This is a genomic window from Streptomyces sp. NPDC003016, from assembly GCF_053591455.1.
The window spans coordinates 1-57,138 of the sequence record NZ_JBSFTV010000033.1 but is presented as its reverse complement, the minus strand read 5'-3'; the positions used below and the strand labels follow the sequence as shown (position 1 = coordinate 57,138).

Here is a 57,138-nt window from a genome sequence, read left to right as displayed (position 1 = left end):
CGCCTCCGCCGGCCGGACCGCCGACGGCAAGATCGTCATTCCCGACCACCTGAAGGACGAGCTCAAGAAGCACGGCGTCGACCTGGACAAGTGGAAGGGCGGTGCCTGGAAGGACTGGAGCAAGGACGACTGGCTCCGCGAGGCCGAGGACTACATCAACCCGATCATCGAGGACCTCTGGGACCCGGACCGGATGCGGGACGCGGAGCAGCCGGACAGGCCGGTGGGCAACGACATCTCCGGCGACGAGGGGGTCACCGACCCGACGCCCGCGCCCGTCGAGGCCCAGCCCCTGAAGACTCCGTACACCACGAGCGCCCCCGAGGCCGGGAAGCTCTTCTTCGACGGGCCCCAGGGCTCGATGGTCTGTTCCGCGACCGTCATCCAGGACTCGGCGCATCCCGGCAAGTCCAACATGGTGTGGACCGCCGGCCACTGCGTGCACGCGGGCAAGAAGGGCGGCTGGTACCGCAACATCGCCTTCGTCCCGTCGTACAACAGCACCGGGAAGTCGGCCGCCGAGATCGGTGGCGCGTCCCAGAACGAGATCACCCCGCACGGTGTGTGGTGGGGCGACTGGGCGCAGACGTCCGACCAGTGGATCGCCCAGGGCGGCCCCACCGGCGGCGAAGGCGCCCCGTACGACTTCGCCGTACTGCACGTCACCCCGGAGAAGGGCGGCGGCAAGTCCCTGGAGGAGACGGTCGGTTCGGCCCTTCCGGTGGAGTTCGACGCACCGGCCGCGCCGGAGATCGCGAACGTGACGGCGACCGGCTACCCGGCCGCCCCGCCCTTCGACGGCCAGAAGCAGCTCGAGTGCGCCGACAAGCCGGGCCGTCTGTCCATCAGGACCGGTGACCCGACGATGTACCGCATCGGCTGCACCATGACCGGTGGTTCCTCCGGTGGTGGCTGGACGGCTCTCGGCCGGGACGGCAGGCCCGCGCTGGTCTCCAACACCTCGATCGGTCCGGTGACCGCCGGCTGGCTGGCCGGTCCTCGCCTGGGCGAGGAGGCCGAGGGGATCTACGACTCGGTGAGCAGGAAGTTCGCCAACCAATAGGTCTTCCCCGGGCACGGCCCCACGCGTTGCCCGCGCAGCCCGAAGGCCCGCCCCCTCGTCGTGAAGGGGCGGGCCTTCGGCTTGCTCCGTGCTGTGTGCCCGTACGTGCCGGGTTGCCGTACGGCCGTGCTACGGGCCGCCCGCGGTCAGTGAGCCACCGGTACGTACGGTGCCAGGTCAGCCGCCAGCTCCTCGTGCACCCGCACCTTGATGAGCGTGCCCTCCCCGGTGTGCTCCTCGGAGATGACCTCGCCCTCGGCGTGGGCCCGCGAGACCAGCCCGCCCTGCGTGTACGGCACGAGTGCCTCGATCTCGACCTCGGGCCGGGGCAGCTCGGAGTCGATCAGCGCCAGCAGCTCCGCCATGCCCGCGCCCGTACGGGCCGACACCGCGATCGCGTGACGCTCAATGCGCAGCAGCCGCTGCAGGACGACCGGGTCCGCCGCGTCCGCCTTGTTGATCACCACGATCTCGGGCACGTCCAGCGCGCCGACGTCACGGATCACTTCGCGTACGGCCGCCAGCTGCTCCTCCGGCACCGGGTGGGAACCGTCCACCACGTGCAGGATGAGGTCGGCGTCGCCGACCTCCTCCATGGTGGAGCGGAACGCCTCGACGAGGTGGTGCGGCAGATGCCGTACGAATCCGACGGTGTCGGCGAGCGTGTAGACCCGCCCGGTAGGTGTCTCCGCGCGGCGCACGGTCGGGTCGAGGGTGGCGAACAGCGCGTTCTCCACCAGCACGCCCGCGCCCGTCAGACGGTTGAGCAGCGAGGACTTCCCGGCGTTGGTGTATCCGGCGATCGCGACCGAAGGCACCTTGTTGCGCTTGCGCTCCTGGCGCTTGATGTCGCGGCCGGTCTTCATCTCCGCGATCTCCCGGCGCATCTTCGCCATCTTCTCGCGGATCCGGCGCCGGTCGGTCTCGATCTTGGTCTCACCGGGACCGCGGGTGGCCATACCGCCGCCACCGCCGGCACCGGCGCCGCCCATCTGCCGGGACAGCGACTGACCCCAGCCGCGCAGTCGCGGCAGCATGTACTGCATCTGCGCGAGCGCGACCTGCGCCTTGCCCTCCCGGGACTTGGCGTGCTGGGCGAAGATGTCCAGGATCAGGGCGGTGCGGTCGACCACCTTCACCTTGACGACGTCTTCGAGGTGGATGAGCTGGCCGGGGCTGAGCTCACCGTCGCAGACGACGGTGTCGGCTCCGGTTTCGAGCACGATGTCACGCAGCTCGATCGCCTTGCCCGAGCCGATGTAGGTGGCCGGGTCCGGCTTGTCACGGCGCTGCACGACGCCGTCGAGCACCAGGGCGCCCGCGGTCTCCGCGAGAGCCGCCAGCTCGGCCAGGGAGTTCTCGGCGTCCTGCACGGTGCCGGAGGTCCAGACGCCCACCAGCACCACACGCTCCAGGCGCAGCTGCCGGTACTCGACCTCGGTGACGTCTTCGAGCTCGGTGGAGAGGCCGGCCACCCGTCGGAGCGCCGCACGGTCCGAGCGCTCGTACTGGTCGCCGTCCCGCTCCCCGTCGACTTCGTGGCTCCAGGCGACGTCCTCTTCCATCAGGGCATCGGCCCGAAGGCTCTCGGTCAGGTTCTCCGTGAAGCTCTGCGCGTCCTTGGAAGCGGAAGAAGAGGAGGTCATTGGATCCTTACGTCGCTAGAAAAGTTGGTTGCACCGATCACAACGCGTCATGCGCCCGGAAGATTCCCGAAGTGTCAGGAGGTCCCCGCCCCGGCCGCGCCGCCGGCCCGTTGCACCGGCCCGTCGATAGTGGCACGGGGCGGCCCGGGCCGTCACTCCGGTTTATTCCCGCTCCGCCAGTCGGAATGCCCGGGCATCGCCGGCGTCTTCTTCCCGTACAGCCACGCGTGGAAGAAAGCGGACAGGTCCCGCCCCGCGATCCGCGCGGCGAGGCCCGTGAAGTCGTCGGTCGTCGCGGTGGCGTCCCGGTGGTCCCGCACCCACCGCCGCTCCAGCTGCTCGAAGGCGCCCTCACCGATCTCCTGGCGCAGTGCGTACAGCACCAGTGCGCTGCCGTCGTAGACGACCGGCCTGAAGAGGCTGACCTTCTGTCCCGGTGTGGGGTTGCGGGGAGCGGCGGGCGGGCCGCCCTGTTCCCGCCACCCGTCCGACTGCGCGTACGCCTCGCGCATCCTCGCCTCCAGCGACTGCTCGGCGTGTTCCTCGGCGTACCGCGCCTCGTACCAGGAGGCGTGCCCTTCGTTCAGCCACAGGTCGGACCAGGAGCGCGGCGAGACGCTGTTGCCGAACCACTGGTGCGCCAGTTCGTGCACCATGATCGAGTCGACGTACCACTCGGGCAGTTCGGAGCGGGTGAACAGGGAGAGCTCGAAGAGCGACAGCGTCTGTGTCTCCAGCTGGAATCCCGTGTCCGCGTCGGTGACGAGCATCCCGTACGTCTCGAAGGGGTAGCGGCCGACCTGCCGCTCCATCCACTCCAGGTGCGCCGGCGTCTTCTTCAGCCACGGTTCGAGCCGCGCGCGTTCCGCGGTGGGCACGACATCGCGTACGGGCAGCCCGTGCGGCCCGGTCCTGTGCACGACGGTCGACCGGCCGACGGAGACCTGGGCGAGCTCGGTCGCCATGGGGTGGCTGGTCCGGTACGCCCAGGTGGCGCCGTCCGCCGTGTTCCCGGGGTTTCCGGGCTTCCCCACCGGCAGCCCGTTGGTGACCGCCGTCATGCCCCTGGGCACGGTGACACGGAAGGTGAAGAACGCCTTGTCGGCGGGGTGGTCGTTGCACGGGAAGACGCGGTGCGCCGCGTCGGCCTGGTTCGCCATCGCCAGGCCGTCCCGGGTGCGCACCCAGCCGCTGTCCTCGCGCCCCTTCGGGTCGGGATCGCTGGTGTGCCGGACGGTGATCCGCATCGGCCGCCCCTTGAGCACCGGCTCCGCGGGCGTGACGACCAGGTCCTCCTCCGCCGTCGCGAACGTGGCGCGCTCGCCGTTCACCTCGACCGATCCGACGGTCCCGTGTGCGAAGTCGAGATTGATCCGGCCGAGCCGCTGGGTGGCCGTCGCGTCGATCTTCGTGACGGCATCCAGTGGTTTCCTGTTGCTTCCGCGGTACGTGAAGGAGATGTCGTACGCGAGAACGTCGTATCCGGGGTTGCCCAGGTGGGGAAAGAGCGGATCGCCGATCCCGAGGGCCACGGGTGGCGCGGGGGCGGGGAGCGTCGCGGCGACGAGGGTGGCCGATGCGGCGGCCAGCAGGGCGGCACGCAGGCGCCGGGAGGTGAGCAGCATGACCTACCGCTACCAGCGCCCGCCGCGCGTGCTGTGTCCGCACACGCCGCTCCACTCGAAAGAGCGGCCCGTTCGGTCAAGCGGTGGCGGGGTGCTGGGCGCGGCTCACGTCGTACACGCCGGGCACCTCGCGCATCGCGCGCATGAGCGCGGAAAGCTTCGCGGCATCGGGGAGCCGGAGGGTGTACGTATGCCGTACGCGCTGCTCGCTCGGCGGTTCCACGGTGGCCGAGACGACCGCCGCGCCCGCGGTGGCGATGGCTTCGGTGAGATCGGCGAGGAGCCGCGGACGCCCGAAGGACTCGGCGACCAGGGTGACCCGGCAGTCGCCCGTGGCCAGCCAGCGCACGCCCACCGGTTCCCGTCCGCGCGCCCCCATCCGGGCCGCCGCGGGACACGCCTCGCGGTGCACGGTGACGACACCGCCGCGTACGGCGAAGCCGGTGACGGCGTCGGGCGGTACGGGCGTACAGCAGCCGGCGAGCCGCACGGTCGCGTCCGGGAGGTCCACGACGGCGTTCTCGGCGCTCCTGGGCAGCAGGCTGTCGGTGGCGGGTGCCTGAGGAGCGGCCTCCGGCCTGGGCTCCGGCGTCCGGCCTCCCGGGGCGGGTGGATCGTCCTGCGGATGGGCGGAGAACCAGCGGGTGATGGCGATCCGCGCGGCGGGCGTACGGGCGTGGCCGAGCCACTCGGGCGAGGGCCCCGAGCCGATGTCGTGGGCGAGGAGCAGCTGCACCGTGTCACCGTCGCGCAGCACCGTGCCGAGGGTCGCCAGCCGGCCGTTGACCCGGGCGCCGATGCAGCGGTGCGCCGCCTCGCCGTGCTGTGCGTACGCCGCGTCCACACAGCTCGCACCGGCCGGCAGCCCCAGCGTGGCGCCGTCCGGGCGGAACACGGTGATCTCCCGGTCCTGCGCGAGGTCCGCGCGCAGCGACCTCCAGAAGGTGTCGGGGTCGGGCGTGGACTCCTGCCACTCCAGCAGCCGGGAGAGCCAGCCGGGCCTGGTGGGGTCCGCGCGCTCGCCCTCGACGGCGGGCTCGGCGCCGTCGGTCGGCGCGTACGGGTTGCCCAGGGCGACGACGCCCGCCTCCGCCACCTTGTGCATCCGGTGCGTACGGATGAGGACTTCGGCCACCTCGCCGTCCGGGCGCGCGACGGCGGTGTGCAGCGACTGGTAGAGGTTGAACTTGGGCGCCGCGATGAAGTCCTTGAACTCGGAGATCACCGGTGTGAAGCAGGTGTGCAGTTCGCCCAGTACGCCGTAGCAGTCGGCGTCCTCCGTGACGAGCACCAGCAGCCGTCCGAAGTCCGTGCCGCGCAGTTCGCCGCGTTTGAGCCTGGTCCGGTGGACGGAGACGAAGTGACGGGGTCTGACGAGAACCTCGGCTGCCAGGCCGGCTTCCCGCAGCACCTTCCTGACCTCTTCCGCGATCGCCTCCAGCGGGTCCCCCGCGGCGGCGTCCGCCGCGATGAGGGCGCGCGTGTGCGCGTACTCCTCGGGGTGGAGGATCGCGAAGACCAGGTCCTCCAGTTCGGTCTTGAGGGCCTGGACGCCGAGCCGTTCGGCGAGAGGGATCAGGACGTCCCGGGTGACCTTGGCGATCCGGGCCTGCTTCTCGGGGCGCATCACGGTGAGGGTGCGCATGTTGTGCAGCCGGTCGGCGAGTTTGATCGACATGACCCGGACGTCGTTGCCGGTGGCGACGAGCATCTTGCGGAAGGTCTCGGGTTCGGCGGCGGCCCCGTAGTCGACCTTCTCCAGTTTCGTCACACCGTCGACGAGGAAACAGACCTCCTCGCCGAACTCCGCGCGGACCTGATCGAGCGTCACGTCGGTGTCTTCGACGGTGTCGTGCAGGAGCGCCGCGGTCAACGTGGTGGTCTCGGCCCCGAGTTCGGCGAGGATCAGCGTCACGGCGAGCGGATGGGTGATGTACGGCTCGCCGCTCTTGCGCATCTGTCCGCGGTGCGACGACTCGGCGAGCACATACGCCCTGTGCAGGATGGAGAGGTCGGCCTCCGGATGGTGGGCGCGGTGGGCGTCCGCGACATGGCCGATCGCGTCGGGCAGCCGGTCCCGCGACGCGGGACCGAGCAGGGCGACACGGCCGAGTCTGCGGAGGTCCAGTCTGGTGCGGCCACGCCTGCGGCCGGCGGCTCCTGGGTGGGCGGCCTCTGCACTCATGGGGGGACCTCCGGCAGCGTCGACCGGCGGTGGACGGGTGGGCCCGCGTCCCGGCCGGTGCTTGATGCTACCGAGCCCACCACGCCCCGCTGTCCCGCTCTCGCTCAGCGTGAACCGGATCACCCATTCGAGCGAAGCTCGGTGCGTCGGCCGTTTCCTGCCGGTCCTACGGGGCCGGAGCGGTCCAGTGCGGGTCGACGGTGCCCTCGGCGACGATCACGGCGGGCCCCGTCATCTCGACGGCTCCGTCGGGCCGCTCGGTGATCGTCAGACGCCCGCCGGGGAGATCGACGGTGTACGTCACGGGCTCGCCGGTGACAGCGGGATCGGCGCCGTCCCTGCGGGCCGCGGCGACGGCCACGGCGCACGCGCCCGTACCGCAGGAGCGCGTCTCGCCCGAGCCGCGCTCGTGCACGCGCATCGCGACGTGGCGCGGGCCGCGGTCGACGGCGAACTCGACGTTGACGCCCTCCGGGTAGGCGGAGGCCGGGCTGAAGGACGGGGCGGTGAACAGGTCACCGGCGTGGTCCAGGTCGTCGACGAAGGCGACGGCGTGCGGGTTGCCCATGTTCACGTTGCGGGCGGGCCATTCCCGGGCCCCCACGGAGACCGTGACGTCGCCCTCGGGGAGGAGGGCCCGGCCCATGGAGACGGTGATGTCGCCGCCGGCGTCCGCCTTGGCGATGCGCACCCGCTTGACGCCGCCGCGGGTGGCGACGGCCAGGTCGCCCTCGCCGACGAGGCCCGCGCGCCGGAGGTAGCGGGCGAAGACGCGGACTCCGTTGCCGCACATCTCGGCGATCGAGCCGTCGGCGTTGCGGTAGTCCATGAACCACTCGGCCGTCTCGGCCGTCGCCCGCGCTTCGGGGTGCTCGGCGGACCGCACGACGTGCAGCAGGCCGTCACCGCCGATACCGGCCCTGCGGTCGCACAGTTTCGCGACGAGGGACGGGGGCAGGTCGATGCTGTTGTCCGGGTCGGGGACGATCACGAAGTCGTTCTCGGTCCCGTGGCCCTTGAGGAAGGCGATCGGCGAGTTGCTCACGGCGACAATCGTACGGGGCGGGTACGACAGGCGGTCAGCGGAGGCGGGCCACGCGCCAGACGGCCAGCGCGACCAGGCCGGCGCCCACGACGACGTACAGCGCGATCACCCGCCAGTCGGGGCGCCTGCCCGAGTCCCTGGACGGCAGACCGGGCCAGGTGTGTCCCACGCGGCGGGCGGCCATCATGCCCCAGCCCGCGGCGCAGCAGCTGATCAGCAGTCCCAGCATGGCGACGACCGCTCCGCCGTCGCCGAACTCGAAGGCCAGAGGGAAGGCGAACATCAGGGAGCCCAGGGCGGCGAGTCCCACGATCGGCGCGAGCTGCCAGATCCGCAGGCGCCGCTGCGGGCGCAGCTCGACCTCGACCTCGGGCCCCGTCCCTGCCCCGGGCGCCACGTCCTGGTCGTCGGGCCCGTCGGGGCTCAAGTCGGGCCCGTCGGGGCTCAAACGGTCCGGATCTTCCTGTGCTGTGTCACGAGGGCCGGCTTCCATCGCCACGCGCCCTCCCAACTTGGACTCCACTGGCCGATCGAAGCTTGATGATGGCACGGGCCCGGGCACCGGAATGACGGGCGGAGCGTCCCGATGCCATCACGTGATCAGGCTGTAACCGCTCGTTCGACCAATGTCAGCGCCCGCCGCGGGAGTTCCGCGCGGTCCTCGGCCGCGCCGCTCAGCCAGTGCACCCGCGGATCCCGGCGGAACCACGAGTCCTGACGGCGCGCGAAGCGCTTGGTGGCGCGCACGGTCTCGGCGCGCGCCTCCTCCTCGGTGCACTCCCCCGCCAGCGCGGCCAGTACCTGCTGGTATCCCAGGGCGCGGGCGGCCGTACGCCCCTCCCGGAGTCCTCGCGCCTCCAGGGTGCGCACCTCGTCCACGAGCCCCGCCTCCCACATGCGGTCGACGCGCGCCGCGATGCGCTCGTCGAGCTCGGGGCGGCCGACGTCGACGCCGATCTGGACGGTGTCGTACACCGAGTCGGGACCCGGGAGATTGGCCGTGAACGGCTTGCCGGTGATTTCGATCACTTCGAGCGCGCGGACGATGCGTCGGCCGTTGCTCGGCAGGATCGCGCGCCCCGCGTCGGGGTCGGCGGCGGCGAGGCGCGCGTGCAGGGCGCCCGGCCCCCGCAGCTCCAGTTCCTCCTCCAGCCGGGCCCGTACCGCCGGGTCGGTGCCGGGGAATTCGAGTGCGTCGACGGCCCCTCGCACGTAGAGCCCCGAGCCGCCGACGAGGACGGGCGTACGGCCGTCGGCGAGGAGCCGGTCGATCTCCGCGCGGGCGAGCCTCTGGTACTCGGCGACGCTGGCCGCCTCGGTCACGTCCCAGATGTCGAGGAGGTGGTGCGGGATGCCGCCGCGCTCCCCGGGCGTCAGTTTGGCGGTGCCGATGTCCATCCCCCGGTAGAGCTGCATGGAGTCGGCGTTGACGACTTCCCCGCCGAAATGCTGGGCGAGGGCGACGCCCAGATCGGACTTCCCGGCTGCCGTGGGGCCGACAACGGCGATGACCCGCGGTGCGGGAGCTGCAGTTCTCACTGCCCCAGTCTCGCAAACCCCGCGGCACCTCCCCGAACGAGTTACGTGACGGCACGCGGCCGGGTTCGTTTCCTGTTGCGAGGTTCCGACCGCCGGTTTACGGACCGGTGCCCCTGGGCGACGCAATGAGACGCTCCGGACGGGCGCGGAATTTCGCCCACACGAGTAATGTATGGAGCAGATATGGGCCTTTTTTCATGGTTTAGCCGCAAGTCCAAGGATGTCGTGGAGGCGTCGCCCGAGGAGGCACGGGCCGGAGACCCGACGGCCGACACCCCGGGGGAAGCCGCGACGGAGGGGACGGAGGGCGCGGCCGGGACCGAGAAGGGCGCCGAGACTCCTGGAACCGCCGAGGGGGAGAGCGTCGAGATCCCCAAGCAGCAGTCCGCGGACGAGGCGGCGGACAATGAGGCCGGAGAGAGCGCCCATAAGTAGTCCCCCGAAGAGCGAAGGTGATCCATGGGTTTCCTGGATTCGTTGAAGGCCAAGATCGCTCCTGCGAAGGACAAGGTCTCGGATCTCGCGCAGCAGCACGAGGGCAGGATCGAGCAGGGTCTGAGCAAGGCCGCCAAGGCGGTCGACAGCAAGACCAAGGGCAAGTACAGCAGTCAGATCGAGTCGGGAACGGGCAAGGCCAAGCAGGCCCTGGACCGCATCGCGCACAAGGACGGCGGGACCGGCGGGACGAGCGGCACCGGCACCGCGCCGCCGCCTCCCCCCCCGGCTTCCTGACCATCAGTGCCCTGACAAGCGGCAACGGCGGACGGCCGCGGAGCGCACATCGCTCCGCGGCCGTCCGCCGTACTTGTGTTGCGTGGCGTTCTCGGCGGTTCCCCGGGACTCAGGACCAGGCGGCGACGAAGTAACCGACGCCGTAAGGGGCCTCCTCGTACAGCAGCCGGCCGCCGAGACCGGCGCCCTCGGCGGCGCCTGCGAGGACCTGCCAGGGCGCCCGCCCCGCCGCCTTGAGTTCGTACGCCACGTGCTCGTCCAGAGCCAGCAGGGCGGCCGTGTCGGCCGCGCCCAGCGCCCGTGCCGCTGCCGCGTCGAAGCCGTCGGCCCGTTCGTCCAGGTAGCCCGGCGCCTTGAGGGTCCGGCAGGCGCTGCCGTCACCGAGCACGAGAAGGGCGACCCGCTCCGCCCGTGCGGCCAGTTTCCGGCCCTCGTCCGCGCACCGGCCGCTCGCAAGCCGCTCCCCGACTCCGAGGCCCTCCACGGGGGCGTCCGCCCACGGCGTACGGGAGAGCAGCCAGGCGCCCACGGCGAGGGACTGCGGGAGCTCGCGTCCTGCGGCGCCCGCCCGGCCGCCCTCCGCCGTCGTACCGAGGCTCACACCGAGACCGACGCCGAGACCCCGGAAGCTGCCGGCGCTTCCCCGGGGGTACGTTCCGGTGCCGTCCTGTCCCGCGGGGTCTTCGGAGCCTGCGGGGCCTGCGGAGCCTGCGGAGCCTGCGGAGCCTGCGGGGCCGACCACGACCAGCAGGTCGGGGCGGGACACCGCGAGCACCCCGAGAGCGTCCGCGCAGGCGTCCCGTGCGGCGTCGAGTTCCCCGGCCGCCCCGGAGGCGACCTCGGGGACCAGGAGCGGCGGACAGGGGCATACGGCGGCGGCGACAAGCATGTCCGGAAGCCTAGTACCCCGGCGGAACGCCGTCCTGGGGCTCCGGGGCCTCACTGTCGTACAACAGCTCCAGCACGCTGAAGCGGCAGTGGTAGTCCCGGGAGCGGCCCTCGGTGACGGTCAGGAAGCCTTCGCCCTGCCGGTAGACCAGGCGGCGCCCCGGACGGCGGGGGTGCTCCGGCCGGTGGGTCCTCGCCCAGCTCTCCAGCCGGGCGAGAGCCTCTTCCCGGGTGCCGTCGACATGGGCCAGCACCCGGAGCGCCCACATCTTCTCCTCGCCGCTTCCCTGGTTCTCCTCGACGACCAGGCCCCACCGGCCCATGTCTCCCCCTCGGCGCGTGGACCGGCTGTCAGCCGGTCACTGGACGGAGCAGCCGCCGGTGGCCGCGGGCAGCGGCTCCGGTACGCCCACCTTCGGCAGCCCCAGCAGAACGCCCGGCCCCTGCCGCGGCTGCGCGGTGCGCTTCTCCCAGGCGTCGCCCGAGCGGGTGCGGCGTACCGCCTCGGGAGGGCCCTCGGCCAGCAGGTGGTGCGGCGCGGCGTAGGTGATCCCGACCGTCACCACGTCACCGGGGCGTACGTCCTCCTCGGGCTTCGTGAAGTGGACGAGGCGGTTGTCGGGGGCGCGGCCGGAGAGGCGGTGCGTGGCGCCGTCCTTGCGGCCCTCGCCCTCGGCGACCATGACCTCCACGGTCCTGCCGACCTGCTTCTTGTTCTCCTCCCAGGAGATCTCCTCCTGGAGCGCGACCAGGCGCATGTAGCGCTCCTGGACGACCTCCTTGGGGATCTGGTCCTCCATGGTGGCGGCCGGCGTTCCCGGGCGCTTGGAGTACTGGAAGGTGAACGCCTGCGCGAAGCGCGCCTCGCGGACCGTGTGCATGGTCTGCTCGAAGTCCTCCTCGGTCTCGCCGGGGAAGCCCACGATGATGTCGGTGGAGATGGCGGCGTGCGGCATCGCGGCGCGCACCTTCTCGATGATGCCGAGGAAGCGCTCCTGGCGGTACGAGCGGCGCATCGCCTTGAGCACCGTGTCCGAGCCGGACTGGAGCGGCATGTGCAGCTGCGGCATGACGTTCGGTGTCTCGGCCATCGCGGCGATCACGTCGTCCGTGAAGTCGCGCGGGTGCGGCGAGGTGAAACGGACGCGTTCCAGGCCCTCGATCTTCCCGCAGGCGCGCAGCAGCTTGGAGAAGGCCTCACGGTCACCGATGTCGGAGCCGTACGCGTTGACGTTCTGGCCGAGCAGGGTGATCTCGGAGACACCCTCGGCGACCAGTGCCTCGATCTCGGCGAGGATGTCGCCCGTCCTGCGGTCCTTCTCCTTGCCGCGCAGCGCCGGGACGATGCAGAAGGTGCAGGTGTTGTTGCACCCGACGGAGATGGACACCCAGGCGGCGTACGCGCTCTCGCGGCGCGTCGGGAGGGTGGACGGGAACGCCTCCAGCGACTCGGCGATCTCGACCTGCGCCTCTTCCCGGACGCGGGCGCGCTCCAGCAGCACGGGCAGCTTGCCGATGTTGTGCGTGCCGAAGACCACGTCGACCCAGGGGGCCCGCTTGACGATGGTGTCGCGGTCCTTCTGCGCGAGGCAGCCGCCGACGGCGATCTGCATGCCCGGCCGCCTCGTCTTCATCGGGGCGAGCCTGCCGAGGTTGCCGTACAGCTTGTTGTCGGCGTTCTCCCGCACCGCGCAGGTGTTGAAGACGACGACGTCGGCGTCACCGTCGGCGCCCTCCGGCGCCCGGACATATCCCGCGCCCTCCAGGAGGCCCGAGAGCCGCTCGGAGTCGTGGACGTTCATCTGGCACCCGTAAGTGCGCACCTCGTATGTCTTCTCGCTCATCTCGTACACCAGGGTACGGGGCCGGGCGCCCCCTGGTCCCCGAGGGGAGTGAACTGGCAGGATCGCGCGCATGCCCCAGGTCCTCCCCCGCATCAGCCGCCGCCGCGCCCTCCAGGGGGCCGTCGCCGCGCTCGTGGTGTCCGGGCTGCTGCTGTGGTGGCTCCTGCCGATCGGGGAGTCCTCGCCGCGCGGGAAGATCACGTTCAGTACGGGTGTGACGACCGGGGTCTACCAGCGCTACGGCGAACTCCTGGGCGAGTCCCTGGCCCGTGATCTCCCCGAGGTGGACATGCGGCTGCGGACCAGCGAGGGGTCGCAGCAGAACCTCGCACGGCTGGCGAGCGGGGAGGCCGATTTCACCATCGCCACCGCGGACGCCGTGGCGAAGTACCAGCGGGACCGGATGCCCGGCGCGAAGCGGCTGCGCAGCTGCGCGCGGCTGTACGACGACTATGTGCAGCTCGTCGTGGCGAAGGGCTCCGCGGTGCGGTCCGCGGCCGGTCTGCGCGGCATGCGGGTCGCGGTGGGGCAGAACGGCTCGGGCGTACGGCTGGTGGCGAACCGGCTGCTGGAGGCCGCCGGGCTCGACCCCGAGCGGGACGTCGTCCCGGTGTCCGCCGGCATCAACACCATGCCCCGGATGCTGGAGCAGGGCGAGATCGACGCCTTCTTCTGGTCGGGCGGCCTGCCCACCAGCGCCGTGCGGGACCTGTCGGAGCGGATGGCGGTCCGGCTCGTACCGCTGGGTGATCTCGTCGACGAGCTGCACGCGGCGGGCGGTGCCTCCCGCCACTACCGGTTCGCCGTGATGCCCGCCGACGCGTACGCCGAGGTGCAGGACGGGGTGGCCGTGCCGACGGTGGCCGTGGCCAATCTGCTGGTGACCACGGACCGTACGGACGCCGGGCTGACGGAGGAACTGACCCGCTCGGTGATAAGGAGCCGGGACCACATCGGCAACGTGGTGCACGCGGCGCAGCTGGTGGATCTGCGGACCGCGATCTACACCGATCCGCTGCGGCTGCACGAGGGCGCGCAGCGCTACTACCGGTCGGTCAAGCCGTAGCCGGGCGGGCGGTCAGGCGGTGGGGGACGTGCGGGGGACCGTCACGGTCACCCGCAGCCCGTGGGGCGTGTTCCGGGCGTACGACATGGTGCCGCCGCCGGCGAGGAGCAGGGCCCGCGAGATGGACAGGCCGAGGCCCGAGCCCTTGATGTTCTGGTGGCGGTTGCTGCGCCAGAAGCGGTCGCCGACGCGGGTCAGTTCGTCGTCGGTCAGGCCGGGACCGCCGTCCGCGACGGTGATCGTGCAGGTCTTGCCGTTCGGCGCGACCACGACCTCGACCCCCTCGCCCCGGGGTGTGAACTTCAGGGCGTTGTCGATCACCGCGTCGAGGGCGCTGGAGAGCGCGACGAGGTCGCCCCAGGCGGTGACGGCCGCCGGGCCTTCGTACGTGAGGCGTACGCCCTTGTCGTCCGCGAGGGGGCGCCAGGCGGCGACGCGCTCGGTGACCAGTTCGCCGAGGTCGGTCAGCTGGAGGTGGGCGGGGGCGTGTTCGGCCAGCGCCAGGTCCAGCAGGCTGTCCAGGACCTGTGCGAGGCGCTTGCCCTCCGTACGGACGGAGGAGATCTCTTCGTTTCCGGGCAGGTCGAGGTGGAGGAGCTCGATCCGCAGGAGCAGGGCGGCCAGTGGGTTGCGCAGCTGGTGGGAGGCGTCGGAGACGAAGGCGCGCTGCTGCTCCAGCACGTCCTCGACGTTGTCCGCCATCTCGTTGAACGACCGGGCCAGGCGCCTGAGTTCCGGCGGCCCGCTCGCGGCCGCGACGCGCGAGTTCATCAGGCCGGTCGCTATGTCGTGGGTGGCCGCGTCCAGGATGCGTACGGGCCTGAGCACCCAGCCGGTCAGCCGGAACGCGGCGCCGACCGCGACCAGCATCGCCGCGACCTCGCCCGCCGCGATCAGCACCCAGCCGTGCAGCGTCCGCGAACGCATCTGTCCCGTGGGCGAGTCGGTGACGACGACCGCGACCACGTCGCCGTCCCGGACCACCGGCGAGGCGACGAACAGCCGGCCGTTCTGCCAGGGCCAGACCTGCTCCGGATCGTGGCTGCGGCGCTTGTAGAGCGCCTCCTGGAAGGCGTCGCGGCCCTCGCCCTCCGGGGGAACGGACCAGTTCGCGGGGGCGCTCGCCATGGATGCGCCGTCGCGGTAGAAGACCCCCGCCCGGATTCCGTACACCCCGTGGTAGCTGGCGAGTTCGGTCTCCAGGGTCCTGCGCCGCTCGTCCTCGCCGCTGTCCTTGCGGGCGGTGACGAACTGGGCGAGCGCCGCGAAGCGCGCCGTGTCGTCGATCCGGTCGACGACCACCCGCTGCTGCTGCGCGGCGGCCACGCTCACCGCGAGCGGGAAGCCCAGCGCGAGGAGGATGCCCGCGAGGAGGACGATGAGCAGCGGGAGGAGGCGGGCGCGCACGCGGGGTTACGGGCCCTGTACGGCGGCCGGGACGACGAGCCGGTAGCCGACACCGCGCACGGTCTGGACGAGCGCGGGCATCCGCAGTTTGGAGCGCAGGGAGGCCACGTGCACCTCCAGGGTGCGGCCGGTCCCCTCCCAGCTCGTACGCCAGACCTCACTGATGATCTGCTCCCGGCGGAAGACCACGCCGGGGCGCTGCGCGAGGAGGGCGAGCAGGTCGAACTCCTTGCGGGTCAGCTGCACCTCGGTGCCGTCGACGCTGACGCGGCGCGTGGGCAGCTCGATGCGTACGCCGCCGAGCCGCAGGGCGGTGTCGGCGGCCGTGGCGGACACCGGCGCGTCCCCCGTCGCCTTGCGCCTGCTGACGGCGTGGATACGGGCGAGCAGCTCGCCGGTGTCGTACGGCTTCACGACGTAGTCGTCGGCGCCGAGGTTGAGGCCGTGGATGCGGGAGCGCACGTCGGCCCGTGCGGTCACCATGATCACCGGGGTGTCACCGCGCTTGCGGATCTTGCCGCAGACCTCGTAGCCGTCCTGGTCGGGCAGTCCGAGGTCGAGCAGCACGACCCCGAAGGGCTCCTTCTCGGCCGGCAGGAGCGCCTGGATCGCCTCTTCGCCGCTGCGGGCGTGGACGACCTGGAACCCGTGCCGGACGAGGATGGCGGAGAGGGCCGCCGCGACGTGGTTGTCGTCCTCGACGAGCAGCAGTCTCATGGTCGGCCCCCCTCCTCCGGTGAAATCTTCGTGAATTGGCCTCAGGGCATAAACGCCGATGCGTCACGTTCCAGTCAAGACCCTTCCCGTTACGGGCATGTTCCGTTATGGAGCCGGTATCCCCGCCCGGAGTCCCGTTCACGCGGAGTGTCCGGTTGCAGCCGGATCGTTATGCTCAATTTCAGCTCAGATGTAATGACGCTGGTCGTAGCGGCTGACTAGGGTCCTCCCAACCGAGGAGGACGGAGCAAGAAGCCGATGAGCGGAGTTTCAGTGACCAAGGCCGCCGATGACGCTGCGCCCGCAGCCGACGACCTGGTCGTGCTGAGCAACGTCAACAAGCACTTCGGCGCGCTGCATGTGCTCCAGGACATCGATCTGACCATCGCCCGTGGCGAGGTCGTGGTCGTCATCGGGCCCTCCGGGTCCGGAAAGTCCACGCTGTGCCGCACCATCAACCGTCTGGAGACGATCGACTCCGGTGCGATCACGATCGACGGAAGGCCGCTGCCCCAGGAGGGCAGGGAACTCGCCCGGCTGCGGGCCGACGTCGGCATGGTCTTCCAGTCGTTCAACCTCTTCGCGCACAAGACGGTGCTGGAGAACGTGACGCTGGGCCAGATCAAGGTCCGCAAGGCGGACAAGGCCGCGGCCGAGAAGAAGGCACGGGAGCTGCTCGACCGGGTGGGCGTCGGCTCGCAGGCGGACAAGTACCCGGCGCAGCTCTCCGGCGGTCAGCAGCAGCGTGTCGCGATCGCGCGGGCGTTGGCCATGGACCCCAAGGTCATGCTCTTCGACGAGCCCACTTCGGCGCTCGACCCCGAGATGATCAACGAGGTGCTGGAAGCCATGCAGCAGCTGGCACGCGACGGCATGACGATGGTGGTCGTCACCCACGAGATGGGCTTCGCGCGCTCGGCCGCCAACCGCGTCGTCTTCATGGCGGACGGCCGGATCGTCGAAGAGGCCACGCCCGACCAGTTCTTCAGCAATCCGCGCAGCGACCGGGCCAAGGACTTCCTGTCGAAGATCCTTCACCACTGACGATTCACGACCTACGACATAAGGGATGTTCACGATGAAGCTTCGCAAAACTGCCGCTGTCGCCATTGCTGTGCTCGCCCTGACCGCGACCGCCTGTGGCGGCGAGTCCGGGACCGCCGGTGACAAGCCGAAGGACCCGGCCGGCGGCAAGGACGCACCCAAGCTTCCGACGTACACGGTTGCCAAGGACGTCAAGATCGACTCGCCGGCCCTGAAGAAGGCCCAGAAGGCCGGCAAGATCACCTTCGGCGCCAAGAACGACCAGCCGTACCTCGGCTTCGAGGACACCGACGGCAAGCGTTCCGGCTTCGACATCGAGATCGCCAAGATGGTCGCCGCCGACCTCGGTTTCTCGCCCGACCAGATCACTTTCAAGACGGTCGACTCCGGTGTCCGCGAGACGACCATCTCGAAGGGCGACATCGACCTCTACGTCGGTACGTACACGATCAACGACGAGCGCAAGAAGCAGGTCGGCTTCGCCGGTCCGTACTTCATGGCGGGCGCCGACCTCCTGGTCCGCAAGGACGACAGCGCGATCACCGGGCCCGAGTCCCTCAAGGGCAAGAAGGTCTGCTCGATCGTCGGCTCCACGCCGCTCCAGGAGATCAAGAAGCCGAAGTACGGCGCGAAGACCGTCGAGCTCTCGAAGTACTCCGAGTGCGTGCAGCAGCTCGTCAACAGCGAGGTCGACGCGGTCACCACCGACGACGCGATCCTCAAGGGCTACGCCGCGCAGCGTCCGACGAAGCTCAAGGTGGTCGGCAAGCCGTTCACCAAGGAGCCGTACGGCATCGGCATGAGCAAGGACGACAAGGCGCTGCGCGAGGCGGTCACCAAGTCGCTGGAGACGCACATCAAGAACGGCGACTACAAGAAGGCGTACGACGCGACGCTCGGCCTGTCCGGCTCCGCGTTCACCGAGCCGCCGGCGCTCGAGCGCTACTGACAACCGCCGCCTGTCTTCGGTGGTGACTTTCCGGGCCCCGTACGCGCTTGAGGGGAGCGTACGGGGCGCGGTGTCCCCTGCCCGTCCGCTGCCGCCCACGAGGACTTCCCCGTGAATGTATTGCTCGACCACTTGCCGGAGTTCCGTGACGGTTTCATAGGAACCGTGCTGCTGACCGCCGCCAGTGCACTGCTCGCGATGGTGCTGGGCGTCGTGATGGCCGGTTTCCGCGTCTCTCCCGTACCGCCCCTGCGGTTCTTCGGCGCCGCCTGGGTCACACTCTTCCGCAACACTCCGCTGACGCTGCTGTTCCTCGTCGTCTGGTTCGTGCTGCCCGCCGTCTTCGGCAGCGGCATGAACCCGTGGGTCAAGGCCCTTCTGGCGCTCGCCTTCTACACTTCCGCGTTCGTCTGCGAGGCCGTCAGGTCCGGCATCAGTACGGTGCCGCTCGGCCAGGCCGAGGCCGCCCGTTCCCTGGGCATGTCGTTCTTCCAGACGCTGCGCATGATCGTCCTTCCGCAGGCCACCCGCACCGTGATCCCGCCGCTGAGCAGCATCTTCATCGCGCTCACCAAGAACTCGGCGATCGCGGGAGCGTTCAGCGTCACCGAGCTCTTCGGTGTGCAGAAGCTGCTGAGCGACAAGGGCTTCGCCATCGCCCCGATCTTCCTGTTCGTGGCTCTCGCCTACCTGGTCATCACCTTCACCATCAGCGGTCTCTTCCGGCTGCTCGAGCGGCGCATGGAGGTCGCACGATGAGTTCGACCGTCCTGTACGACGCCCCTGGTCCCAAGGCCCGGGTCCGCAACCGCGTCTACACCGTCGTCGGTTCCCTCGGGGTCCTCGGCCTGATCGCGTTCGCGGTCTACCGCCTCGCGGACGGCGGGCACCTGGCGCCCGAGATGTGGGACATCTTCAACTACGCCGGAGTCCGGGCCAGCATCCGCGACGGCATCCTCTCCACCCTCCAGGTGTTCGCCGTGGCGGCGGTGCTGTCACTGGTCCTCGGCGTCGTGCTGGCCGTGGCGCGGCTCTCCGACCACCGCCCGGTGAGCGCGCTGGCGACCGGCTTCATCGAGCTGTTCCGCGCCATCCCGCTGCTGATCACCATTTACGCGCTGTGGGTCCTGTTCCTGACGTACAAGGACAACCTCGGTTTCGTCGGCGAGAGTTCGGCCTTCTGGGCCCTGGTCGTCGGCCTGACGGTCTACAACGCGTGTGTCCAGGCCGAGGTGCTCCGGGCCGGCGTCAACGCCGTGCCCAAGGGGCAGGTCGAGGCGGCGTACGCGCTGGGTCTGCGCAAGTCGCAGGTCATGACGGTGCTGCTGATCCCGCAGGCCGTCCGCTCCATGCTGCCGACGATCATCAGCCAGCTCGTGGTGACCCTGAAGGACACCTCGCTCGGCTACATCATCACGTACGCGGAGCTGCTGTTCGTGGCCCGGAGACTGGCCAACAACACCATCGTCAATGACGACTATCCGTACGTCCCGGTGGTCATCGTGTTCGGAGCGATCTACGTCGCGATGTGCCTGGTGCTCTCCTCGCTCGCCACCTGGGTCGAGAAGCGCGGCCGCCGGGCCAAGACCGGCATCGCGCCGGCCGCCGCCGCCGAACCGCTGGAGGCGCCCGGGGTGCTCGACGCCGGTGGCGGGCCGCTCGGACCGCGCGGGGAAGGCGGGGCCGGAGGTACCGAAGGGCCCGACGGCAAGAAGAACTGACGAAATGTGAGGCAGCGGCCCCCGCGCCGCTGCCTCTGTCACTTGACGCAAGCACCCGCAGTGGGTTGCATACGTTCTGTGATCGTGCACCGGGTTCCACCTGCCGCTTCCCGCATGTCCGTACGGACTGGAGGGGACGCGCCGTGGACCCGGTGATCGTCGTGGGGGCCGGTCCGGTCGGGCTGGCCCTCTCCCTGGCTCTCGCAGGCCAGGGCGTGCCCTCCGTCGTGCTCGACGAGGGGGCGGGCAAGGACGAGCCCCGCACGGCCCGTACGGCCGTCCTGCGGCCGGACACCGCGGAGCTGCTCGAACGGCTCGGCTGCGCCACGGTCCGTGACGACGGGGCGCGCTGGGCCGGATGGCGGTCCCTGCGGCGCCATCAGGAGGTCAGGCAGATCGTTTTCGGCGACGACGGCGGCGGTCCGTCCTCCCCGGTGCACCTGCCCCAGCACGACCTGACGCGCGGGCTGCGGGACGCCGTCACGGCGCACGAACTGGTGCGCACCGTGCCGCACGGACGTCTCGACACCATCGAGCAGGACGGCGGCGGTGTCACCGCGCACACACGCGAGCCCGGGTCCACCTCGTGGCGCGGCAGCTTCCTGGTCGGCTGCGACGGAGCGAGGTCGACGGTGCGCAAGCTCCTCGACATCCGCTTCCCGGGACGTACGTCGGTCGAGCGGCATGCCGTCGCCGCGCTGCGTACGGAACTGCCCTGGCCCAACGAGGCGTTGCTGCACCGCATGCCGCCGTGGCGGACCGGCGGGCAGGAAGTGACCGCCCGTCCGCTGCCCGGCGGTGTGTGGCGGCTCGACTGGCTGCTGCCGCCGCGCGGTGAGCTCGTCACTCCCGAGGCCCTGCTGGCGCGGGTCCGGGACACGCTGGGCGGCTGGTGCGGCGAGACACCTCCGTACGAACTCATCGACACCGGCGTGTACACCGTCCACCACCGGCTGGCCCGCAGGTGGCGGGTGGGGCGGGCGTTCCTCGCCGGGGACTCCGCCCATCTGCTCGGCGCGCTCGGTACGCAGGGCCTCGACGAGGGGCTGCGGGACATCGACAACCTGGCCTGGAAGCTGGCACAGGCCTGGCACCTGGGGGCCTCGGAGACACTGCTCGACAGCTACCAGGCCGAGCGGCGCACCGCGGTCGCCGCGCGCCTGCGCGCCGCCGACCAGGCGCTGCCGATACTGCGGGGCAGCGGGCTGCGGACGTACCTTTCCGGTACCGCGCGCGGGCACGAGACCCTGCTCACGGACGGGCACCTGGGGCGCGGGGCACTGGGAGCGCCGCCCGAGTACACGCACTCCCCGCTCACGCCCCTGCACACCGAGGCGCAGACGCTCGTCGGTACGCCCCTGGGCGGGCCGGTGGCGGACGTACGGGCGACCGCGCCCGACGGCACCACGGTGCGGCTGCGGGACCGGCTGGGGCGCGGACGGCAGCTGGTGGTGCTGGTCGCGCCGGGGACGGGTGTGTGGGACCGGCGGCACTGGATGACCGCGGGGCTGATGCCCCGGCTGGCCGCGGCCGTGACGGCTCTGCCGGTACGCGCGGAGCTGCTGGTCGCGGAAAGCTATCTGGGGGCGACCGCGCACACCGTGCTGCTGGTACGGCCCGACGGGCATCTGGTCGCGGCGTTCCACGGAGTGCGGCCCGCGGAGCTGTACGCGGCCGCGGACGCGGCGCGCGGGGGCGCACCGGCGGCGTCGCAGGCCGGGCCGGGGCCGCAGCGTTCCGGGGAGGCCGAGGGTCCCGGGAAGTCCGGGCGCTCCGGCTCCGAGAAGACCACGCACGCCAGCCGGACCGGTCAGGCCGGTCAGGCCGACCGGACCGACCGGACCGCGGACATCAATTGACCGTCACCGGTGTGCGTGGTCTACTCCGGAACGTGACCGACACCGACGTGCGCCTGTGGCGGAGGGTCCATATGGACCTCGTCCGCTACGCGGGCTGCGTGTGTTCTCCGTCCTGCTGATTCGCCCCTTCTCTCCTCGCGCTGTGCCGTGCTGTGGTTCCGGCCGCGCGTTCCCGCGAACTTCTTCAGGACGGTCCCCGTGTCTCTTTCCGTACGTTCCTCAGGCGCGCCCGAAAGCGTTCCCCGGAACACGGCGTCTTCGCCCTCTTCCTCGGAACTGCTCGCATTCGTGCGCCGTACCGCCGCCGACGCTTCCCTGGTGGCTTCCCTTCCGCTCGATCCCGAAGGCCGTACCTGGGTACGGCTCGACGGGCCCGGGGGCAGCGAGGCCTGGCTGATCGGCTGGCCGCCCGGCACCGGCACCGGCTGGCACGACCACGGCGGCTCATACGGCGCCTTCGCCACCGCGGCGGGCACGCTGCGGGAGGAGTCGCTCGCGGCCCGCATCCCGACGGAGGGCTGGAAAACGCTCGAACTCGCCGACGGGATCGACCGGGAGCGGCGGCTGACGGCAGGTCGCGGACGGGCCTTCGGCGCACACCATGTGCACCAGGTGCTGAACGAGTCGGTGGACGAGCACGCCGTCTCGGTGCACGCGTACTACCCGCCGCTGCCGATGATGCGGCGCTACAGCCGTACGGGAGCGGTGTTGCGTCTGGAGCAGGTCGAGCGCCCTGAGGAGTGGCAGTGAGCAGCGGACGTACCGGCATCGACGAACTGCTGGAGCGGGTGCGCGAAGGGCTCGACCGGGTCGGGCCGCAGGAGGCGTACGACGCCGCCGCGGCCGGTGCGCTGCTGGTGGACATCCGGTACGCCGCGCTGCGCGAGCGGGACGGGCTGATTCCCGGGGCGCTGGTCGTCGAGCGCAACGAACTGGAGTGGCGGCTCGATCCGCAGGGCAGCCACCGGGCTCCGGAGGCCACCGGCCATGATCTGCGGGTGGTGGTGATCTGCAACGAGGGGTACGCGTCGAGTCTGGCGGCCGCCTCGCTGCGGCAGTTGGGGCTGCACCGGGCGACGGACCTCGTCGGCGGGTTCCAGGCGTGGCGCGCGGCGGGGCTGCCCGTCGCCACGTGAGGAGGCCGCAACGTGAGGAGAGCGCGGTAAGGGGCGCCCTTCCTGGGGGACGCCCCTTACCGCGTTGCTGTGTTCACTGCCCGGCTGTGTTCGCTGCCGGCCACACTGTCGTTGCCGAAGCGGGCCGGCGTGCCGCTGGTGACGTCCGGGCCCCAGGTGCGGGCGAGCCCCGCAGAGGTGACCCCCTGCGGGGTGTACTTGGCGAGGCCGACGCGGACCGTCGTCCTGACGATCTCGGTGGCTGCCGTGACGGCCTCGGTGCGGCGGACCGGATCGGTGGCGGCCGTGGGGACGCCGGGCCCCGGGAGGCGATCACCCAGGTGGCTCGGGTTCCCTCGCGGGCCTGCTCGCGGGCCGCGGCGCCGAGGGTCGGCTGGACGAAGAGGACAGTGCAGGTCATGCCGGTGAGGAGGGCGATCGGGGTGACCGCCGCGGCCCTCCGGGTGGCCTTGCCGCGCACGTGGGCGAGGGCGAGGCCGCCCCCGGGCCCGGCCGGGCGGAGCGGTCCCGCGAGGAGCACGCCCGCTGCCCGTACGAGGACAGGGCCCAGCCGGGAGACCGCGCCTGCCGGCACCACGACGGCCAGGAACGTCACGGGAGGCGACGCGGGCCCGGTGCGCAGGGTGCTCAGGACCGGCGATCATGGCGGCCCCGCCGGCGAGCGGTGCGAGGCCGGCGACAGCACGGCCCCGGGCGGACCCGGCGCTCTCGACCGCCGCCTCCGTCATGGCTTGGGCGGGACGGATGCGGGTGATCCGGCGGCCGGAGATCCGGGCAGCGGCCCAGGCACCGAACAGTGTCGCGCCGGCTGCCGCGAACACCGGGAAGACACTGACGGCGCGCTCCAAACCACCCGAGGTCCGTGTCCGCGCTGTCGCGCTGGGCCTGCTCGAAGAGTCCGAGGCCGGCGGCGTACGCATGGGGGGCAACTCGTCCATGACGAGGCGCGTTTCGGGGGTCCGGCGGGTGCGGCGGGGAAAACGCCGGTCCACGGGCACCGCCCGCCACCGGCGTTCGCGGCGCGTGCTCTCCCTCCCGGTCTCCTCGACGAAGCCGTACCTGGCGAGCTCACGGAGGTGGTAGCTGGTGGCGCCGGTGTTCAGGCCGAGGGCGCGGGCGAGGATCGCCGAGGTGGCGGGGCCCTGGAGGGAGAGGTGCTGAAGGATCTACCGGCGGCGCGGCTGCGCCAGTGCCTTGAGGGCGGCGAGATCGTCGATCTCGGTACCGCCGGGGTCCTGCGCCATGCCCACACACTCTCCTGCTCTCCTGTGCGCACATGGGGGTGCACTGGAGCGGACCTGCGTCTTCGACCAGGGGTTGCCCCTACCCGCGGGGCCGCGGAGCCGGTGCCCGGAGGCGCCCGGTCCGGGCCGGCCCGTCACGGTGTGCCGCCCGGTCTAGAGCGGGTCGTAGCCCAGGTCGTCGTCCGTGGCCTCGCCTTCTTCCTCCAGGGCGCGTCTGACCACCCGCAGGGCCATGCCCTCGGGGTAGCCCTTACGGGCCAGCATGCCGGCGAGGCGGCGCAGTCGGCGGTCGCGCTCCAGGCCCCGGGTCGAGCGGAGTTTGCGGGCCACGAGCTCGCGGGCCCTCTCCTCCTCCTGGTCGGAGTCGAGCTGCCCCACCGCGTCGTCGATCAGAGTGGGGTCCACGCCCTTGTTCCGCAGCTCCCGCGCGAGCGCCCGCCGGGCGAGGCCCCGGCCGTGGTGGCGGGACTCCACCCAGGCGTCCGCGAAGGCCGCGTCGTCGATGAGACCGACCTCCTCGAAACGGGACAGCACCTCGTCCGACACCTCGTCCGGGATGCCCCGCTTGTGGAGCGCGTCCGCGAGCTGTTTGCGGGTGCGCGCGGTCCCGGTGAGCAGCCGCAGGCAGATGGCCCGCGCCTGCTCACCGGGATCCTGGGGCGGCAACCCCTTGTCGGCCCTCGGCGGGTCGGGGCTGCCGCTGTCCTCGGCGTCCATACCTTCGCTTGCGCTTCCCGGCCAGTCCGTCCTCCGGGTCACGGTCTAGCTCTTGGCTGCCGCGGGCTTGGCCGTCTTGGCCTTGGCCGCCGGAGCCGCTACCGGCTTCGCACCGTCGGCCGCGGCCGGGGTGCCGACAGCCGCGTCCGCGCCGGGCTCTGCCCCCGGAACCACCGGCTTGACGCCGACGCCCAGCTTTTCCTTGATCTTCTTCTCGATCTCGTCGGCGAGATCGGGGTTGTCCTTCAGGAAGTTACGGGCGTTCTCCTTGCCCTGGCCGAGCTGGTCGCCCTCGTACGTGTACCAGGCACCCGCCTTGCGGACGAAGCCGTGCTCGACACCCATGTCGATCAGACCGCCCTCGCGGCTGATGCCCTGCCCGTAGAGGATGTCGAACTCCGCCTGCTTGAACGGCGGCGCGACCTTGTTCTTGACGACCTTGACGCGGGTGCGGTTGCCGACCGCGTCCGTGCCGTCCTTGAGGGTCTCGATGCGGCGGATGTCGAGCCGTACCGAGGCGTAGAACTTCAGCGCCCGGCCACCGGTCGTGGTCTCCGGCGAGCCGAACATCACACCGATCTTCTCGCGGAGCTGGTTGATGAAGATCGCCGTGGTCCCGGACTGGTGCAGCGCACCCGTGATCTTGCGCAGCGCCTGGCTCATCAGCCGGGCCTGGAGACCGACGTGCGAGTCGCCCATCTCACCCTCGATCTCCGCTCGCGGCACCAGGGCCGCGACGGAGTCGATGACGATGAGGTCGATGGCACCCGAGCGGACCAGCATGTCCACGATCTCGAGCGCCTGCTCGCCGGTGTCCGGCTGGGAGAGGATCAGGTTGTCCGTGTCGACGCCGAGCGCCTTGGCGTATTCGGGGTCGAGCGCGTGCTCGGCGTCCACGAAGGCGACGGTGCCGCCGGCCTTCTGCGCGTTGGCCACGGCGTGCAGCGTCAGCGTCGTCTTACCGGAGGATTCCGGTCCGTACACCTCCACCACACGGCCGCGCGGCAGCCCGCCGACGCCGAGCGCGATGTCCAGCGCGGTCGAGCCGGTGGAGATCACTTCGATGGGGTCGTTCGGCCGGTCGCCGAGACGCATCACCGCGCCCTTGCCGAATTGCCGTTCAATCTGTGCGAGCGCGGCGTCGAGCGCCTTCTCGCGGTCGGTGCCTGCCATGGGTTCCACCCGATTTGCTTGTGTCGATCGCTTCACGTCAAAGACGCTATCTCCTGCCACTGACAACGCGTCCCGACGCCGTCCTGACCTGTGGATAACCGTGGGCAGCCCTTGCAGCTTCACGGCCCGGATCCCATGAGAATGGATGTTCGATTTCAGTGTCAAGCACACCACGCCGACCGTCCCGGGGCCCTCTGCCCGCCCATCCCTCGGGTCATGGCCCTCCCCCAGCACACCGTGCCGCTCGGCGTCGCGGCCGGTGTCGCCCTGGTCACCGTCGTCGTCACCCTGGTGCGTGACCGGGACGCGTTCGAGTCGCCGGGCCGCCTCCTGCTCGGCTGGGCGCTCACCGTCGCCGCCCAGGGGCACCTCGCCGCCGGCGTCACTCTCGCCGTCGTCACCCTGCTGTCCACGGTGTACGTCGAGCAGGCGGTGACCCGGGGCGAGCGGCACGTCGACGATCCCGCGACCTTCCTGATGGCCGGCTGGTTCGTCGGCGTCATCGCGATCGGCCAGGCGCACCGTACGCACCGCGCCTACCTCCGCGAGGTCGAGCAGCGGATCCGCGCCGCCGAGCGCGAGAAGGACGTACGGGCACGGCAGTCCGCCACCGGCGGAACGGCTGCGCATCGCCCGTGAACTGCACGACGCCCTCGGACACCACATCTCGCTGATCCACGTCCAGGCGGGCGCCGCCCTGCACCGCCACTCCGAGCGGCCGCGCGGTCCCGAGGAGCTGGTGCCCGCCCTGGAGGCGGTCAGGAACAGCAGCAAGGACGCGCTGCGCGAGCTGCGCCACACTCGGCGTACTGCGCCAGGTCGACGGCGGGGAGGGCGGAGCCGGCGGCGAGGGCGCGCCGGTCGCGCCGACCGCCGGCATCGAGCGGATCGGGGAACTGACGGCCCGCGCGCGGGCCGCGTGCTCGGGCGTCGCGCGTGGTGGCTGCCGGCCCGGCTGCGCAGGGCGCTGCCACGGGTGCGGCTGGAGCGCCGCTACACAGCACCGACGGCTCCTGCGCGAACGGAACCGGGACCACCGGGACCGGGACGGGGCCCCGGAGCGGCGGTCAGGCGTCGTCGTCCGAGGACGGCGGCGCCTGGCCCTTGCGGGGCTGTTCCCGGGCCCCTTCGCGGGACTCCTGGTGCAGTGTCCGCCGCAGGCGCACGAGAGCCGAGGTGCCCCGGCGCCGCTGGTGCCCGCCGTGCACGCGCGGGTCGTCCGTCACGGCGTACCGCTTCACATACGCGCCCAGGAACGCCTGCAGTGTCGCGATCGCCGGAATCGCGATCAGCGCGCCGACGGCCCCCATCAGCGCCGTGCCGGCGACGACCGAGCCGAAGGCGACCGCCGGGTGGATGGCGACGGTCTTCGCGGTCAGCTTGGGCTGCAGGACGTAGTTCTCGAACTGCTGGTAGACGACGACGAATCCGAGCACCCACAGGGCGTACCAGGGGTTGACGGTGAAGGCGATCAGCATCGGCAGCGCGCCCGCCAGGTACGTACCGATCGTCGGGATGAACTGTGACACCAGTCCGACCCACACCGCGAGCGCGGGCGCGTACGGCACGTCGAGGATCCACAGCAGGATGTAGTGCGCGACCCCGGAGATGAGCGCCATCAGACCGCGCGAGTAGATGTAGCCGCCGGTCTTGTCGACGGCGATCTCCCAGGCGCGCAGCACCTCGGTCTGGCGGGCCGGCGGCAGTACGGAGCACAGGGCGCGGCGCAGCCGTGGTCCGTCGGCCGCGAAGTAGAAGGAGAACAGGAAGATCGTCAGGAACTGGAACAGCCCGCCGAGCACGGTCGCCGACACGTCCAGGACGCCGGTAGCGCTGTTCTGCACGTACCTCCGCAGCCAGTCGGAGTTCAGGAGGCTGTCCTGGACCTCGACCCGGGAGAGCTCCGTGCGGAAGGTCTGGTTGATCCAGTTGATCACCTGGTCGAGGTACTTGGGGAAGTCCTCGACCATCTCGACGATCTGGCCGGCCAGTATCGAGCCGAGCAGCACGACGAAGCCGATGCCGACGGCGAGCACTGCCATGAAGACCAGGAAGGTGGCGAGGCCGCGGCGCATGCCGTGGGCCGCCATCCGGCCGACGGCGGGCTCGATCGCGAGCGCCACGAAGAAGGCGATCAGGATGTTGATCAGCAACCCGACGAGCTGGTGGAACGCCCAGTCGCCGAGCTGGAAGCAGGCGTAGAGGGCGAGCGCGAGCACCATGGCGCGCGGCAGCCACCGGGGCATGCGGGCCGGACCGCTGTCCGCTCCGGAGGGCGCGGGCGGTGGCGATGGTGCGGGTGCGGGCGGTGGTGCGGTCAGCGGGTCTTCGTGCCCGGCGGGCTCGTCAGTGGGTGCCACGGGCCCAGTCTGGCCCATGCCTGTGACACTCCGTCGCTCCCCCTGCCCTCAGCGCTTGTCCGGGGGGACGTCCATCGCGGCGCAGACACCGCGCCAGACGGTCTTCGCGTCCCATCCGGCCGCCAGCGCCTGGTGCACCGTACGGCCGCCGAGCTCGGCCATCACGTGGTCGCGGGCGAACGAATCGGCGTACGCCTCGCCGAAGTGGTCCGCCATCCGCTCCCAGAAAATCGTCAACCGCATGACTCCAGTATCGCGCCCCTGAGAGTGCAGCCCTGTCCGGAGAGCTTGCCGACAGCGCTTTCCGCCCTACGGTCGTTCCATGGCTGGATCCGGAGCATCTCCCCTCGCGCGCGCCGAGCACTTCGCCTGGCTGACGGCCCGTGTGCTCGAACAGCGGCGGTTCGCCCACCACTTCCTGGGCGGCGGCGCCGATGCGGTCGAAACGGCGCTCGCCCCGTACCAGGGCGAGGACGGCGGTTACGGCCATGCCCTGGAACCCGATCTGCGCGGTCCCGTGAGCCAGCCGTTGCACACCGCTCACGCGCTGCGTGTCCTGGACTCCATCGGCCGGTGCGAGGGCCCCCGGGTGGAGCGGATGTGCCGCTATCTGTCCGGGGTGTCGACGAGGGAGGGGGCGCTGCCCGCCGTGCATCCTTCGCTGCGCGGTTATCCGGCCGCGCCGTTCGTCCCGGTCGTCGACGATCCTCCGGGCGATCTGCTCGCGACGGGTCCCGTGGTGGGGCTGCTGCACCGCAACGAGGTGTGGCACGCGTGGCTCTTCAGGGCCACCGATTTCTGCTGGGCCGCGATCGAGGCGCTGGAAGAGACCCACCCCTACGAGATCCAGGCCGCGGTCGCCTTCCTGGACGGCGTGCCCGACCGGACGCGGGCCGGGGCCGCCGCGGACCGGCTCGGCCGTCTCGTGCGCGATCGGCGGCTCGTGGTACTGGATCCGGCGCGGGCCGGGGAGCAGCCGGTCGCGGCGGGGTACGCCCCGGGCGAGCACCACTTCCCGTACGACTACGCCCGTACACCGGGATCGCTCGCCCGGGGCTGGTTCACCGACGAGGAGATGAGCCGCTCGTTGGACTTCCTCGCGGCCGAGCAGCGGGAGGACGGGGGGTGGCCGGTCCGCTGGCGGGAGTGGGCGCCGGGGGCCGTGCTGGAGTCGCGCCCGATCGTGACGATCGACGCGCTGCTGACGCTACGGGCGTACGGACGCGCCGTCGGCTGACCCCGGCGAGGCGGCGTCCCGCAGCAGCAGGGCGGCGAGGGCGGGGCGATGCCGCGCGAGGAGGCCAGGTCGATGCCGGTCCGCGCGGCGGTCTTCGCGAGCCGGTTGTCGACGGTGCCGGGGTGCAGGCCGAGCACGGCCGCGGTGGCACGGCGGTCCTGCCGCTGCCCGAGGAACGTGCGGAGGGCGTCGAGGAGTTCCGGGCGGTCCTCGACCGGGTCGAGCAGTGCGGCGATCTTGTGGCTGCTCTCGCTGCGGCGCGAGGGATGGAATCCGGGCAGCGCTCCGAGCAGTACGTCGTCGAGCCTGTGCACCCCGGGCCCGGGCGGCAGGCCGCACGCGCGCGTGGCGCGCAGGATCCGGGTGGCGGTACGGACCGCTTCCGGCACGCGCCCCGGTCCTGCGGCCGCGACGGCGGCGATCCGCACCTCGGTGCCGCACGCCGTGCCGGCGAGGTGCGCGAGGTCCTCGGGCGGCTCGCAGTCGAGCGGTACGACGGCGCCTCCGGAATCGGCGTCGAGGAGGGCCAGGACCTCCGTACCGAAGGCCCGGTCCCGGACGGTCTGTACGCGATGTCTGCGGCGGCGCGTCGCCACCGGGCTCTCGGGGCGGCCGGCGCCAGGTCGGTGGCGAGCACCGGTGCGGGTCCTTCGAGCCGGAGTCCGCCGAGGACCACACGGCCGGGCGGAAGTACGCCGTCGAGCAGGCCCCGCACCAGGGAACGGCGTTCCTCGCGCTCTTCCGCGTCGAGCGCGGAGCGTTCGTCGAGGTGGGTCTCGGTGACGGCTCCGACGGTGCCGTGACGGGACCGGAGCAGCAGGGCCCCGAGCTCGACGAGGGCCGCTTCGTCACCGGGCCCGGCGGCTTCCCGCATCGCCTGCCGCAGGACGCGTACGTCCCGAGGGCGTGACTGCGCAGCAGGAGACGCAGCGGCACGCCCTCCTCGGCGCGCTGGGCGGCGCGCTCGCGGAACAGCCGGTGGCCGTCGGGACCGAGGCGCGGTTCCGTGACGCTGCGCGGGAACAGACGCACGCCGTGACGGGCGGTCGCGGCGACCTCCAGGTCCTTGACGTCGTTCGGAAGCTCGGCGTACCCGGGAAACTCCTCGAAGGAGTCGCGGGCCATGCGCCGGGCCAGCTCGTTGGCCCTGGGTTCGTCGGCCGCGGGCCTTCCAGAGCGCTGTCCAGGCCGGCGCCCGCGCTCTTGGCGAGGTGCCGTACAGCGCCGGGTGTCAGCCGGCGACCGCCCGTACACCCGCCGTGACGGCCACCGCGACCCCGACCACGACGAGGAAGGGGGCGCGCAGCACAAGCGCGAGCGCCGCCGCCGCGAGCCCGGCGCCCCTCGCGTCCAGCATCAGTTGCTGACCGGTGCCGAAGGTCTGCTGGGCGGTGAGCGCGGCGAGCAGGGCCACCGGCAGGAGAGCGGCCAGACGCTTCACCAGCGGGCGCTCCAGGGCCCCTGCCGGCACCAGCAGGCCGAGCAGTTTGACGAGGTAGCAGCCGACGGCGGTGGCGCCGATCGCGATCCAGACGCTCATCGCCCCGCCTCCTTCGCGGTACGGCGTGCCCTGCGGCCCCGGACGCAGAGCACGGCGGGCGCGGCGAGCGCGGCCACGAGCACCGGCACCCCCGCCGGCAGCACCGGCAGGAACCCGAGGGCCAGAAGCACCGCGAGTCCCGCGACGGCCCGCTCCATGCCGGTACGGATCATGGGCGCCAGCAGCGCGAGGAAGACGGCGGGGCCCGCGGCGTCCAGGCCCCACGCGCCGGTGTCGCTGATGGCCTCCGCGCCCAGCGCCCCGATCAGGGTGGTGAGGTTCCACAGGACGTACAGGGTCAGTCCCGTGACAGTGAAGCCGAGCCGGGCGCTGCGACGCGAGGGCTGCGCGAGCGTCACCGCCGTCGTCTCGTCGATCACCCAGTGCGCGGCGAAGGGACGTACGGAACGCGGGAGCGCCAGCAGCTGGGACAGCCGCAGCCCGTAGAAGGCATTGCGTACGCCCAGGAAGAAGGCCCCCGCGGCGGCGGTGAACGGATTGCCGCCCGCCGCGAGCGCCCCGACGAGCGCGAACTGCGAGGCTCCGGTGAACACGAGGAGGCTGAGCGCGCACGTCTGGAGGAGGCTGAGGCCCGACCCCGCGGAGGTCACGCCGAAGGCGAAACCGGAGAGTCCGACGGCGACGCCCACGCCGAGCGCGTCACGGACAACGGCGTTGTCCGGTTTGGCCGCGGGTGGTTCTGTACGTATCGCTGAGGATGCTGTCTCTTCTGCCACGCCCGGAACACTACGACGGGCGGCCGGGGCCGGTCTTGTACGTTCTTGCGCGCTCCCGCTGGTAGGCACCGGGCGGCACCCCGACGATCCGGGTGAAGTGGCGGTTCAGATGCGGCTGGTCGCTGAACCCGACCGTGGCGGCGGCCTCCCCGGGCGCCGTCCCGGCCTCCAGGAGCCGCCGGGCGGTGCGCACGCGCGCGTTGGTGAGCCAGGTGTGCGGCGGCATGCCGTACGCCGATTTGAACGCGCGCAGGAGCGCGAACGGACCGGTCCCGAGTTCGTGCGCCAGCTGTTCCAGGGAGGGCGGCTCGGCCATGCGCTCCTCCAGGAGGCTCTTCGCGAGGGCCGCCGTGCGGGCGCCGGCCGCGTTCGGCGCGCGTGCGGGAAGGCTCTGGCCGTGGCGGCGCAGCAGCCTGGCCACCGCGATACGGAGCACGCTGTCGGCGGCGAGCGCGTTGCCCTCCTCGGCCGCCCGGTGGACCGCGCGGATGAGCCGCGCGGTGTCGGCGTCCTCGACGACGGTCTCCGCGAAACCAGCCGTTCCCCGCAGGCTCGTCGTCTCGTCGGCGATGCCGGCGACCACCTGCGCCGAGGGGTACAAGGTGGCGTACGACCAGCCCTCGGGCACACCGGCGCGGGCGGAGTGCGGCACCTCCGAGTTGATCATGACGACGGTGCCGGGACGGGCCTTGATCGTGCCCTGCGGCATGACCACGTCCTCGACCCCGCGGAAGACCGCCCCGAAGACGAACCCCTCATGGCTGTGGCGCGAGAAGGAGTGGCGCACATAGCGGGCCCGCAGCAGGTCGAGACCGGGCACACCGGGGTAGTGCCAGTGCCGCGCCCACTCCTCCTTCCGGCCAGCCGTCTCCCGGGTCCGCCCCCTCTCCCGTGTCTGCCCCGCCTCCTCGATCTCTCCCGACTCCCTGGCCTCCTCCGCGTCTTGGACCTCGCAAGCCTTTCGCTCCTCCGTCGCCATAAAGTCATTCTGCGCCCCTCCCACACGCCGCTGACCTGCATATCCACGTCCTGGACACCCGTTGTCAGTGGTCGGGTGCACGATGGTGGGCATGGCCAGGACTGCGCTCGACTCCTTCTCCCCCGCGACCCGCGGCTGGTTCACGGGTGCCTTCAGCGCGCCCACCGCGGCGCAGGAAGGCGCCTGGCAGGCCATCTCCGAGGGGTCCGACGTCCTGGTCGTGGCCCCGACCGGCTCCGGAAAAACCCTGGCCGCCTTTCTCGCCGCCCTCGACGACCTGGCGTCCAAGCCCCCGCCCGCGGACCCCAGGCAGCGCTGCCGCGTGCTGTACGTATCACCGCTCAAGGCCCTCGCGGTCGACGTCGAGCGCAACCTCCGCAGCCCGCTCACCGGAATCCGGCAGGAGTCCGTACGCCTCGGGCTGGCCGAACCGGACGTGCGCGTCGGCATCCGCTCCGGCGACACCCCTGCCGCCGAGCGGCGGTCGCTGGCGACCAAGCCGCCGGACATCCTCATCACCACGCCCGAGTCGCTGTTCCTGATGCTCACGTCCGCCGCGCGTGACGCCCTGGCCGGCATCGAGACGGTGATCCTGGACGAGGTGCACGCCGTCGCGGGGACCAAGCGCGGCGCGCATCTCGCCGTATCCCTGGAGCGGCTGGACGAGCTGCTGCCGCGGCCCGCCCGCCGGATCGGCCTGTCGGCGACGGTCCGGCCGGTGGACGAGGTCGCCCGCTTCCTCTCCCCCCGACGCCGGGCCGCGATCGTCCAGCCGCCCTCGGACAAGGAGTTCGACCTGTCGGTGGTCGTCCCCGTGGAAGATCTGGGCGAGCTGGGCGGCGCCCCGGCCAAGGAGGGGGACGACGCGGGCGACAAGCCGTCGATCTGGCCCCATGTGGAGGAGCGCATCGCCGATCTCGTCCAGGCCCACCGCTCGACGATCGTCTTCGTGAACTCCCGCCGCCTCGCCGAGCGCCTGTGCAACCGGCTCAACGAGATCGCGTACGAACGGGCCACCGGTGAACCTCTGCCGGAGCACCATTCCCCCGCCGAGCTCATGGCCGAGTCCGGCGCCGCCAGGGGCGCTCCGCCCCTGCTCGCCCGCGCCCACCACGGCTCGGTCTCCAAGGAACAGCGCGCCCAGGTCGAGGAGGACCTCAAGGCGGGCCGGCTGCCCGCAGTCGTCGCCACCTCCAGCCTGGAGCTCGGCATCGACATGGGGGCGGTGGATCTGGTCGTCCAGGTCGAGTCACCGCCGTCCGTCGCCTCGGGCCTCCAGCGCGTCGGCCGCGCGGGGCACCAGGTCGGCGCGGTCTCCACCGGCGTCGTCTTCCCGAAGTACCGGGGCGACCTGGTCCAGTCGGCCGTCGTCACCGAGCGGATGCGCAGCGGTGCCATCGAGGCCCTGCGCGTCCCCGCCAACCCGCTCGACGTCCTGGCGCAGCAGCTCGTCGCCATGGTCGCCCTCGACACCTGGCAGGCCGACGATTTGCTCACCGTCGTCCGCCGCGCGGCCCCTTTCGCCTCCCTCCCCGAGTCCGCCTTCACGGCGGTCCTCGACATGCTCGCGGGCCGCTACCCGTCCGACGCCTTCGCCGAACTCCGTCCCCGCGTCGTCTGGGACCGCATCGCCGGTACGGTCACGGGCCGCCCCGGCGCGCAGCGCCTCGCCGTCACCTCCGGCGGCACCATCCCCGACCGCGGTCTCTTCGGCGTCTTCCTGGCCGGAGCCGACCCCAAGAGGGGCGGCGGCCGCGTCGGCGAGCTCGACGAGGAGATGGTCTACGAATCCCGGGTGGGCGATGTCTTCACCCTCGGCACCACCTCGTGGCGCATCGAGGACATCACGCGCGACCGCGTGCTGGTCTCCCCCGCCCCCGGTGTCCCGGGCCGGCTGCCCTTCTGGAAGGGCGACCAGCTGGGCCGCCCCCTCGAACTGGGCCGTGCGCTCGGCGCGTTCCTCCGTGAGGTCGGCGCGCTCACCCCCGAGGCGGCCCGGCTGCGCCTGGCCGCCGCCGGACTCGACGACTGGGCCGCCGACAACGTCCTGTCCTACCTCGACGAGCAGCGCCGTGCCGCCGGTCATGTCCCGGACGACCGCACCATCGTCGTGGAGCGGTTCCGTGACGAGCTGGGCGACTGGCGCGTCGTCATCCACTCCCCTTTCGGCGCCCAGGTGCACGCCCCCTGGGCACTGGCGCTCGGCACCCGCCTGACCGAGCGGTACGGCATGGACGCCCAGGTCATGCACGCCGACGACGGCATCGTGCTGCGCCTGCCCGACGCGGATCTGATGGGCCTCGACCTCCTCGACGACGAACCGTCCCGGCAGAGCACGGCGTTCGACAGCGACCAGGCCCCGTTGGGCGCCGCGGACGTCGTCTTCGACAAAGGCGAGGTCAACCAGGTGGTCACCGACCAGGTCGGCGGCTCCGCGCTCTTCGCCGCCCGCTTCCGCGAGTGCGCCGCCCGCGCCCTGCTGCTGCCGCGCCGCAGCCCCGGCAAGCGCACACCGTTGTGGCAGCAGCGCCAGCGCGCCTCCCAGCTGCTCCAGGTCGCCTCGGAGTTCGGCTCGTTCCCGATCGTCCTGGAAGCCGTGCGGGAGTGCCTCCAGGACGTCTTCGACGTGCCGGGCCTCACCGAGCTCATGGGGGACATCGAATCCCGCCGCGTCCGGCTCGTCGAAGTCACCACCCCCGAGCCGTCCCCCTTCGCCCGCTCCCTCCTCTTCGGTTACGTCGCCCAGTTCCTGTACGAGGGCGACTCGCCCCTCGCCGAGCGGCGCGCCGCCGCGCTCTCCCTGGACTCCCGGCTCCTGGCCGAGCTGCTCGGCCAGGCGGAGCTGCGCGAGCTCCTCGACCCAGGCGTCCTGACCGAGTTGGAGCAGGAGCTTCAGTGGCTCACCGAAGACCGCCGTGTCAAGGACATCGAGGGCGTCGCCGACGCACTGCGGGTCCTGGGCCCGCTCACCGACCCGGAGCTGGCGGCACGCGGCGCCGAACCCGGGTGGGCCGAAGACCTTTCGGCCGCCCGCCGGGCCATCCGCGTCCGTATCGCGGGGGCAGGCCACTGGGCGGCCGTCGAAGACGCGGGGCGGCTGCGCGACGCGCTGGGCACCGCGCTCCCCGTCGGCGTACCGGAGGCGTTCACCGAGCCGGTCAAGGACCCGCTCGGTGATCTGCTGGCCCGTTTCGCCCGCACCCACGGTCCCTTCACCTCAGCCACGGCCGCCGCACGCTTCGGACTGGGCGCGGCGGTGACGGACGGGGCCCTGCAACGCCTCGCCGCGGACGGCCGGGTCGTACAGGGCGAGTTCCACCCGGCCGGAATCGGCCAGGAGTGGTGCGACGCGACGGTGCTGCGTCGCCTGAGACGCCGGTCCCTCGCCGCCCTGCGCCAGGAGCTGGAGCCGGTTCCGCCCGCCGCGCTCGCCACGTTCCTTCCCCAGTGGCAGCACCTGGGCAGCAGCAGCCTGCGCGGCATCGACGGACTGGTGCGCGCCGTCGAGCAGGTGCAGGGCGCCTCCGTTCCCGCCTCCGCGCTCGAGAAGCTCGTCCTGCCGTCCCGCGTAGCGGGCTACTCGCCCGCCATGCTCGACGAACTCACCACCACCGGCGAGGTCCTGTGGGCCGGATCGGGCGCCCTGCCCGGAAAGGACGGCTGGGTATCCCTCTATCTCGCCGACGCGGCCCCCCTGCTCCTCCCCCGGCCGCTCCCCCTCGACCTCACAGCGCTCCACGAGTCCGTCCTCACCGCCCTCTCCGGCGGGTACGGCCTGTTCTTCCGCCAGATCGCCGACCAGGTCCGCGCCACCACCCACCCCGGCTGCACCGACCCCCAGCTGGCCGACGCCCTCTGGGAGCTCGCCTGGTCCGGCCGCCTCACCAACGACACACTCGCCCCCCTGCGCGCCCTCCTCGGCTCGGGCCGTACGGCGGGCTCCACCGCCCACCGCGCCAAACGCACGGTCCCGCGCGGGCGTTACGGCACCCTCGGCGCGGCCGCCCGCCCCACCACCCGCACCGGCCCGCCCACGGTCTCCGGCCGCTGGTCCCTGCTCCCCGCCCACGAGCCGGATCCGACCCACCGCGCCCACGCGCTCGCCCGTACGCTGCTCGACCGGCACGGCGTGGTCACGCGCGGTGCAGTCGCCGCCGAGGGCGTCGAGGGCGGCTTCTCGGCGACGTACCGCATCCTGGCCGCGTTCGAGGACAGCGGCCAGGCGCGCCGCGGTTACGTCGTGGAGGGCCTCGGCGCCGCCCAGTTCGCGATGGACGGGGCGGTCGACCGGCTGCGCGCGGCGGCCACCGCGCGCGAACGCGCGGACACGGGCTCCCTGAACCGCGCGGTGGTCCTGGCCGCCGCCGACCCGGCCAACGCGTACGGAGCGGCCCTGCCCTGGCCCGAACCGCCGTCCGACGCGGGCCACAAACCCGGCCGCAAAGCCGGAGCCCTGGTCGTCCTCGTCGACGGCGAGCTGACCCTCTACATGGAGCGCGGCGGCAAGACCCTGCTGGCCTGGCCCACCGACCCGAACGACCCGTCGGCCCCGGACCCCCGTCTCACCGCGGCGGCCGGAGCCCTGGCGACGGCAGCCCGGCAGGGCGCCCTGGGCACGGTCACGGTGGAACGCACCAACGGCGCCCCCGCCCTGACCTCACCCCTGGGCCGGACCCTCGAAGCAGCAGGCTTCCACCCCACCCCCAGGGGCCTGCGTCTCCGCCCCTGACGCACCACCCGCCTCACGCCCACCCCACCCCGCCCCCCACCCCGCATCATGGACACATGCCCGAAGGAGACTCCGTCTGGCAGGCCGCCCAGCGTCTGCACACCGCCCTCGCCGGACACACCCTCACCCGCACCGACCTCCGCGTCCCCCGGTTCGCCACCGCCGATCTGACCGGTCGTACCGTCCTGGACGTCACCCCTCGCGGCAAGCACCTCCTCACCCGCGTCGAGGGCGGACTCACCCTCCACTCCCACCTCCGGATGGACGGCGCCTGGAAGATCTACACCCCCGGCGAACGGTGGCGCGGCGGGCCCGCCCACGAGGTCCGCGCCGTCCTTGCCACCGCCGGGCACACCGCCGTGGGCTACCGCCTTCCGGTGCTCGAGTTGATCCGGACCCGCGACGAAGCCGGCGTCGTCGGCCACCTCGGTCCCGACCTCCTGGGCCCGGACTGGGACGCCGGCGAAGCACTCCGCCGCCTCCTGGCGGACCCCGCCCGCCCCCTCGGCGAAGCCCTTCTCGACCAGCGCAACCTGGCCGGCATCGGCAACATCTACAAGTCGGAGCTGTGCTTCCTCGCCCGCGTGACCCCCTGGCTGCCCGTCGGCGCGCTCCCCACCCCGGAACGCCTGGTCGCCGCCGCCCAGCGCGTCCTGGAGGCCAACCGGGACCACCCGGAACGCCGCCGCACCACCCTGCCCGCCCTCACTGCACGTCTCTACGTGTACGGCCGCTCCGGCCGCCCCTGCCTGCGCTGCGGCACTCCGGTCCGCCAGGCCGACCAGGGCGACGGCAGCCGCCTCCGCCCCACCTACTGGTGCCCCCGCTGCCAGTCCGGCCCGGCCCCCTGACCAGCGTGCCCCTGACCGACGCGACGCACTCAAATCGCCGCACCCGAACGCTCACACCCGAAGCAACCCACCCGAAGCCACGCATCCGAATCGCGCACGCGGTTCTCCGCGCCCGTCCTCGGGCACCTCCCCGCTTCTGGGCTCAGACCTCAGGGCGGCGGGCCAGGCCCCCCGCCCGAACGGCGGCGTCGCAATGCCCTGGCCGCCGCGAGCGGCCACGCCCCGGCAGCCCTGCCCAGCCCCGGTATGCCCCCGTACCCCCGCGAACGCCCCGGTTCCACACCGGCCGCGGCCGCCGGCACCACATGGACCGGCAGCAGGCTCAGCCCCCAGCCGCCCGCCGCCACCACGCCCTCGACGATCCCCGCCTGCTCCGGCAGCAGCACGATCCGCAGTACGGCCCACCACCACACCGCGCCGAGCACACACACCAGCAGAAGAACAAGCAGCGCCCCGCGTCCCCGGAAGCCTCGCCATCCCATGGCTGCCTCCTCCGACCGATGCTCCAGGCGCCAGACGCTAGACGGGTCCCCCCATACGGCGGGAGGGCGCACCGGAAGCGCACCCGGCGCACCCACCCGCCCCGGACACCACCCTCACGGCCCCCGCGCCCTACGCGGTCTCCGCCTGGAACATCCACGCGTGCTTCTCAAGGTCCGCGGTCAGCCCGATGATGATGTCCTGGCTCACCGGATCCGGCTCGCCGGTCGCCCCGACCCGCTCCCGCATGCGCCCCACCACGACACCGAGCGCGCCCACCAGGATCCGCACGGCGTCGACATCCTTGATCCACCCCGACGGCACCTCCGGGATCGCCGTCGCCCGTGCCACACTCGCGGACCGCCCGTCCGGATTGACACCCAGCGCCGAGGCCCGCTCGGCGACCGAGTCGGAGTGCAGCCGCGCCGTGTCGACCACCTCGTCGAGCTGCAGATGTACGGACCGGAATCGCGGCCCCACCACGTTCCAGTGGACCTGCTTGGCCACCAGTGAGAGATCCACCAGATCCACGAGCGCGCCCTGCAGGGCCTCGCCCACCACCTTGAGATCCGCCTCGGGCAGGGTGCTCTTCACGACAGACATCCGTTTCCTCCTCAGGAACCGACGAACCGACCCTTCGCAATCCTCACCACCATGGCACATACGCCCCAAAACGGTCACTTCGGGGCAGGAAAGAGCCCCGGAGGTCCTTGGACCCACCGGGGCTCGTCCGCACATCTCAGGCCGCGATCAGGCGACGCAGCCAGGCGCCACGCTCAGGCGGCGACCACATCCACCGCTTCCGCGGGTGCCGTGATCGTCACCCGCTCCTGTGGCACACCTGCCACTGACGTCACCGAAACGGAATTGAGCATCGGGCGTACCGGTGGACGCACCGGCTCGCTCGCAGCCGACTCCGCCAGCTCGGCCAGCGACAACTCATCACTCACTTCGCGCATGAGCTCGGACATCCGTACGTCAAGCGCGTCGCAAATAGCGGAGAGCAGTTCGGAGGAAGCCTCCTTCTGCCCCCGCTCCACCTCGGATAGATAGCCGAGTGAGACTCGGGCGGACGAGGAGACTTCGCGCAGAGTACGGCCCTGGCGTTGGCGCTGCCGACGCAGCACGTCACCAAGCAGGCGACGGAGCAGAATCATCGGTGGCTCCCTCCTCGGACCGCGTAGCCGCATCCTTCACGCCCCACCGTACCGCCTTGCGCTGCGGCCGTGCGGGGAGCGATGTCGTGTTCACTCAGGGCTGCAAACATCAATTCCCCCCGTTCTGTTCCGTATCCTGTGCCCGCGCATTTTCCTTCAGCTCGCCGGAGAGCAGGGTCAACGCGCTCCGTACGCTCTCCCTACGGATTACCGCCCGGTCCCCGTTCAACCTCAACGGGGCGACTTTCCGGGCGCCGTCCGGCCCCGCGACCGCCACGAAGACCGTTCCGACGGGCTTCCCGTCCTGCCCCTCGGGCCCCGCGACACCCGTGGTCGCGATCCCCCAGCCCGCTCCGAGCATCTGCCGCACCCCGGCCGCCATCTGCCGCGCGACCTCAGGATCCACGGCTCCGCGCTGCTCCAGAAGAGCCGCGTCGACCCCGAGGACGTCCCGCTTCAGCTCCGTGGAGTACGCCGTGACGGACCCGCGGAAGACCCGCGAAGCGCCGGGTACGGACGTCAGCTCGGCCGCCACCAGGCCACCGGTGAGCGATTCGGCTACGGCGAGCGTCTCGCCCCGCCCGGCCAGCAGCTCCAGCACCTCGGCCGCGGCAGCCCCAACGCTCACACCGGCCCCACCGGCTTCACCAGCCGCAGCATCATCCACCGCCCCAGCCGCGCCCTCGACAAAACCCCCCGTCACCGGGACACCGCCGCCGCGATCCCGGCCCGCCGCAGCACCACGGCCTGGCGCACGTAGTCGAGCCCGGTCACCACTGTCAGCACGACCGCCGCCGCCATCACCCAGAACCGCAGCGTCGCGAGCGGCCCGGTCAGCGCCAGCACGTACATCCCGACCGCCACGCCCTGCATCAGCGTCTTCATCTTGCCGCCGCGGCTGGCCGGAATGACCCCATGCCTGATCACCCAGAAGCGCAGCACCGTGATGCCCAGCTCCCGGAAGAGAATGACGCCCGTCACCCACCACGGCAGATCCCCGAGCGCCGACAGACAGATCAGCGCCGCGCCCATGATCGCCTTGTCGGCGATCGGGTCGGCGATCTTCCCGAAGTCGGTGACCAGGTTGTACGTACGGGCCAGGTGCCCGTCGAAGATGTCGGTGATCATCGCGACGGCGAAGGCCGCCCACGCCCACGCGCGCCAGGCCGGGTCGTACCCGCCGTCCTGGAGCATCAGCATCACGAAGCCGGGCACGAGCACCAGCCGCATCATGGTCAGGATGTTCGCGATGTTCCACAGGCTGGCCTGATTGACGGCCGCAGCGCCCAGCTTGCCGCCGGGCGCCGGCTTCGCGCCGGTTCCGCCCGCGGCGGATGCCGGGACTCCGGTCATCTGCCTGCCTCCTCGTCGGGGGTCTGGGAGTCGCCTCCCAGAAGGCCGTAGGGTTCCGCCACCAGGTCCACGCCTTCGGCGGCGACCACCTTCGCCATGACCATACGGCCGACCGCAAGCCCCTGACCCGTCGTGAAGAGCACCTGACCGTCCGTCTCGGGCGCCTGGTGCGCCGCCCGGCCCACCGCGCCGTCCTCGCCGTCGACCGACTCGACCAGCACCTCGACCGTCTCGCCGAGCCGCTCCTCGGCCCGCTGGGCGGTCAGCTCGTCGGCGAGGCGCGAGATGTGCTCAAGACGTTCGGCGATGACGTCGGCGTCCAGCTTGTTCTCGTACGTGACCGCCTCGGTGCCCTCCTCGTCGGAGTACCCGAAGACGCCGATCGCGTCCAGTCGCGCGCCCGTGAGGAAGCGCTCCAGCTCGCCGAGGTCCGTCTCGCTCTCGCCGGGGAACCCGACGATGAAGTTGGACCGCACACCGGCCTGCGGCGCCTTGCTGCGGATCGTCTCCAGCAGTTCCAGGAAGCGGTCGGTGTCACCGAAGCGCCGCATCGAGCGCAGCACACCGGCCGCCGAGTGCTGGAAGGACAGGTCGAAGTACGGCGCGATCTTCGGCGTGGACGTCAGTACGTCGATCAGGCCGGGCCGCATCTCCGCGGGCTGCAGGTAACTGACCCGTACCCGCTCGATGCCGTCGACCTCCGCCAGCTCCGGCAGCAGGGTCTCCAGGAGCCGGATGTCGCCGAGGTCCTTGCCGTACGACGTGTTGTTCTCGGAGACCAGCATGACCTCCTTGACGCCCTGCTCGGCCAGCCAGCGCGTCTCTCCCAGTACGTCCGAGGGGCGGCGCGAAATGAACGATCCGCGGAACGACGGAATGGCGCAGAAGGAACACCTGCGGTCGCACCCGGACGCGAGCTTCACGGACGCGACAGGGCTCTTCCCGAGACGCTGCCGCAGCGGCGCACGCGGCCCCGAGGCCGGCGCGAGGCCGTCGGGCAGGTCCTCGGGAGACGTGTCCTGCGCGTGCCCGGGCAGGGCCACCTCGGGGGCGTCCTGGCGCTCGGCGGGGCTGATGGGCAGCAGCTTGCGCCGGTCGCGCGGGGTGTGGGAGGCGTGGATGCCGCCGTTGAGGATGGTCTGGAGGCGGTCGGAGATGTCGGCGTAGTCGTCGAATCCGAGCACCCCGTCGGCCTCGGGCAGTGCCTCCGCCAGCTCCTTGCCGTACCGCTCGGCCATGCAGCCCACGGCGACGACGGCCTGGGTCCTGCCGTGGTCCTTCAGATCGTTGGCTTCCAGCAGGGCGTCGACGGAGTCCTTCTTGGCGGCTTCGACGAATCCACAGGTGTTGACGACGGCGACATCCGCGTCCGAGGCGTCCTCGACGAGGTGCCAGCCGTCCGCTGCCAAGCGGCCTGCCAGCTCCTCCGAGTCCACCTCATTACGGGCGCAGCCGAGAGTGACAAGGGCGACGGTGCGGCGTTCGGGCATGGACTCAAGACTACTTTGTCCCGGCGCGCGCCCCCGCCCCGAGGGTTCGCCGGGGCCGGGGCCCGGAATTCCGGGCCCCGGCCCCGGCCGTCCTGCCCCTGTCTCTGCCCCTGTCCCTGCCCGGCCTGCGGTCAGCCGACGCCGACCCCCGGGTCGCCCCTCGTGTAGGTCAGCCGCTGGACCTGCCCCGCCTCGAACTTGTTCCCGACCTCCTTGCCGTTCACGAACAGCTGCATCGCCCCGGCGTCACCGAGCACGAGGTCGATCTTCTCCTTGTCCGTGAAGGTCTTGGACTCGCCCTGGAGCAGGAGACCGTCAAAGAGCAGCCTGCCGTTGTGGTCCTTCGCCGAGATCCAGCTCTTGCCCTCCTTGGCGGTGAGGGCGACCGTCACCTGGTCGGGCGGGACCGCCGCGATGGCGCTGTCCGACGGGTCGGGCTTGGGGTCGGCGGGCTTGGTCGGGGTGGGCTTGCCGGCCGGCTTCTCGGGGGCGGGCTTGGAGCCTTCGGCGACGTCCACCGAGCCGCCGCTGCCGTCGTTGCCGTTGAAGAGCGTGAAACCGACGAAGCCGACGACGGCGACGATGGCGGCGACCATCGCCGCGGTCCAGTTGGGGCGGCGCGACTCGGGTCGGATCCGTTCCGCCTCGAAGAGCGGTGCTGCGGGCGTGGGCGCGGGACGCCCGCCGTGCGCGGCGTCGTACTGCGCGACCAGGGCATCGGGATCGAGACCGACGGCGCGGGCGAGCGTGCGGATGTGCCCGCGTGCGTACACGTCGCCGCCGCAGCGGCTGAAGTCGTCCTGCTCGATCGCGTGCACGATGGGGATGCGCACCCGGGTCGAGCCACTGACTTCGTCGACCGTCAGGCCTGCGGCCACACGGGCCTGCTGGAGTGCGCGTCCGATCAAGGGCCGGTCGTCTTCGATCGAAGGCCGGTCGTCTTCGGGGGATTTGCCGATGGACACGGGGGCGCCTTTCGAGCGTGAGCCACCTGCTGGCTGTTCAGTCTAGGGGGGGTACGAAAGCCCGGGGCAACTGGGAGGGCGGACTTTGTACGCCATCAGAACCGTCTGACAGCCCGATGGTGACACCATTTGCCCCTCCCTCCCATCAACTGGACGTATGAACAACAGAAACGGTTGCTCACCGCCCTCTTACGGGTGAGCGTCCCCTCGGATCACCGCGAGCACCCCGTCCAGTTCATCCGGCTTCACCAGTACATCGCGTGCCTTGGAACCTTCGCTGGGCCCGACGATGTTCCGGGACTCCATCAGGTCCATGAGCCTGCCCGCCTTCGCGAAACCGACACGCAGTTTCCGCTGGAGCATCGAGGTCGAGCCGAACTGCGTGGACACCACCAGCTCGGCCGCCTGGCACAGAAGGTCCAGGTCATCGCCGATGTCCTCGTCGATGTCCTTCTTCTTCGCCGTCCCGACCACGACGTCGTCCCTGAAGACCGGCGCCATCTGGTCCTTGCAGTGCTGGACGATCGCCGCGACCTCGTCCTCCGTCACGAAAGCGCCCTGCATACGGGTGGGTTTGTTGGCGCCCATCGGCAGGAAGAGGCCGTCGCCCTTGCCGATCAGCTTCTCGGCGCCCGGCTGGTCGAGGATGACCCGGCTGTCCGCGAGCGAGGACGTCGCGAAGGCCAGCCGCGAAGGCACGTTCGCCTTGATCAGGCCGGTGACGACGTCCACGGAAGGACGCTGGGTGGCGAGTACCAGGTGGATACCCGCGGCGCGGGCCAACTGGGTGATGCGGACGATGGAGTCCTCGACGTCACGCGGCGCGACCATCATCAGGTCCGCGAGCTCGTCGACGATCACGAGCAGGTACGGGTACGGCGTCAGCTCCCGCTCACTGCCCTCCGGCGGCTTCGCCTTCCCGCTGCGCACCGCCTGGTTGAAGTCGTCGATGTGCCGGTAGCCGTACGCCGCCAGGTCGTCGTAGCGCAGGTCCATTTCCCGTACGACCCACTGGAGCGCCTCGGCGGCCCGCTTGGGGTTGGTGATGATCGGCGTGATCAGGTGCGGGATGCCCTCGTACGCCGTCAGCTCGACCCGCTTCGGGTCGACCAGCACCATCCGTACGTCCTCGGGGGTCGCCCGCACCATGACCGAGGTGATCAGGCAGTTGATGCAGGAGGACTTTCCGGACCCGGTGGCGCCCGCGACCAGGACGTGCGGCATCTTCGCGAGGTTGGCCATCTCGTAGCCGCCCTCGACGTTCTTGCCGAGCGCGACGAGCATCGGATGGTCGTCCTCGGCGGCGTCCGCGAGCCGCAGCACGTCGCCCAGCTTGACCATCTCACGGTCGCTGTTCGGGATCTCGATGCCGACGGCGGACTTGCCGGGGATCGGGCTGATGATGCGTACGTCCGGACTGGCGACGGCGTACGCGATGTTCTTGGCGAGCGCCGTGATCCGCTCGACCTTCACGGCCGGCCCCAGCTCCACCTCGTACCGCGTGACCGTCGGCCCCCGGGTGAAGCCGGTGACGGCCGCGTCGACCTTGAACTCCGTGAAGACGTTCGTCAGTGAGGCCACGACGGCGTCGTTGGCGGCGCTGCGCGTCTTGCCGGGGCCACCGCGCTCCAGCAGGTCCAGCGAGGGCAGGGAGTAGGTGATGTCGCCGGCGAGCCGGAGCTGCTCGGCGCGGGGCGGCAGCGACTGGGGCTCCGCGGGGGGTGCCTTGGTCAGGTCCGCCACCTTCCCCCCTGAGCCGGACGCGGAACCGGAACCGGACGCGGGCCCCGCTCCGGAAGCCTTCGCGCGCTCCGCCCTCCCGGTCCCCGCACGCGCGGGCGGAACGGCGGCGGAGCGCTCGGTGGAGACGCCCTGCGTCAGGTCCGCCACGAGCGCCGAGGGCGGCAGTCCGTTCAGTACGGCGCCGTCCAGCGCGGCAGCGGCGGCCGCGGCCACGTCCACGGCGTCCATGGAACGCGCGGACGCGGGCTGCGCGGAGGGTGTGGCAGAGGGCCTGCGGGGCCGGCGTCGCGTGAGCGCCTCCTCCTCGGCGAGGTCCGCGTCGTAGGCCGCGGGCGCTTCGCCCCGGCGCCCGGCCGAGCGGCGCGCGCCGGCGGGGAGCGCCTGGCGCCACTGCTCGTCGTACCGCTCGTCGTCCTCGAACTCCTCCGGCGGCATCGGGAGGATCCCCAGCATGATGCCGAGCTGCCGCAGCCGCTGCGGGATGGCGTTGACCGGAGTGGCGGTGACGACCAGCAGCCCGAAGACCGTGAGCAGCAGAAGAAGAGGTACGGCGAGGACGCTGCCCATGGTGAAGACCAGCGGCGCGGAAGCGGCCCAGCCGATCAGACCGCCGGCGGCCCTCAGCGCCTCGATGCCGTCGTCGCGTGCGGGCGACCCGCAGGCGACGTGGACCTGCCCGAGAACGCCGATGACGAGGGCGGAGAGCCCGATCACGATCCGGCCGTTGGCCTCGGGCTTCTCCGGATGCAGGATCAGCCGTACGGCGATGGCGCCCAGCAGTATCGGCACCAGCAGGTCGAGCCGCCCGAAGGCACCGGTCACCAGCATCTCGACGAGGTCGCCGACCGGGCCGTGCAGCTGTGCCCAGGTGCCGGCGGCGACGACCAGCGCGAGTGCGAGCAGGAGCAGGGCCACGCCGTCCTTGCGGTGCGCCGGGTCGAGCCCCTGCGCGCCACGCCCTATTCCGCGGAACATCGCGCCCACGCCGTGCGCCGTCCCCAGCCAGAGGGCGCGGACGAGCCGGTACACGCCCGCGGTGGGAGACGGCGCCGCCTTGGGGGCGGGTCTGGCCGCCGCCTTCTTCGCGGGCGCCTTCTTCACGGGCACCTTTTTGACCGGTGGGGACTTCTTCGCAGCGGTCTTCTTCACGGGCGCCACTTTCTTCGCGACGCCGGGGGTACGGCCGGCGCGCGGCTTCGCGGTGCCCGCCGTGCCCTGGGAACCCTTGCCGGACGTACGTGAGGCCATGGTGGTGAGGTTACCGGTGCGGGCCGCGACGGACACGTGTGCCCACCGCTTCACCCGTTCGTGTCGTGGAGCGAGGGGCCGGAAACTGACGACACCTCACGCGGCTCCGCCGCGCCCGGTCTCAGTTCTGCGAAGGGAAGGGGGGCGCAGCGCCGTTGGTGCCCGGTTCGAGCGCGTCGAGCGCCCGGCGCAGGCCGGTGAGCTTGCGCTCCAGATGAGCCGCCGTGGCGACGGCCGCGGCGTCCGAGGACTCGTCGTCGAGCTGCTTGGAGAGCGCCTCTGCCTGTTCCTCGACCGCCGCGAGGCGCGCCGAGAGCTCGGCGAGGAGGCCGGCCGGCTCCCTCGTGTCGCCCATCCCGCCCGCCTGGCCGCCGCCCTCCAGCTGGAGGCGCAGCAGCGCGGCCTGCTCACGCAGCTGGCAGTTCTTCATGTACAGCTCGACGAAGACCGAGACCTTGGCGCGCAGCACCCACGGGTCGAACGGCTTGGAGATGTAGTCCACAGCGCCCGCCGCATAACCCCGGAAGGTGTGGTGCGGGCCGTGGTTGATGGCGGTGAGGAAGATGATCGGGATGTCCCGGGTCCGTTCTCGCCGCTTGATGTGCGCGGCGGTCTCGAAACCGTCCATGCCCGGCATCTGGACGTCCAGCAGGATGACCGCGAAGTCGTCCGTCAGCAGCGCTTTGAGCGCTTCCTCCCCTGACGATGCCCGTACCAGTGTCTGATCCAGCGCAGAGAGGATGGCCTCCAGCGCCAACAGATTCTCCGGCCGGTCATCGACCAGGAGGATCTTGGCCTTCTGCACCATGGCCCGCCCTCCTCGCCCCGGCAGTGCACCGGGCGCCGCCCCAGGGAACGACTCTCTTGCGTCGCCCGTCCTTGTGCCGGTCATGGTAGCCGCACCCCGCCTGTCGCCACACCCTGTCACCGCGATGTCACTGTGCACGTAGCAGAAACGCGGTGGGAGACCAGAAGGTTCCCCGTATACCGTCGGCTCACACGCCTTCGGCCACAGCCAGTCAACAACCCGTCGGGTTTCATACAGCTTACGATCACTCTCCACGCATCCACTGCTCCATCACCGAGAGCAGATGATCGGGATCGACCGGCTTCGTAACGTAGTCGGAAGCGCCGGACTCGATGGCCTTCTCCCGGTCGCCCTTCATCGCCTTCGCCGTCAGCGCGATGATCGGCAGTCCGGCGAACTGCGGCATCCTGCGGATCGCCGTCGTCGTCGCGTAGCCGTCCATCTCCGGCATCATGATGTCCATCAGCACGAGCGTCACGTCGTCGTGCTGCTCCATGACTTCGATGCCCTCCCGGCCGTTCTCCGCGTACAGCACGGAGAGCCCGTGCTGCTCCAACACGCTCGTGAGCGCGAAGACATTGCGGATGTCGTCGTCGACGATCAGCACCTTCTCGTTGTCGAACATGATGCCGCGACGCGGCTCGGGCGCCGCCGCCTCCTGCCCGCTCTCGGGCCGCGGCTCCTGGGGGGCCGCCTGTGCCTGCACCGCGGCCGCGGGCTGACCGGACTGCCCCGGCAGCGCGGACCGCTGCTCGGCGGCGCCCATCGCCTTGCGGCGGCGCCGGAACAGCCCGGCGGGACCGGTCTGCGGGGCGGAGGGCAGCCGGGCGGGGCCCGTGTCGGCCGGCAGTTCGGCATCGGCCACCGCGGCGGCGCCGCGCAGCGGCTCCATGCCGCCGGGCGTGAGCTGCGGGTAGCCCTGCGGCGGCAGTTCGCTCGGGTGCAGCGGCAGGTAGAGCGTGAACGTCGAGCCCCGGCCCGGCTCGCTCGCCGCGTGGATCTCGCCGCCCAGCAGCCTGGCGATCTCCCGGCTGATGGACAGGCCGAGACCCGTGCCTCCGTACTTCCTGCTGGTGGTCCCGTCCGCCTGCTTGAACGCCTCGAAGATCACCCGCATCTTGCTGGCCGCGATCCCGATGCCGGTGTCGGTGACCGAGAAGGCGATGAGATCGGCGTCCGCGTCGCGCAGCGAGCCGGCCTCCAGCAGCTGCTCACGGATGGCGTCCGGTACGTCGGCGTTGGCCGGCCGGATGACGAGCTCGACGGCCCCCGTGTCGGTGAACTTCACCGCGTTGGACAGGAGGTTGCGCAGCACCTGCAGCAGCCGCTGCTCGTCCGTGTGCAGCGTCGCGGGCAGCTCCGGGGACACCCGTACCGAGAAGTCGAGGCCCTTCTCGGCGGTGAGCGGCCTGAAGGTCGCCTCCACGTAGTCGACGAGCTGGACCAGCGCGATCCGGGTCGGGCTGACGTCCATCTTGCCCGCCTCGACCTTCGACAGGTCGAGGATGTCGTTGATCAGCTGGAGCAGGTCGGAGCCGGCGCCGTGGATCGTCTCGGCGAACTCCACCTGCTTCGGGGAGAGGTTGCCCTCCGCGTTGTCCGCGAGCAGCTTCGCCAGGATGAGCAGGGAGTTGAGCGGCGTACGCAGCTCGTGCGACATGTTCGCCAGGAACTCGGACTTGTAGCGCATCGAGACCGCGAGCTGCTCGGCGCGCTCCTCCAGGACCTGGCGGGCCTCTTCGATCTCGGTGTTCTTCACCTCGATGTCGCGGTTCTGCCGGGCCAGCAGCTCGGCCTTCTCCTCCAGTTCGGCGTTGGACTCCTGAAGGGCCTTCTGCCGGTTCTCCAACTCCGCCGAACGCTCCCGCAGTTGCTCGGTCAGCTCCTGCGACTGCTCCAGCAGCACCTCGGTCTTCGTATTGACGCTGATGGTGTTGACGCTCGTCGCGATCATCTCGGCGATCTGGTTGAGGAAGTCCTTCTGGATCTGGGTGAAGGGCTGGAAGGACGCCAGCTCGATCACGCCGAGGACCTTCCCCTCGAACAGCACCGGCAGCACGATCACATGCGCGGGCGGCGCCTCGCCGAGACCGGAGGAGATCTTGAGATAACCCGGCGGCACGTTGTCCACCAGGATGGTGCGCTTCTCCTCCGCCGCCGTGCCGATGAGCGTCTCACCGGGCTTGAAGGACGTCGGCATGGAGCCCGCCGAGTAGCCGTAGCTGCCGCGCATGCGCAGCTCGTACGGGCTGTCCTCGTCCGCTCCCACCTCGGCCGTGCCGCGCGTCGACAGGGCCAGGAAGAACGCGCCGTGCTGCGCCGAGACCACCGGCGTGAGCTCGCTCATGATCAGCGAGGCCACGTCGTCGAGATCACGGCGGCCCTGCATCAGACCCGAGATGCGGGCCAGGTTGCCCTTGAGCCAGTCCTGCTCCTTGTTGGCGAGGGTGGTGTCGCGCAGGTTGGCGATCATCGTGTTGATGTTGTCCTGGAGGACCTGGATCTCGCCGCGCGCATCGACATCGATCTTGAGGTTGAGGTCGCCGCGGGTCACCGCGGTGGCCACCGCCGCGATGGCGCGTACCTGCCGGGTCAGGTTCCCGGCCATCTCGTTCACGGACTCGGTCAGGTCGCGCCAGGTGCCGTCCACGTCACGTACGCGCGCCTGGCCGCCCAGCTGGCCGTCCGTACCCACCTCACGGGCGACCCGCGTCACCTGGTCGGCGAACGACGACAGCTGGTCCACCATCGTGTTGATCGTGGTCTTGAGCTCCAGGATCTCGCCCCGCGCGTCGATGTCGATCTTCTTGGTCAGGTCACCCTTGGCGATGGCGGTGGTGACCATGGCGATCTGGCGGACCTGTCCGGTCAGGTTCGACGCCATCGAGTTCACGGACTCGGTGAGGTCCTTCCACGTACCGGAGACGCCCGGGACGCGCGCCTGGCCGCCCAGCTCTCCTTCCGTACCCACCTCGCGGGCCACGCGCGTGACCTCGTCGGCGAACGACGACAGCGTCGTCACCATGGTGTTGACGGTGTCGGCGAGCTGCGCGACCTCGCCGCGCGCCTCGACCGTCACCTTCTTCGTCAGATCGCCGTTGGCGACCGCCGCCGAGACCTGCGAGATGTTCCGCACCTGCGACGTCAGATTGTTGGCCATCAGGTTGACGTTGTCGCTGAGGTCCTTCCAGATGCCGGTGACCCCGCGCACCCTGGCCTGGCCGCCGAGGATGCCCTCGGTACCCACCTCACGGGCGACCCTCGTCACCTCGTCGGCGAACGACGACAGCTGGTCCACCATCGTGTTGACGGTCGTCACCAGTTCCAGGATCTCGCCCTTGGCATCGACGGTGATCTTCTTCGACAGGTCGCCCTTGGCGACCGCCGTCGTCACCTCGGCGATGTTGCGCACCTGTGAAGTCAGGTTGTTCGCCATGAAGTTGACGGACTGGGTGAGGTCCTTCCACGTACCGCTGACACCCTGGACCTCCGCCTGGCCGCCCAGGATGCCCTCGGTGCCCACCTCGCGGGCCACCCGGGTCACCTGCTCGGCGAAGTTCGACAGCTGGTCCACCATCGTGTTGAGGGTGTTCTTCAGCTCCAGGATCTCGCCGCGCGCGTCCACGTCGATCTTCTGCGACAGGTCACCGCGCGCCACCGCCGTCGCGACCTGCGCGATGTTGCGGACCTGAGCGGTGAGGTTCCCGGCCATGCCGTTCACGGAGTCCGTCAGATCGCGCCACACGCCGGCCACGCCCGGCACCTGCGCCTGGCCGCCCAGCCGGCCGTCCGTACCCACCTCGCGGGCCACCCGGGTCACCTGCTCGGCGAACGACGACAGCTGGTCGACCATCGTGTTGATGGTGTTCTTCAGCTCCAGGATCTCGCCGCGCGCGTCCACGTCGATCTTCTGCGACAGGTCACCGCGCGCCACCGCCGTCGTCACCTGGGCGATCTGCCGTACCTGAGACGTCAGGTTGCCCGCCATGAAGTTGACGGAGTCGGTCAGTTCCTTCCACGTACCGCTGACGCCGTCCACCCGCGCCTGGCCGCCGAGACGTCCCTCCGTACCCACGTCACGCGCCATCCGCGTCACCTGGTCGGCGAACGACGACAACTGGTCCACCATCGTGTTCACGGTGTTCTTCAGCTCCAGCATCTCGCCGGAGACGTCCACCGTGACCTTCTGCGACAGATCGCCATTGGCCACCGCCGTGGTCACCTGCGCGATGTTGCGCACCTGCCCGGTCAGGTTCCGGAATGCCGTGTTGACGGAGTCGGTCAGGTCCTTCCAGGTCCCCGCCGCGCCCGGCACCTGCGCCTGACCGCCCAGCAGACCCTCGACGCCGACCTCTCGCGCCACCCGCGTCACTTCGGAACCGAAGGACTGGAGCTGGTCCACCATGGTGTTGACGGTGTTCTTCAGCTCCAGCATCTCGCCGGCGACGTCGACCGTGACCTTCTGTGTCATGTCACCGTTGGCCACCGCCGTCGTGACCTGCGCGATGTCCCGCACCTGCGTCGTGAGATTCCGGAAGACCGTGTTGACGGAGTCGGTCAGGTCCTTCCAGGTCCCCGCCGCTCCCGGCACCTGCGCCTGCCCGCCCAGCAGACCCTCGCCGCCGACCTCGCTCGCCACCCGCGTGACCTCGTCCGCGAACGTACGGAGCGTCTCGGTCATCTGGTTGATCGTCTCGGCCAGCTGGGCGACCTCGCCCCGCGCGCTCACCGTGACCTTGCGCGACAGATCACCATTGGCGACCGCCGTGGTCACCTCGGCGATCCCCCGCACCTGCGCGGTCAGGTTCCCCGCCATCAGGTTGACGGAGTCCGTCAGGTCCTTCCACACACCCGCGACACCGGGCACCTGGGCCTGACCGCCCAGCTCGCCCTCCGTACCCACCTCACGCGCGACGCGAGTCACCTCGGAGGAGAACGACGACAGCTGGTCGACCATCGTGTTGACGGTCTTCTTCAGCTGAAGCATCTCGCCGGCCACATGCACGGTGACCTTGCGTGACAGATCACCCTTGGCGACCGCCGTCGTGACGAGAGCAATGTCACGCACCTGGGCCGTGAGCCGGTACGCCATGGTGTTGACCGAATCCGTGAGGTCCTTCCACGAACCGGACATACCGCGCACCTGAGCCTGACCGCCCAGTTTGCCCTCGGTGCCCACCTCGAGGGCGACTCGCGTCACCTCGTCCGTGAACGCCGACAGCTGGTCGACCAGGTTGTTGACCGTACGCCCGACCTTCAGGAACTCACCGCGCAGCGGATGCCCCGCGCCCTCCGCGCCGTCGCCCCCCTGCGTCCGCAGTTCCATCCGCTGATCGAGATCACCGTCCGCCACCGCGGACAGCACCCGCCCGACCTCGGAGACAGGCCGCGCGAGATCGTCCACCAGGGCGTTCGACGCGTCGATCGCGGTCGCCCAGGAGCCCTCACAGGCGCCCGTCTCCAGCCTCTCGGCCAGTTTCCCCTCGCGTCCGACCATGCGCCGCACCCGGGCGATCTCACCGGTCAGATGCAGATTCCGGTCGGCCACCTCGTTGAAGACAGCGGCGATCTCGGCCATCACCCCGTCGCCCGACACCGTCAGGCGTTTACGGAAATTGCCGTCCCGCATCGTCACAAGGGCCTGCAGCAGCCTGTTCAAGGCCGCCGTGTCCACTTCGGTTGTCCCGTTGTTCCGGGACCGTCCGCCTTTTGCGCGCGTGCTGGTGCTCCGCGCGGCTGCGCCAGACTCCACCGTGTCCCTCCCGCAGGGATCGACCGTACTCACCGGGCTGTGCCCGAAACACTCCCAGTGTTTCACCCTGGCCGAACCAGGCCATAACAGTTCGGCAGCTTCGCACACCCCTCCCCGCACTCCCGGGGCGGAAACACTGGTGACCGGCATCCGCACGGGCAGCGAAGGTAAGTAACCTGGTTTCCGGCTGACCAGCCGCCCCGGTCCGCCCGGCGGGGGCGGTGACGCGAGATCCACCACCGGGCACCGGAGGGGCGGGCCGATCATGGCAGAGCCGGGCGTCGAGACGCGTACGAGGAGTTCTGTGATCACCGCGCGGGCGGCTGCCAGCTTCGACCCCGTGGGACGGTCCGTCGCGACCGCCCGCGCTTTTGTCAGGGACACACTCCAGGGTTGGGGCTATGCCGACATCGTGGACGACGCCGTCGTCCTCACCAGCGAGCTCGTCACGAACGCGGTGGTGCACGCCGGCACCACCGCCGACGTGCTCTGTCTGCGTACGGACGACGGCGTCCGCGTCGAAGTCGGCGACCGCTACCCCGAGCGCGAGATCCCGCTCCAGGGCACGGCCCAGTCCTTCGGCAGCCCCGACCGCGAAGGCGGCCGCGGCCTGCTGTTGTGCGCCGCCCTCGCCGCCCGCTGGGGCGTCGAATACGCGCCCACCCACAAACACGTCTGGTTCCAACTCGACCTCCCCCAGCGCCCGGTGGGCATCCGCTCCGCCGGCCCCGTCCTCCCCGTCGAGCTCCTCCCGGTCGCCGACGGCCGCATCCGCGTAGCCGTCGTCCAGATCGACCGCTCCGGCGCGATCAGCGCCTGGAACGAGGACGCGGAAGAGCTCTTCGGATACGCCGCCGAGCAGGTCACCGGCAAGCAGCTCACCGACTTCGCCGCCTGGCCGCACAGCCCCGGCATGGCCACCGGCATCGCGGACGCCCTCCAGCTCTCCCGCTGGGAAGGCAGCTACGGCGTCCGCTGCGCCGACGGCCGCACCCTCGCCGTCTACGCCTCCCACCTCCGCGTACGGGACACGTCAGGCGAGCCCTCCACCGTCTGCCTCCTGGTACGCGACTTCGAGCGCGCGGTGATCCAGTCCCCTCAGCGCGCCCCCTCCGACAGCATCGGCGGCCCCCTCTCCGAGGGCCGCACGGCGGACCCCTTCGAGGTCTTCATCGGCTCTCCCGCCCCCGACGACCTCGACGGGCTCCTCCAGCGCACCGTCGAGCGCTCCCGGGACATGCTGGACGCCGACTCCGCCTTCCTGCTCCTCGCCACCGACGACGAGACCGAGCTGGAGGTACGGGCCACCACCGGCCTGCCCTCCGCCCGCCAGCGCTTCGCCCGCGTCCCCGTGGAGGCCGGCACCAGCCGCTACGGCTCCGCCCGCATGCCCGCCGTCCACGAGGACCTCACGGCCGTCCCGGGGGCCGTCCCGCTCCTCAACGGCACCGGCATGCGCTCGGTCGTCACTGTCCCCCTCAAGGTCGAGGGCCGCCTCACGGGCTCACTCGGCGTCGCCGCCGAAGCCCCCGGCCGCTACTCGAACGAAGACGCCCTGCGCCTCCAGTTCGCCGCCGACCGCATCGCGCTGGCCGTCGAGTCGGCCCGCCTCGGCGAGCTGGAACGCCTCCGCCGGGGATCGCTCTCCTTCCTCGTCGAAGCCTCCGACCTCCTCGCCGGCACGCTCGACCGCGACCAGACCCTCGCCCTGATGGCACAGATGACGGTCCCCACCCTCGCCACCTGGTGCGCCGTCTACACCATCGCCGACCAGTCCTCCGAGCCGTACCTCTCGTTCGTACTCCACGAGGACGAGGAGCGCATCGACAGTCTCAAGGCCCTGCTCTCCAAGATCGCTCCTCCGGAGCCGGTCCCGACCCCCGGCGCCCGCATCTGGGCGGCCCCCGGCGAAGCCGCCCACCAGGCAGCACTCCGTACGTCGATGCGCAGCCTCGGCCTCGGCTCCACCCCGCACCTGGGCTCGGGCATCGGCACCACACTCGCCACGGCGGCAGCGGTCGGCGGCGAGACGGTCGTACTCCCCCTGGTGGCCCGCAACCGCGTCATCGGCATGCTGACCCTCGGCAAGCCCACCGACGACCACTTCCGCCAGGAGATCCTCGAACTCGCCGAGGACCTCTCCCGCCGTGCCGCGCTCGCCCTCGACAACGCACGGCTGTACTCCGAGCGCATGGCCATCAGCCAGTCCCTCCAGCGCAGCCTGCTCCCCCCGGAGCTCCCGGACGTCCCGAACGTCGAGGTGGAGGTCATCTACCGCGCCGCGGGCGAGGGCAACGAAGTCGGCGGCGACTTCTACGACCTCTTCCCGATCCGCGACGGCGCGTACGGTTTCGCCATCGGCGACGTCTGCGGCACCGGCCCCGAGGCCGCCGCCGTCACCGGCCTCGCCCGTCACGCCCTGCGCCTCCTCGCCCGAGAAGGCTTCGGAGGCCCCGCCGTCCTGGAACGCCTCAACGCGGCGATCCTCGACGAGGGCGCCCGCAGCCGCTTCCTGACGCTCCTGTACGGCGAGCTGTGGCCCCAGGAGGACGGCAGCGCCGTCCTCAAGGTCGTCTGCGCGGGCCACCCCCTCCCCCTGCGCCTGCGCCCGGACGGCACGGTCGAGCCGGCCGCCGAACCCCAGCCGCTCCTCGGTGTCATGGAGGACCTGGAACTGTACGAGGAGATGGTCACCCTCGACCCCGGTGACGTACTCCTGTGCGTCACCGACGGCGTCACCGAGCGCCGCGAAGGCACCCGCATGCTCGGCGACGACGGTCTGGCCGAGGTCCTGGCCACCTGTACGGGCCTGACGGCCGGCGCGGTCGCCTCCCGCATCCTGCGCGCCGTGGAGCGCTTCGCCGCGGAACCGGCCTCCGACGACATGGCCATCCTCGCCATGCGCGTCCCGATGCCGCACACCCCCCTGTAGCAAGTACGGGAGTACACGAAAGGCCCCCGCCAACCGGCGGGGGCCTTTCGTGTGTTGAGCCCCAATACGGAATCGAACCGTAGACCTTCTCCTTACCATGGAGACGCTCTACCGACTGAGCTATTGGGGCCTGCGCTGCGCTGCGGCAACGGGGTAAAGCATACCCGAATCCGAAGGTGCTCCGAACACACCACTTCTCCGGGCAGGGCGGCGGACACGGCCGGGCCGGAAGTCCGCGTCAACGCGACCGTCCTGGTGGTGAAGTTCTTCGCCCACCCCCCAATAGCACCCCAAACAAAGATCCTAGAAGGCCGGCTGAAGAAGCCCGCCGAGCGCGTTGCAGGCAGCAACGACGCGCTGGAGATCCCTGCGCGACAGCGGCCCGCCGACGGGCAGTGCGAGCGTCTCGTCGGCGGCACGCTCGGTCTCGGGCAGACAGACCTCCTGTCGGAAGGCATGCAGTCGGTGTACGGGCGTCTTCACGGGCACCTGACACTCCACCCCCCTGCGCCGCACAGCGCGGGCGAAGGCGTCACGGTCGGGCCGCCCGTTCCCGGGAACCCGGACGACGTACTCATGATACGTATGCCCCGCACACGCTCCCGGCGTCCGCACCCCGGTGAGCCGCCGGTCCAAGTAAGCCGCCTGCACCTGTCGTTGAGCCAGCGCACTCCGATCAGGTCGGCCGTCCCCCTCACTGTGCTCCACCACAAGGAGCCCCCGCCGACGCCCGAGCTCCTGCAACGGCCGCACTCCGGCCAGGTATCCGAATCGCGGTACGGCAACAATGGCGGCCGTACGTGACGTCAGGGAAGCCTCAGCAGCCTCCGGATCAAGGCAGTACGTCGCCTCGTCAATGTCAGCGAAAACGGGCCGGGCACCAACAGCCAGCACAGCCTCGGCCACCTCGACGTTCCCGTACGCCGACACGATGACCTCGTCGCCGGCACCGACACCCGCGGACTTCAGCATTCGGATCGTCCCCATGTCTGGGGATGTTCGTCCTACAACATGAACACCAAGTAACAAGGCATAAAAAAACGCTGGTCCCTGAACCGAAGTTCAGGGACCAGCGTTGAATAATTGTTCGGCGGTGTCCTACTCTCCCACAGGGTCCCCCCTGCAGTACCATCGGCGCTGAAAGGCTTAGCTTCCGGGTTCGGAATGTAACCGGGCG

General features: G+C 71.2%; 48 protein-coding genes, 1 tRNA gene, 1 rRNA gene and 1 pseudogene (1 of these 51 only partly in view). 19 read left to right on the top strand and 32 right to left on the bottom strand.

Annotation, left to right across the window (positions count from 1 at the left end):
• A protein-coding gene (locus ACWDZ4_RS26035; RefSeq protein WP_451510807.1) for a trypsin-like serine peptidase crosses the window boundary here: on the top strand, nt 1-1,063 show its 3' portion. It extends 155 nt beyond the left edge of the window; the window shows 1,063 of its 1,218 coding nt (coding positions 156-1,218); its start codon lies beyond the left edge, outside the window; its stop codon occupies nt 1,061-1,063.
• 146 nt (nt 1,064-1,209) lie between these two features.
• Here ACWDZ4_RS26035 and hflX read toward each other — a convergent pair whose 3' ends face one another.
• The 6 genes from hflX to miaA form a co-directional block, all read right to left on the bottom strand.
• Complete coding sequence (gene hflX, locus ACWDZ4_RS26030; protein ID WP_451510806.1) at nt 1,210-2,709, bottom strand: GTPase HflX; 1,500 nt, start codon at nt 2,707-2,709, stop codon at nt 1,210-1,212.
• A 152-nt stretch (nt 2,710-2,861) separates the two neighbouring features.
• Complete coding sequence (locus ACWDZ4_RS26025) at nt 2,862-4,334, bottom strand: M1 family metallopeptidase (protein WP_451510805.1); 1,473 nt, start codon at nt 4,332-4,334, stop codon at nt 2,862-2,864.
• 76 nt (nt 4,335-4,410) lie between these two features.
• Nucleotides 4,411-6,519, bottom strand: a complete 2,109-nt coding sequence (locus ACWDZ4_RS26020; RefSeq protein WP_451510804.1) for a RelA/SpoT family protein — start codon at nt 6,517-6,519, stop codon at nt 4,411-4,413.
• Nucleotides 6,520-6,685: 166 nt separating this feature from the next.
• Nucleotides 6,686-7,564, bottom strand: a complete 879-nt coding sequence (dapF, locus tag ACWDZ4_RS26015; RefSeq protein WP_451510803.1) for a diaminopimelate epimerase — start codon at nt 7,562-7,564, stop codon at nt 6,686-6,688.
• 34 nt (nt 7,565-7,598) lie between these two features.
• A complete protein-coding gene (locus ACWDZ4_RS26010; protein WP_451510834.1) occupies nt 7,599-8,057 on the bottom strand; it encodes a hypothetical protein in 459 nt (152 codons plus the stop codon).
• 107 nt (nt 8,058-8,164) lie between these two features.
• The gene (gene miaA / locus ACWDZ4_RS26005; protein ID WP_451510802.1) at nt 8,165-9,103 is read right to left on the bottom strand and encodes a tRNA (adenosine(37)-N6)-dimethylallyltransferase MiaA; all 939 of its coding nucleotides are present in this window, start codon (nt 9,101-9,103) and stop codon (nt 8,165-8,167) included.
• Between the two features lie 225 nt (nt 9,104-9,328).
• On the opposite strand from miaA, the gene ACWDZ4_RS26000 reads away from it, so the two are divergent.
• Nucleotides 9,329-9,538, top strand: coding sequence for a gliding motility protein (locus ACWDZ4_RS26000; RefSeq protein ID WP_451510801.1), 210 nt, complete (start codon nt 9,329-9,331; stop codon nt 9,536-9,538).
• A 24-nt stretch (nt 9,539-9,562) separates the two neighbouring features.
• A complete protein-coding gene (locus ACWDZ4_RS25995) occupies nt 9,563-9,835 on the top strand; it encodes an antitoxin (RefSeq protein WP_451510800.1) in 273 nt (90 codons plus the stop codon).
• A gap of 109 nt (nt 9,836-9,944) precedes the next feature.
• Here ACWDZ4_RS25995 and ACWDZ4_RS25990 read toward each other — a convergent pair whose 3' ends face one another.
• The 3 genes from ACWDZ4_RS25990 to miaB are packed head-to-tail and all read right to left on the bottom strand — an operon-like array spanning nt 9,945 to nt 12,567.
• Complete coding sequence (locus ACWDZ4_RS25990; RefSeq protein WP_451510799.1) at nt 9,945-10,724, bottom strand: hypothetical protein; 780 nt, start codon at nt 10,722-10,724, stop codon at nt 9,945-9,947.
• A gap of 10 nt (nt 10,725-10,734) precedes the next feature.
• Nucleotides 10,735-11,046 carry a hypothetical protein gene (locus tag ACWDZ4_RS25985; RefSeq protein WP_451510798.1) on the bottom strand — a complete coding sequence of 104 codons (312 nt, stop codon included), beginning with the start codon at nt 11,044-11,046 and terminating at the stop codon, nt 10,735-10,737.
• 36 nt (nt 11,047-11,082) lie between these two features.
• Nucleotides 11,083-12,567, bottom strand: a complete 1,485-nt coding sequence (miaB, locus tag ACWDZ4_RS25980; protein ID WP_451510797.1) for a tRNA (N6-isopentenyl adenosine(37)-C2)-methylthiotransferase MiaB — start codon at nt 12,565-12,567, stop codon at nt 11,083-11,085.
• A 70-nt stretch (nt 12,568-12,637) separates the two neighbouring features.
• Here miaB and ACWDZ4_RS25975 point away from each other — a divergent pair, with 70 nt between their 5' ends.
• On the top strand, nt 12,638-13,633 hold the full coding sequence (locus tag ACWDZ4_RS25975) for a TAXI family TRAP transporter solute-binding subunit (RefSeq protein ID WP_451510796.1): 996 nt from the start codon (nt 12,638-12,640) through the stop codon (nt 13,631-13,633).
• A gap of 12 nt (nt 13,634-13,645) precedes the next feature.
• Here ACWDZ4_RS25975 and ACWDZ4_RS25970 read toward each other — a convergent pair whose 3' ends face one another.
• Nucleotides 13,646-15,040, bottom strand: coding sequence for a sensor histidine kinase (locus tag ACWDZ4_RS25970; protein ID WP_451510795.1), 1,395 nt, complete (start codon nt 15,038-15,040; stop codon nt 13,646-13,648).
• Nucleotides 15,041-15,046: 6 nt separating this feature from the next.
• Entirely contained in the window at nt 15,047-15,757 is a 711-nt protein-coding gene (locus tag ACWDZ4_RS25965; protein ID WP_451510794.1) for a response regulator transcription factor, read from the bottom strand.
• Between the two features lie 258 nt (nt 15,758-16,015).
• Here ACWDZ4_RS25965 and ACWDZ4_RS25960 point away from each other — a divergent pair, with 258 nt between their 5' ends.
• The 8 genes from ACWDZ4_RS25960 (at nt 16,016) to ACWDZ4_RS25925 (ending at nt 22,466) form a co-directional block, all read left to right on the top strand.
• Nucleotides 16,016-16,801, top strand: coding sequence for an amino acid ABC transporter ATP-binding protein (locus tag ACWDZ4_RS25960; protein ID WP_451510793.1), 786 nt, complete (start codon nt 16,016-16,018; stop codon nt 16,799-16,801).
• Between the two features lie 34 nt (nt 16,802-16,835).
• On the top strand, nt 16,836-17,750 hold the full coding sequence (locus ACWDZ4_RS25955; RefSeq protein WP_451510792.1) for a glutamate ABC transporter substrate-binding protein: 915 nt from the start codon (nt 16,836-16,838) through the stop codon (nt 17,748-17,750).
• Nucleotides 17,751-17,861: 111 nt separating this feature from the next.
• Nucleotides 17,862-18,509: an amino acid ABC transporter permease gene (locus tag ACWDZ4_RS25950; protein ID WP_451510791.1), complete on the top strand. Its 648-nt coding sequence runs from the start codon at nt 17,862-17,864 to the stop codon at nt 18,507-18,509.
• Nucleotides 18,506-19,471: an amino acid ABC transporter permease gene (locus tag ACWDZ4_RS25945; protein WP_451510790.1), complete on the top strand. Its 966-nt coding sequence runs from the start codon at nt 18,506-18,508 to the stop codon at nt 19,469-19,471. The genes ACWDZ4_RS25950 and ACWDZ4_RS25945 overlap by 4 nt, the downstream gene beginning before the upstream one ends.
• A 143-nt stretch (nt 19,472-19,614) precedes the next feature.
• The gene (locus ACWDZ4_RS25940) at nt 19,615-21,330 is read left to right on the top strand and encodes an FAD-dependent monooxygenase (protein ID WP_451510789.1); all 1,716 of its coding nucleotides are present in this window, start codon (nt 19,615-19,617) and stop codon (nt 21,328-21,330) included.
• Nucleotides 21,331-21,341: 11 nt separating this feature from the next.
• Nucleotides 21,342-21,449 (top strand): putative leader peptide, encoded by a 108-nt coding sequence (locus ACWDZ4_RS25935; protein ID WP_451510788.1) that lies wholly within the window; start codon nt 21,342-21,344, stop codon nt 21,447-21,449.
• A gap of 79 nt (nt 21,450-21,528) precedes the next feature.
• Entirely contained in the window at nt 21,529-22,080 is a 552-nt protein-coding gene (locus tag ACWDZ4_RS25930; protein ID WP_451510787.1) for a cysteine dioxygenase, read from the top strand.
• On the top strand, nt 22,077-22,466 hold the full coding sequence (locus ACWDZ4_RS25925; protein WP_451510786.1) for a rhodanese-like domain-containing protein: 390 nt from the start codon (nt 22,077-22,079) through the stop codon (nt 22,464-22,466). Before ACWDZ4_RS25930 ends, ACWDZ4_RS25925 begins: the two co-directional genes overlap by 4 nt.
• A gap of 56 nt (nt 22,467-22,522) precedes the next feature.
• Here ACWDZ4_RS25925 and ACWDZ4_RS25920 read toward each other — a convergent pair whose 3' ends face one another.
• The 3 genes from ACWDZ4_RS25920 to recA all read right to left on the bottom strand — a co-directional run bounded on the left by ACWDZ4_RS25920 (nt 22,523) and on the right by recA (nt 25,609).
• Nucleotides 22,523-23,590: a hypothetical protein gene (locus ACWDZ4_RS25920; RefSeq protein WP_451510833.1), complete on the bottom strand. Its 1,068-nt coding sequence runs from the start codon at nt 23,588-23,590 to the stop codon at nt 22,523-22,525.
• Between the two features lie 273 nt (nt 23,591-23,863).
• Entirely contained in the window at nt 23,864-24,469 is a 606-nt protein-coding gene (gene recX / locus ACWDZ4_RS25915; protein ID WP_451510785.1) for a recombination regulator RecX, read from the bottom strand.
• 3 nt (nt 24,470-24,472) lie between these two features.
• Nucleotides 24,473-25,609 (bottom strand): recombinase RecA, encoded by a 1,137-nt coding sequence (gene recA / locus ACWDZ4_RS25910; protein ID WP_451510784.1) that lies wholly within the window; start codon nt 25,607-25,609, stop codon nt 24,473-24,475.
• 207 nt (nt 25,610-25,816) lie between these two features.
• Here recA and ACWDZ4_RS25905 point away from each other — a divergent pair, with 207 nt between their 5' ends.
• Together ACWDZ4_RS25905 and ACWDZ4_RS25900 are read left to right on the top strand one after the other, a co-directional pair.
• Nucleotides 25,817-26,239: a hypothetical protein gene (locus tag ACWDZ4_RS25905; RefSeq protein ID WP_451510783.1), complete on the top strand. Its 423-nt coding sequence runs from the start codon at nt 25,817-25,819 to the stop codon at nt 26,237-26,239.
• Nucleotides 26,223-26,342 (top strand): annotated as a pseudogene (locus tag ACWDZ4_RS25900) (histidine kinase); the annotation flags it as partial. The gene ACWDZ4_RS25905 and the pseudogene ACWDZ4_RS25900, both read left to right, overlap by 17 nt.
• A 325-nt stretch (nt 26,343-26,667) precedes the next feature.
• On the opposite strand, the gene ACWDZ4_RS25895 reads toward ACWDZ4_RS25900, so the two are convergent.
• Together ACWDZ4_RS25895 and ACWDZ4_RS25890 are read right to left on the bottom strand one after the other, a co-directional pair.
• Nucleotides 26,668-27,846: an AI-2E family transporter gene (locus ACWDZ4_RS25895; protein WP_451510832.1), complete on the bottom strand. Its 1,179-nt coding sequence runs from the start codon at nt 27,844-27,846 to the stop codon at nt 26,668-26,670.
• A gap of 162 nt (nt 27,847-28,008) precedes the next feature.
• Nucleotides 28,009-28,203: a DUF3046 domain-containing protein gene (locus tag ACWDZ4_RS25890; RefSeq protein WP_344490608.1), complete on the bottom strand. Its 195-nt coding sequence runs from the start codon at nt 28,201-28,203 to the stop codon at nt 28,009-28,011.
• Between the two features lie 79 nt (nt 28,204-28,282).
• Here ACWDZ4_RS25890 and ACWDZ4_RS25885 point away from each other — a divergent pair, with 79 nt between their 5' ends.
• Both ACWDZ4_RS25885 and ACWDZ4_RS25880 read left to right on the top strand, forming a co-directional pair.
• A complete protein-coding gene (locus ACWDZ4_RS25885) occupies nt 28,283-29,197 on the top strand; it encodes a hypothetical protein (RefSeq protein WP_451510782.1) in 915 nt (304 codons plus the stop codon).
• Between the two features lie 769 nt (nt 29,198-29,966).
• Complete coding sequence (locus ACWDZ4_RS25880; protein ID WP_451510781.1) at nt 29,967-30,107, top strand: hypothetical protein; 141 nt, start codon at nt 29,967-29,969, stop codon at nt 30,105-30,107.
• A 321-nt stretch (nt 30,108-30,428) separates the two neighbouring features.
• Here the strand turns inward: ACWDZ4_RS25880 and ACWDZ4_RS25875 are convergent, their stop codons facing one another.
• From ACWDZ4_RS25875 to ACWDZ4_RS25865, 3 genes are read right to left on the bottom strand one after another with little or no spacing between them, the layout of a single operon-like run.
• Nucleotides 30,429-30,737, bottom strand: coding sequence for an AzlD domain-containing protein (locus ACWDZ4_RS25875; RefSeq protein WP_451510780.1), 309 nt, complete (start codon nt 30,735-30,737; stop codon nt 30,429-30,431).
• A complete protein-coding gene (locus ACWDZ4_RS25870; protein ID WP_451510779.1) occupies nt 30,734-31,474 on the bottom strand; it encodes an AzlC family ABC transporter permease in 741 nt (246 codons plus the stop codon). The genes ACWDZ4_RS25875 and ACWDZ4_RS25870 overlap by 4 nt, the downstream gene beginning before the upstream one ends.
• 10 nt (nt 31,475-31,484) lie before the next feature.
• Nucleotides 31,485-32,453, bottom strand: a complete 969-nt coding sequence (locus tag ACWDZ4_RS25865; protein WP_451510778.1) for an AraC family ligand binding domain-containing protein — start codon at nt 32,451-32,453, stop codon at nt 31,485-31,487.
• A 91-nt stretch (nt 32,454-32,544) separates the two neighbouring features.
• Between ACWDZ4_RS25865 and ACWDZ4_RS25860 the strand changes: the two genes are divergently transcribed.
• Together ACWDZ4_RS25860 and ACWDZ4_RS25855 are read left to right on the top strand one after the other, a co-directional pair.
• Nucleotides 32,545-37,182 (top strand): ATP-dependent helicase, encoded by a 4,638-nt coding sequence (locus ACWDZ4_RS25860; protein ID WP_451510777.1) that lies wholly within the window; start codon nt 32,545-32,547, stop codon nt 37,180-37,182.
• 56 nt (nt 37,183-37,238) lie between these two features.
• The gene (locus tag ACWDZ4_RS25855) at nt 37,239-38,033 is read left to right on the top strand and encodes an Fpg/Nei family DNA glycosylase (protein WP_451510776.1); all 795 of its coding nucleotides are present in this window, start codon (nt 37,239-37,241) and stop codon (nt 38,031-38,033) included.
• Nucleotides 38,034-38,182: 149 nt separating this feature from the next.
• Here ACWDZ4_RS25855 and ACWDZ4_RS25850 read toward each other — a convergent pair whose 3' ends face one another.
• The 10 genes from ACWDZ4_RS25850 to ACWDZ4_RS25805 form a co-directional block, all read right to left on the bottom strand.
• Entirely contained in the window at nt 38,183-38,515 is a 333-nt protein-coding gene (locus ACWDZ4_RS25850) for a hypothetical protein (protein WP_451510775.1), read from the bottom strand.
• A gap of 130 nt (nt 38,516-38,645) precedes the next feature.
• Complete coding sequence (locus tag ACWDZ4_RS25845; protein WP_451510774.1) at nt 38,646-39,116, bottom strand: Dps family protein; 471 nt, start codon at nt 39,114-39,116, stop codon at nt 38,646-38,648.
• Between the two features lie 173 nt (nt 39,117-39,289).
• Entirely contained in the window at nt 39,290-39,670 is a 381-nt protein-coding gene (locus ACWDZ4_RS25840; RefSeq protein WP_093798702.1) for a helix-turn-helix domain-containing protein, read from the bottom strand.
• A 109-nt stretch (nt 39,671-39,779) separates the two neighbouring features.
• Nucleotides 39,780-40,298, bottom strand: coding sequence for a CinA family protein (locus tag ACWDZ4_RS25835; RefSeq protein ID WP_451510773.1), 519 nt, complete (start codon nt 40,296-40,298; stop codon nt 39,780-39,782).
• A gap of 71 nt (nt 40,299-40,369) precedes the next feature.
• Nucleotides 40,370-41,023 carry a CDP-diacylglycerol--glycerol-3-phosphate 3-phosphatidyltransferase gene (gene pgsA, locus ACWDZ4_RS25830; RefSeq protein ID WP_451510772.1) on the bottom strand — a complete coding sequence of 218 codons (654 nt, stop codon included), beginning with the start codon at nt 41,021-41,023 and terminating at the stop codon, nt 40,370-40,372.
• Complete coding sequence (rimO, locus tag ACWDZ4_RS25825; RefSeq protein WP_451510771.1) at nt 41,020-42,513, bottom strand: 30S ribosomal protein S12 methylthiotransferase RimO; 1,494 nt, start codon at nt 42,511-42,513, stop codon at nt 41,020-41,022. Before rimO ends, pgsA begins: the two co-directional genes overlap by 4 nt.
• A gap of 131 nt (nt 42,514-42,644) precedes the next feature.
• Nucleotides 42,645-43,478 carry a helix-turn-helix domain-containing protein gene (locus ACWDZ4_RS25820; protein ID WP_451510770.1) on the bottom strand — a complete coding sequence of 278 codons (834 nt, stop codon included), beginning with the start codon at nt 43,476-43,478 and terminating at the stop codon, nt 42,645-42,647.
• A 189-nt stretch (nt 43,479-43,667) separates the two neighbouring features.
• Nucleotides 43,668-46,469, bottom strand: coding sequence for a DNA translocase FtsK (locus ACWDZ4_RS25815; protein WP_451510769.1), 2,802 nt, complete (start codon nt 46,467-46,469; stop codon nt 43,668-43,670).
• A gap of 121 nt (nt 46,470-46,590) precedes the next feature.
• Complete coding sequence (locus ACWDZ4_RS25810; RefSeq protein WP_451510768.1) at nt 46,591-47,277, bottom strand: response regulator; 687 nt, start codon at nt 47,275-47,277, stop codon at nt 46,591-46,593.
• Nucleotides 47,278-47,521: 244 nt separating this feature from the next.
• On the bottom strand, nt 47,522-53,029 hold the full coding sequence (locus ACWDZ4_RS25805; RefSeq protein ID WP_451510767.1) for a HAMP domain-containing protein: 5,508 nt from the start codon (nt 53,027-53,029) through the stop codon (nt 47,522-47,524).
• Between the two features lie 265 nt (nt 53,030-53,294).
• On the opposite strand from ACWDZ4_RS25805, the gene ACWDZ4_RS25800 reads away from it, so the two are divergent.
• A complete protein-coding gene (locus ACWDZ4_RS25800) occupies nt 53,295-55,961 on the top strand; it encodes a SpoIIE family protein phosphatase (protein WP_451510766.1) in 2,667 nt (888 codons plus the stop codon).
• A gap of 57 nt (nt 55,962-56,018) precedes the next feature.
• Here the strand turns inward: ACWDZ4_RS25800 and ACWDZ4_RS25795 are convergent.
• The 3 genes from ACWDZ4_RS25795 to rrf all read right to left on the bottom strand — a co-directional run.
• Nucleotides 56,019-56,091: transfer RNA gene (locus ACWDZ4_RS25795), tRNA-Thr, on the bottom strand.
• Between the two features lie 173 nt (nt 56,092-56,264).
• Entirely contained in the window at nt 56,265-56,990 is a 726-nt protein-coding gene (locus ACWDZ4_RS25790) for a DegT/DnrJ/EryC1/StrS family aminotransferase (protein ID WP_451510765.1), read from the bottom strand.
• A 56-nt stretch (nt 56,991-57,046) separates the two neighbouring features.
• A 5S ribosomal RNA gene (gene rrf / locus ACWDZ4_RS25785) occupies nt 57,047-57,138 on the bottom strand; the annotation flags it as partial.

Bases quoted from the DNA above. Each gene is read 5' to 3' on its own strand.
- ACWDZ4_RS26020 (WP_451510804.1), bottom strand. From the start codon at position 6,519: ATGAGTGCAGAGGCCGCCCACCCAGGAGCCGCCGGCCGCAGGCGTGGC.
- ACWDZ4_RS25840 (WP_093798702.1), bottom strand. From the start codon at position 39,670: ATGATTCTGCTCCGTCGCCTGCTTGGTGACGTGCTGCGTCGGCAGCGC.
- ACWDZ4_RS25890 (WP_344490608.1), bottom strand. From the start codon at position 28,203: ATGCGGTTGACGATTTTCTGGGAGCGGATGGCGGACCACTTCGGCGAG.
- ACWDZ4_RS25850 (WP_451510775.1), bottom strand. From the start codon at position 38,515: ATGGGATGGCGAGGCTTCCGGGGACGCGGGGCGCTGCTTGTTCTTCTG.
- ACWDZ4_RS25810 (WP_451510768.1), bottom strand. From the start codon at position 47,277: ATGGTGCAGAAGGCCAAGATCCTCCTGGTCGATGACCGGCCGGAGAAT.
- ACWDZ4_RS25860 (WP_451510777.1), top strand. From the start codon at position 32,545: ATGGCCAGGACTGCGCTCGACTCCTTCTCCCCCGCGACCCGCGGCTGG.
- ACWDZ4_RS25885 (WP_451510782.1), top strand. From the start codon at position 28,283: ATGGCTGGATCCGGAGCATCTCCCCTCGCGCGCGCCGAGCACTTCGCC.
- ACWDZ4_RS25895 (WP_451510832.1), bottom strand. From the start codon at position 27,846: ATGCCCCGGTGGCTGCCGCGCGCCATGGTGCTCGCGCTCGCCCTCTAC.
- ACWDZ4_RS25875 (WP_451510780.1), bottom strand. From the start codon at position 30,737: ATGAGCGTCTGGATCGCGATCGGCGCCACCGCCGTCGGCTGCTACCTC.
- ACWDZ4_RS25985 (WP_451510798.1), bottom strand. From the start codon at position 11,046: ATGGGCCGGTGGGGCCTGGTCGTCGAGGAGAACCAGGGAAGCGGCGAG.
- ACWDZ4_RS26025 (WP_451510805.1), bottom strand. From the start codon at position 4,334: ATGCTGCTCACCTCCCGGCGCCTGCGTGCCGCCCTGCTGGCCGCCGCA.
- ACWDZ4_RS25945 (WP_451510790.1), top strand. From the start codon at position 18,506: ATGAGTTCGACCGTCCTGTACGACGCCCCTGGTCCCAAGGCCCGGGTC.
- ACWDZ4_RS25975 (WP_451510796.1), top strand. From the start codon at position 12,638: ATGCCCCAGGTCCTCCCCCGCATCAGCCGCCGCCGCGCCCTCCAGGGG.
- ACWDZ4_RS25865 (WP_451510778.1), bottom strand. From the start codon at position 32,453: ATGGCGACGGAGGAGCGAAAGGCTTGCGAGGTCCAAGACGCGGAGGAG.
- ACWDZ4_RS25845 (WP_451510774.1), bottom strand. From the start codon at position 39,116: ATGTCTGTCGTGAAGAGCACCCTGCCCGAGGCGGATCTCAAGGTGGTG.
- ACWDZ4_RS25855 (WP_451510776.1), top strand. From the start codon at position 37,239: ATGCCCGAAGGAGACTCCGTCTGGCAGGCCGCCCAGCGTCTGCACACC.
- ACWDZ4_RS25955 (WP_451510792.1), top strand. From the start codon at position 16,836: ATGAAGCTTCGCAAAACTGCCGCTGTCGCCATTGCTGTGCTCGCCCTG.
- ACWDZ4_RS25800 (WP_451510766.1), top strand. From the start codon at position 53,295: ATGGCAGAGCCGGGCGTCGAGACGCGTACGAGGAGTTCTGTGATCACC.
- ACWDZ4_RS26010 (WP_451510834.1), bottom strand. From the start codon at position 8,057: ATGGAAGCCGGCCCTCGTGACACAGCACAGGAAGATCCGGACCGTTTG.
- ACWDZ4_RS25995 (WP_451510800.1), top strand. From the start codon at position 9,563: ATGGGTTTCCTGGATTCGTTGAAGGCCAAGATCGCTCCTGCGAAGGAC.
- ACWDZ4_RS25905 (WP_451510783.1), top strand. From the start codon at position 25,817: ATGGCCCTCCCCCAGCACACCGTGCCGCTCGGCGTCGCGGCCGGTGTC.
- ACWDZ4_RS25815 (WP_451510769.1), bottom strand. From the start codon at position 46,469: ATGGCCTCACGTACGTCCGGCAAGGGTTCCCAGGGCACGGCGGGCACC.
- rimO (WP_451510771.1), bottom strand. From the start codon at position 42,513: ATGCCCGAACGCCGCACCGTCGCCCTTGTCACTCTCGGCTGCGCCCGT.
- ACWDZ4_RS25965 (WP_451510794.1), bottom strand. From the start codon at position 15,757: ATGAGACTGCTGCTCGTCGAGGACGACAACCACGTCGCGGCGGCCCTC.
- miaB (WP_451510797.1), bottom strand. From the start codon at position 12,567: ATGAGCGAGAAGACATACGAGGTGCGCACTTACGGGTGCCAGATGAAC.
- ACWDZ4_RS25990 (WP_451510799.1), bottom strand. From the start codon at position 10,724: ATGCTTGTCGCCGCCGCCGTATGCCCCTGTCCGCCGCTCCTGGTCCCC.
- ACWDZ4_RS25960 (WP_451510793.1), top strand. From the start codon at position 16,016: ATGAGCGGAGTTTCAGTGACCAAGGCCGCCGATGACGCTGCGCCCGCA.
- hflX (WP_451510806.1), bottom strand. From the start codon at position 2,709: ATGACCTCCTCTTCTTCCGCTTCCAAGGACGCGCAGAGCTTCACGGAG.
- pgsA (WP_451510772.1), bottom strand. From the start codon at position 41,023: ATGACCGGAGTCCCGGCATCCGCCGCGGGCGGAACCGGCGCGAAGCCG.